Source organism: Cryobacterium sp. Sr3 (genome assembly GCF_004402835.1).
GTDB lineage: Bacteria > Actinomycetota > Actinomycetes > Actinomycetales > Microbacteriaceae > Cryobacterium > Cryobacterium sandaracinum.
Genome location: NZ_SOFA01000038.1, coordinates 1 through 57,671 on the forward strand (window position 1 = coordinate 1; position 57,671 = coordinate 57,671).

The 57,671-nt window shown below is 67.9% G+C and carries 48 protein-coding genes and 1 tRNA gene (1 of these 49 running past the window's edge); 38 read left to right on the forward strand and 11 right to left on the reverse strand.

Annotation, left to right across the window (positions count from 1 at the left end; all coding sequences use genetic code 11):
• The first annotated feature begins 297 nt into the window (after nucleotides 1-297).
• Both E3N94_RS11555 and E3N94_RS11560 read left to right on the forward strand, forming a co-directional pair.
• Nucleotides 298-2,817 carry a DEAD/DEAH box helicase gene (locus E3N94_RS11555; protein ID WP_233191384.1) on the forward strand — a complete coding sequence of 840 codons (2,520 nt, stop codon included), beginning with the start codon at nucleotides 298-300 and terminating at the stop codon, nucleotides 2,815-2,817.
• 39 nt (nucleotides 2,818-2,856) lie between these two features.
• Nucleotides 2,857-3,906 carry a Gfo/Idh/MocA family oxidoreductase gene (locus E3N94_RS11560; protein WP_104100795.1) on the forward strand — a complete coding sequence of 350 codons (1,050 nt, stop codon included), beginning with the start codon at nucleotides 2,857-2,859 and terminating at the stop codon, nucleotides 3,904-3,906.
• Nucleotides 3,907-4,320: 414 nt separating this feature from the next.
• Here the strand turns inward: E3N94_RS11560 and E3N94_RS11565 are convergent, their stop codons facing one another.
• From E3N94_RS11565 to E3N94_RS11580, 4 genes are all read right to left on the reverse strand, one after another.
• Complete coding sequence (locus E3N94_RS11565; protein WP_134343507.1) at nucleotides 4,321-4,806, reverse strand: LysM domain-containing protein; 486 nt, start codon at nucleotides 4,804-4,806, stop codon at nucleotides 4,321-4,323.
• Nucleotides 4,807-4,881: 75 nt separating this feature from the next.
• Nucleotides 4,882-6,255, reverse strand: coding sequence for an L-serine ammonia-lyase (locus tag E3N94_RS11570; protein WP_134401731.1), 1,374 nt, complete (start codon nucleotides 6,253-6,255; stop codon nucleotides 4,882-4,884).
• 42 nt (nucleotides 6,256-6,297) lie between these two features.
• Nucleotides 6,298-6,789 carry a CoA-binding protein gene (locus tag E3N94_RS11575; RefSeq protein ID WP_241976895.1) on the reverse strand — a complete coding sequence of 164 codons (492 nt, stop codon included), beginning with the start codon at nucleotides 6,787-6,789 and terminating at the stop codon, nucleotides 6,298-6,300.
• A 134-nt stretch (nucleotides 6,790-6,923) separates the two neighbouring features.
• Nucleotides 6,924-8,216, reverse strand: coding sequence for an O-acetylhomoserine aminocarboxypropyltransferase/cysteine synthase family protein (locus E3N94_RS11580; protein WP_104100798.1), 1,293 nt, complete (start codon nucleotides 8,214-8,216; stop codon nucleotides 6,924-6,926).
• Nucleotides 8,217-8,337: 121 nt separating this feature from the next.
• On the opposite strand from E3N94_RS11580, the gene E3N94_RS11585 reads away from it, so the two are divergent.
• Nucleotides 8,338-9,513 (forward strand): FAD-dependent oxidoreductase, encoded by a 1,176-nt coding sequence (locus E3N94_RS11585; protein ID WP_134401729.1) that lies wholly within the window; start codon nucleotides 8,338-8,340, stop codon nucleotides 9,511-9,513.
• A gap of 133 nt (nucleotides 9,514-9,646) precedes the next feature.
• On the opposite strand, the gene E3N94_RS11590 is transcribed toward E3N94_RS11585, so the two are convergent.
• From E3N94_RS11590 to E3N94_RS11600, 3 genes are all read right to left on the reverse strand, one after another.
• On the reverse strand, nucleotides 9,647-10,639 hold the full coding sequence (locus E3N94_RS11590) for a putative sulfate exporter family transporter (RefSeq protein WP_134401728.1): 993 nt from the start codon (nucleotides 10,637-10,639) through the stop codon (nucleotides 9,647-9,649).
• 127 nt (nucleotides 10,640-10,766) lie between these two features.
• Nucleotides 10,767-11,867: an acyl-CoA desaturase gene (locus tag E3N94_RS11595; protein WP_134343501.1), complete on the reverse strand. Its 1,101-nt coding sequence runs from the start codon at nucleotides 11,865-11,867 to the stop codon at nucleotides 10,767-10,769.
• A 182-nt stretch (nucleotides 11,868-12,049) separates the two neighbouring features.
• A complete protein-coding gene (locus tag E3N94_RS11600) occupies nucleotides 12,050-13,537 on the reverse strand; it encodes a phospholipid carrier-dependent glycosyltransferase (RefSeq protein ID WP_134570283.1) in 1,488 nt (495 codons plus the stop codon).
• A gap of 39 nt (nucleotides 13,538-13,576) precedes the next feature.
• On the opposite strand from E3N94_RS11600, the gene rsmI reads away from it, so the two are divergent.
• From rsmI to E3N94_RS11705, 21 genes are all read left to right on the forward strand, one after another.
• A complete protein-coding gene (gene rsmI / locus E3N94_RS11605; RefSeq protein ID WP_134420449.1) occupies nucleotides 13,577-14,443 on the forward strand; it encodes a 16S rRNA (cytidine(1402)-2'-O)-methyltransferase in 867 nt (288 codons plus the stop codon).
• 243 nt (nucleotides 14,444-14,686) lie between these two features.
• Entirely contained in the window at nucleotides 14,687-16,249 is a 1,563-nt protein-coding gene (gene metG, locus E3N94_RS11610) for a methionine--tRNA ligase (protein ID WP_134570284.1), read from the forward strand.
• Nucleotides 16,242-17,195: a TatD family hydrolase gene (locus E3N94_RS11615; protein WP_233191385.1), complete on the forward strand. Its 954-nt coding sequence runs from the start codon at nucleotides 16,242-16,244 to the stop codon at nucleotides 17,193-17,195. The genes metG and E3N94_RS11615 overlap by 8 nt, the downstream gene beginning before the upstream one ends.
• A gap of 236 nt (nucleotides 17,196-17,431) precedes the next feature.
• Nucleotides 17,432-18,232: a 16S rRNA (adenine(1518)-N(6)/adenine(1519)-N(6))-dimethyltransferase RsmA gene (rsmA, locus tag E3N94_RS11620; protein WP_233191393.1), complete on the forward strand. Its 801-nt coding sequence runs from the start codon at nucleotides 17,432-17,434 to the stop codon at nucleotides 18,230-18,232.
• 52 nt (nucleotides 18,233-18,284) lie between these two features.
• Complete coding sequence (locus tag E3N94_RS11625; RefSeq protein ID WP_104100807.1) at nucleotides 18,285-19,220, forward strand: 4-(cytidine 5'-diphospho)-2-C-methyl-D-erythritol kinase; 936 nt, start codon at nucleotides 18,285-18,287, stop codon at nucleotides 19,218-19,220.
• A 146-nt stretch (nucleotides 19,221-19,366) separates the two neighbouring features.
• Nucleotides 19,367-21,172, forward strand: coding sequence for an ABC-F family ATP-binding cassette domain-containing protein (locus tag E3N94_RS11630; RefSeq protein ID WP_134374558.1), 1,806 nt, complete (start codon nucleotides 19,367-19,369; stop codon nucleotides 21,170-21,172).
• A 195-nt stretch (nucleotides 21,173-21,367) separates the two neighbouring features.
• Nucleotides 21,368-22,237, forward strand: a complete 870-nt coding sequence (locus E3N94_RS11635) for a MetQ/NlpA family ABC transporter substrate-binding protein (RefSeq protein WP_134343499.1) — start codon at nucleotides 21,368-21,370, stop codon at nucleotides 22,235-22,237.
• Nucleotides 22,238-22,303: 66 nt separating this feature from the next.
• Entirely contained in the window at nucleotides 22,304-23,365 is a 1,062-nt protein-coding gene (locus E3N94_RS11640; protein WP_104100810.1) for a methionine ABC transporter ATP-binding protein, read from the forward strand.
• Nucleotide 23,366: 1 nt separating this feature from the next.
• Entirely contained in the window at nucleotides 23,367-24,026 is a 660-nt protein-coding gene (locus tag E3N94_RS11645) for an ABC transporter permease subunit (RefSeq protein WP_104100811.1), read from the forward strand.
• Between the two features lie 261 nt (nucleotides 24,027-24,287).
• Nucleotides 24,288-24,758, forward strand: a complete 471-nt coding sequence (locus tag E3N94_RS11650) for a hypothetical protein (RefSeq protein WP_134343497.1) — start codon at nucleotides 24,288-24,290, stop codon at nucleotides 24,756-24,758.
• Nucleotides 24,755-25,573 carry a lytic murein transglycosylase gene (locus E3N94_RS11655; RefSeq protein WP_241987119.1) on the forward strand — a complete coding sequence of 273 codons (819 nt, stop codon included), beginning with the start codon at nucleotides 24,755-24,757 and terminating at the stop codon, nucleotides 25,571-25,573. The genes E3N94_RS11650 and E3N94_RS11655 overlap by 4 nt, the downstream gene beginning before the upstream one ends.
• A 302-nt stretch (nucleotides 25,574-25,875) precedes the next feature.
• Nucleotides 25,876-26,916: a phosphate ABC transporter permease subunit PstC gene (pstC, locus tag E3N94_RS11660; RefSeq protein WP_134415466.1), complete on the forward strand. Its 1,041-nt coding sequence runs from the start codon at nucleotides 25,876-25,878 to the stop codon at nucleotides 26,914-26,916.
• Nucleotides 26,916-28,217, forward strand: a complete 1,302-nt coding sequence (gene pstA / locus E3N94_RS11665; protein WP_134570285.1) for a phosphate ABC transporter permease PstA — start codon at nucleotides 26,916-26,918, stop codon at nucleotides 28,215-28,217. Before pstC ends, pstA begins: the two co-directional genes overlap by 1 nt.
• Nucleotides 28,214-29,893 carry a phosphate ABC transporter substrate-binding protein PstS gene (gene pstS, locus E3N94_RS11670; protein WP_166790107.1) on the forward strand — a complete coding sequence of 560 codons (1,680 nt, stop codon included), beginning with the start codon at nucleotides 28,214-28,216 and terminating at the stop codon, nucleotides 29,891-29,893. Before pstA ends, pstS begins: the two co-directional genes overlap by 4 nt.
• A complete protein-coding gene (locus E3N94_RS11675) occupies nucleotides 29,890-32,556 on the forward strand; it encodes a hypothetical protein (protein WP_134401719.1) in 2,667 nt (888 codons plus the stop codon). Before pstS ends, E3N94_RS11675 begins: the two co-directional genes overlap by 4 nt.
• A 110-nt stretch (nucleotides 32,557-32,666) precedes the next feature.
• A complete protein-coding gene (locus tag E3N94_RS11680) occupies nucleotides 32,667-33,758 on the forward strand; it encodes a hypothetical protein (RefSeq protein WP_134570286.1) in 1,092 nt (363 codons plus the stop codon).
• A 29-nt stretch (nucleotides 33,759-33,787) separates the two neighbouring features.
• Entirely contained in the window at nucleotides 33,788-34,666 is an 879-nt protein-coding gene (locus tag E3N94_RS11685; protein ID WP_134570287.1) for an LPXTG cell wall anchor domain-containing protein, read from the forward strand.
• A 210-nt stretch (nucleotides 34,667-34,876) separates the two neighbouring features.
• Nucleotides 34,877-35,470, forward strand: coding sequence for a hypothetical protein (locus tag E3N94_RS11690; RefSeq protein WP_134570288.1), 594 nt, complete (start codon nucleotides 34,877-34,879; stop codon nucleotides 35,468-35,470).
• Nucleotides 35,471-35,526: 56 nt separating this feature from the next.
• Complete coding sequence (locus E3N94_RS11695; RefSeq protein ID WP_241973039.1) at nucleotides 35,527-36,399, forward strand: sortase; 873 nt, start codon at nucleotides 35,527-35,529, stop codon at nucleotides 36,397-36,399.
• 233 nt (nucleotides 36,400-36,632) lie between these two features.
• Nucleotides 36,633-37,406, forward strand: a complete 774-nt coding sequence (locus E3N94_RS11700; protein WP_198416289.1) for a phosphate ABC transporter ATP-binding protein — start codon at nucleotides 36,633-36,635, stop codon at nucleotides 37,404-37,406.
• 87 nt (nucleotides 37,407-37,493) lie between these two features.
• Entirely contained in the window at nucleotides 37,494-39,014 is a 1,521-nt protein-coding gene (locus E3N94_RS11705) for a CYTH and CHAD domain-containing protein (RefSeq protein WP_134570289.1), read from the forward strand.
• Between the two features lies 1 nt (nucleotide 39,015).
• Here E3N94_RS11705 and E3N94_RS11710 read toward each other — a convergent pair whose 3' ends face one another.
• Nucleotides 39,016-39,507: a MarR family transcriptional regulator gene (locus E3N94_RS11710; RefSeq protein ID WP_104100822.1), complete on the reverse strand. Its 492-nt coding sequence runs from the start codon at nucleotides 39,505-39,507 to the stop codon at nucleotides 39,016-39,018.
• A 123-nt stretch (nucleotides 39,508-39,630) separates the two neighbouring features.
• Between E3N94_RS11710 and E3N94_RS11715 the strand changes: the two genes are divergently transcribed.
• The 3 genes from E3N94_RS11715 to E3N94_RS11725 all read left to right on the forward strand — a co-directional run bounded on the left by E3N94_RS11715 (nucleotide 39,631) and on the right by E3N94_RS11725 (nucleotide 42,167).
• Nucleotides 39,631-39,702: transfer RNA gene (locus E3N94_RS11715), tRNA-Gln, on the forward strand.
• A gap of 62 nt (nucleotides 39,703-39,764) precedes the next feature.
• Entirely contained in the window at nucleotides 39,765-41,189 is a 1,425-nt protein-coding gene (glmU, locus tag E3N94_RS11720) for a bifunctional UDP-N-acetylglucosamine diphosphorylase/glucosamine-1-phosphate N-acetyltransferase GlmU (RefSeq protein WP_104100823.1), read from the forward strand.
• On the forward strand, nucleotides 41,190-42,167 hold the full coding sequence (locus tag E3N94_RS11725; RefSeq protein ID WP_104100824.1) for a ribose-phosphate diphosphokinase: 978 nt from the start codon (nucleotides 41,190-41,192) through the stop codon (nucleotides 42,165-42,167).
• Nucleotides 42,168-42,264: 97 nt separating this feature from the next.
• Here the strand turns inward: E3N94_RS11725 and E3N94_RS11730 are convergent, their stop codons facing one another.
• Nucleotides 42,265-42,633, reverse strand: a complete 369-nt coding sequence (locus tag E3N94_RS11730) for a hypothetical protein (protein ID WP_104100825.1) — start codon at nucleotides 42,631-42,633, stop codon at nucleotides 42,265-42,267.
• 225 nt (nucleotides 42,634-42,858) lie between these two features.
• On the opposite strand from E3N94_RS11730, the gene E3N94_RS11735 reads away from it, so the two are divergent.
• Entirely contained in the window at nucleotides 42,859-43,818 is a 960-nt protein-coding gene (locus E3N94_RS11735; RefSeq protein ID WP_134570290.1) for a hypothetical protein, read from the forward strand.
• A 122-nt stretch (nucleotides 43,819-43,940) separates the two neighbouring features.
• On the opposite strand, the gene gndA is transcribed toward E3N94_RS11735, so the two are convergent.
• Complete coding sequence (gene gndA, locus E3N94_RS11740; RefSeq protein ID WP_104100827.1) at nucleotides 43,941-45,398, reverse strand: NADP-dependent phosphogluconate dehydrogenase; 1,458 nt, start codon at nucleotides 45,396-45,398, stop codon at nucleotides 43,941-43,943.
• A gap of 339 nt (nucleotides 45,399-45,737) precedes the next feature.
• Between gndA and E3N94_RS11745 the strand changes: the two genes are divergently transcribed.
• Genes E3N94_RS11745 through mfd form a run of 3 tightly spaced genes read left to right on the forward strand, consistent with a single transcriptional unit; the run spans nucleotide 45,738 to nucleotide 50,648 of the window.
• Nucleotides 45,738-46,349 carry a 50S ribosomal protein L25/general stress protein Ctc gene (locus E3N94_RS11745; RefSeq protein WP_104100828.1) on the forward strand — a complete coding sequence of 204 codons (612 nt, stop codon included), beginning with the start codon at nucleotides 45,738-45,740 and terminating at the stop codon, nucleotides 46,347-46,349.
• A gap of 38 nt (nucleotides 46,350-46,387) precedes the next feature.
• Nucleotides 46,388-46,969, forward strand: a complete 582-nt coding sequence (pth, locus tag E3N94_RS11750; RefSeq protein WP_134570291.1) for an aminoacyl-tRNA hydrolase — start codon at nucleotides 46,388-46,390, stop codon at nucleotides 46,967-46,969.
• Between the two features lie 52 nt (nucleotides 46,970-47,021).
• Nucleotides 47,022-50,648, forward strand: a complete 3,627-nt coding sequence (gene mfd, locus E3N94_RS11755; protein WP_134343485.1) for a transcription-repair coupling factor — start codon at nucleotides 47,022-47,024, stop codon at nucleotides 50,646-50,648.
• A gap of 183 nt (nucleotides 50,649-50,831) precedes the next feature.
• Here the strand turns inward: mfd and E3N94_RS16620 are convergent, their stop codons facing one another.
• Nucleotides 50,832-51,002, reverse strand: coding sequence for a hypothetical protein (locus tag E3N94_RS16620; RefSeq protein ID WP_166785378.1), 171 nt, complete (start codon nucleotides 51,000-51,002; stop codon nucleotides 50,832-50,834).
• Nucleotides 51,003-51,090: 88 nt separating this feature from the next.
• Here E3N94_RS16620 and E3N94_RS11760 point away from each other — a divergent pair, with 88 nt between their 5' ends.
• The 7 genes from E3N94_RS11760 to E3N94_RS11790 all read left to right on the forward strand — a co-directional run.
• Nucleotides 51,091-51,822: a MazG family protein gene (locus E3N94_RS11760; RefSeq protein WP_134570292.1), complete on the forward strand. Its 732-nt coding sequence runs from the start codon at nucleotides 51,091-51,093 to the stop codon at nucleotides 51,820-51,822.
• A 403-nt stretch (nucleotides 51,823-52,225) separates the two neighbouring features.
• Nucleotides 52,226-53,482 carry a histidine--tRNA ligase gene (gene hisS / locus E3N94_RS11765; RefSeq protein ID WP_134401710.1) on the forward strand — a complete coding sequence of 419 codons (1,257 nt, stop codon included), beginning with the start codon at nucleotides 52,226-52,228 and terminating at the stop codon, nucleotides 53,480-53,482.
• 106 nt (nucleotides 53,483-53,588) lie between these two features.
• Entirely contained in the window at nucleotides 53,589-54,869 is a 1,281-nt protein-coding gene (gene eno / locus E3N94_RS11770) for a phosphopyruvate hydratase (RefSeq protein WP_104170826.1), read from the forward strand.
• A gap of 124 nt (nucleotides 54,870-54,993) precedes the next feature.
• The gene (locus tag E3N94_RS11775; RefSeq protein ID WP_134343481.1) at nucleotides 54,994-55,470 is read left to right on the forward strand and encodes a septum formation initiator family protein; all 477 of its coding nucleotides are present in this window, start codon (nucleotides 54,994-54,996) and stop codon (nucleotides 55,468-55,470) included.
• Nucleotides 55,467-55,988: a DUF501 domain-containing protein gene (locus E3N94_RS11780; protein WP_104100835.1), complete on the forward strand. Its 522-nt coding sequence runs from the start codon at nucleotides 55,467-55,469 to the stop codon at nucleotides 55,986-55,988. Before E3N94_RS11775 ends, E3N94_RS11780 begins: the two co-directional genes overlap by 4 nt.
• 50 nt (nucleotides 55,989-56,038) lie before the next feature.
• Nucleotides 56,039-57,265 (forward strand): S8 family serine peptidase, encoded by a 1,227-nt coding sequence (locus E3N94_RS11785; protein WP_104100890.1) that lies wholly within the window; start codon nucleotides 56,039-56,041, stop codon nucleotides 57,263-57,265.
• A 38-nt stretch (nucleotides 57,266-57,303) separates the two neighbouring features.
• Nucleotides 57,304-57,671 carry the 5' end (the start) of an NAD(P)/FAD-dependent oxidoreductase gene (locus E3N94_RS11790; protein ID WP_104100836.1) on the forward strand. 1,165 nt of this gene lie beyond the right edge of the window, so only the first 368 of its 1,533 coding nucleotides appear in the window; its start codon is at nucleotides 57,304-57,306; its stop codon lies off the right edge, out of view.

The window sequence follows — 57,671 nt, forward strand, 5'->3', positions numbered from 1 at the left end:
CGGCCACGCCGGCCGTCGCGGGCCGCCCGAGCCGTGCCGGGGCCGATCGGGCCGGCGGCCCGGGCGCGGGAGGCGTCGGCGGCGTCGGAAATGAGGACGAGGAAACGTCGCGGCTGGCCATGTCGCCAGCTTAGATTTGCGGCCTGTGAGTCCTCCGCAACGGCCCGTGACGGCCGCGGTGATCGGGCATATCGTCCCCGTGTTCACGCTCAGCCGGAGGAGAGACCATGCTCGGTTCCGACCCGGCCGCCGGGCGCGGAGCGGATGCCCAGTGGAATAGGGCAGGATCGAAGGATCATGGCAACTCTCACCGCCCTCCCGCATGTCACCGATCCGGATGTGCTGTTCGAGGCCTTCGAAACGTGGGCGGGGGAGCAGGGTCTGTCCCTGTATCCCGCGCAGGAAGAGGCCCTGATCGAGATCGTCTCCGGGGCGAACCTGATCCTCAGCACCCCGACCGGCACCGGTAAGTCCCTGGTCGCCGTCGGTGCGCACTTCGCCGCGCTCTCGGCCGGCAAGCGCACCTTCTACACGGCGCCGATCAAGGCCCTCGTCAGCGAAAAGTTCTTCGCGCTGGTGGAGATCTTCGGCGCCGAGAACGTGGGCATGATGACGGGGGATTCCTCGGTCAACTCCGACGCCCCGATCATCTGCTGCACGGCGGAGATCCTGGCCAACCTCGCCCTGAGAAACGGTGAGGACACTCCTGTGGACCAGGTCGTGATGGACGAGTTCCACTTCTACGGCGACCCCGACCGCGGCTGGGCCTGGCAGGTGCCGCTGCTGCTCCTGCCCGGGGTGCAGTTCATCCTCATGTCGGCGACCCTCGGCGACGTCACGTTCATCGCCGACGACCTCTCGCGCCGCACCCGTCGGACCACCGCGGTCGTCACGGGCGTGGAGCGCCCGGTGCCGCTGCACTACTACTACGAGACCACGCCCGTGCATGAAACGGTGGAGGAGCTACTGAAGACCGGGCAGGCTCCGATCTACATCGTGCACTTCGCCCAGGCGGCCGCGCTCGAACGGGCTCAGGCCCTCAGCAGCGTCAAGGTCGCCACCAAGGAACAGAAGGAGGCGATCGCGGAGCTGATCGGCGAGTTCCGCTTCACCACGAGCTTCGGCAAGACCCTGTCCCGGCTGATCCGGATGGGCATTGGCGTGCACCACGCCGGCATGCTGCCCAAGTACCGCCGCCTGGTGGAGCAGCTTGCTCAGCGCGGCCTGCTCCGCGTCATCTGCGGCACCGATACCCTCGGCGTGGGCATCAACGTGCCGATCCGCACCGTGCTCTTCACCGCACTCACCAAGTACGACGGCGTCAAGATGCGCCAGCTCAACGCCCGCGAATTCCACCAGATCGCTGGCCGCGCGGGCCGGGCCGGCTACGACACGGCCGGCACCGTCGTCATCCAGGCGCCCGACCACGAAACCGATAACCTCAAGGCCATCGAGAAGGCCGGCGACGACCCCAAGAAGAAGCGCAAGATCATCCGCAAGAAGGCGCCCGAGGGTTTCGTGTCCTGGGGTGAGCCCTCGTTCCAGCGGCTCGTGGCGGCCGAGCCGGAAACGATGCACTCGAGCATGCAGATGACCGCGGCGATGCTGATCAATGTCATCGGGCGCGGCGGTGACGCGTTCACCCACGTCCACGACCTGATCTTCGACAACCACGAACCCTGGAATCGCCAGCTCGCGCACGCCCGGCGTGCCCTCGGGATCTACAAGACCCTGCGCGCGGCAGGGATCGTGGAGCAAAGCGCGGCCGGGGACATCCGTCTCACCGTCGACCTGCAGCCCAACTTCGCCCTCAACCAGCCACTGTCGCCGTTCGCGCTCGCCGCGTTCGACCTGCTCGACGCCGACCCCGATGTGGCCGGCCCCGGCAGCGGCCACTACGCCCTCGACATGATCTCCATCGTCGAGGCCACCCTCGACAACCCGCGCCCGGTACTGATGGGCCAGCAGTTCGCGGCCCGCGGCGAGGCCGTGAACGCCATGAAACGCGAGGGCATCGAATACGACGAGCGGATGGCGCTGCTCGAGGAGATCACCTGGCCGAAGCCGCTCGAGGAGTTGCTGCACGTCACCTTCACCACCTACAAGGAATCCCAGCCGTGGATCGCCGACTTCGAGCTCAGCCCGAAGACGGTCGTGCGGGACATGTACGAGCGGGCCATGTCCTTCGGTGAGTTCGTGGCCTTCTACAAGCTCGCCCGCAGCGAGGGCGTCGTTCTCCGCTATCTCTCGGATGCGTACCGGGCCGCCCGGCAAACCATCCCCGACGACGCCAAGACGGAAGACCTGCTCGACCTGATCGAGTGGCTGGGCGAGCTGGTGCGCCAGGTCGACTCGAGCCTGCTCGACGAGTGGGAGGAACTCATCCACCCGGACCTTGCCGTGCACTCGGATGCTGCGCAGTCGGTGCTGCCGCCCGCGCCCCGCCGCCTGACCACCAATGCGCGCGCGTTCCGCATCCTGGTGCGCAACGAGCTCTTCCGCCGGGTGCAGCTGGCCGCGCTCGAGAACTATGACGCCCTGGGCGAGCTTGACCGGGAACACGGTTTCCACACGGATGCCTGGGTCGATGCCATGGACGGCTATTTCGCCCTGCACGACGAGCTGCTGACCGGGGCGAATGCGCGCAGCGCAGACCTGATCATCTTCGACGAGGGCGCATCCGTCTGGACCGTGCGGCAGATATTCGACGACCCGGCGGGGGACCACGACTGGGGCATCAGTGCCACGGTCGACCTGGCCGACTCCGACGAGCTGGGCGCCGCCGTCGTGCGCGTCACCGGCGTCGACCGGCTGTAGCGGGCCGGGCGGAAGCCGCACCGGGAGTACCGTGGGAGCATGACGCAGTCGCCAGCATCCGTCGCCCCAATCCGCACCGGACTGATCGGGTTCGGCACGTCCGGACGCGTGTTCCACAGCCCGCTCCTCGGCGCGAACCCCGAGTTCTCGCTCGACCTGATCGTCACCCGCGACCCCGTGCGGCGCGAGCAGGCCGGTGAGCGTCACCCGGGGGTGCGCCTGATGTCGACCGCCGAGGACCTGTTCGCCGCCGCGGACGACCTGGACCTGGTCGTGATCGGCTCACCGTCGGGCACGCACGTCGAACTCGCCCACGCCGCCCTCGACGCCGGGCTCGCCGTGGTCGTCGACAAGCCCTTCGCGGTGACGGCCCGGGAAGGCCGCGGCCTGATCGAGAAGGCCGTGAGCCTCGGCCTGCCGCTCACCGTGTTCCAGAACCGGCGCTGGGACGGCGACTTCCTCACCCTGCGTGGCGTAATCGAAGCGGGGGCGCTCGGCGATGTGCGCCGGTTCGAGTCCCGGTTCGAATGGTGGAAGCCGGAGCAGACCAAATCGTGGAAGGTCGGCGCGACCATCCAACAGGGCGGTGGGGTGCTCTTCGACCTCGGCGCCCACCTGATCGACCAGGCCCTGCAACTGTTCGGCCCGGTCGACGACGTCTACGCGGAGACCCTCATTCGACGCCCGGGTGGGGTCGCCGACGATGACACCTTCGTGGCGCTGCACCACGGGTCGGGGGTGCGCTCGCACCTGTGGATGAACGGGATCGCCGCCCAGGTCGGCCCGCGCTTCCACGTCCTCGGCTCCGAGGCGGGCTACACCAAGTGGGGCCTCGACGGCCAGGAGACCGCCCTCGCGGCGGGTGCCCGACCGACCGACCCGGGTTTCGGCGTCGACCCGGAGTCCGCCTGGGGCGTACTCGGACGGGACGGCGCGCTGACCCGGGTGCCGACCGAGCGCGGCAACTATGCGGCGTTCTACACCGGTCTGGCCGACGCGATCCTGCGTGGGGCTCCGATCCCGGTCGACCCGCGGGAGTCGCTGCGCACGATCACCCTGATCGAGCGCATCAACCTGCTGACGCACTAGGGCACGTGCGTCCCGGCCCCGCCGTTGCGGCGCACCCGGACGGACGGACGGGGCCGACTCCACCGCGTGGACGCTGTCCATCGCTTAGGGAGGGCCGTGCCCCGTGTCGAACCAATTCGACGGAGATCCTGCTGTAAAAGTGCGTTCTCGGCGTGACTGGGTGCGATTCGGCCACAATCTCCGTCGAATTCGTTCGCAACGGAGTTGTTGAAGGGACGGCCCGACCGTCCCGCGAGAATGCTCTCCCGCGTGGATGGCGGTGCCATCCGGAGCGTCCGTTTCCGCGTCGGTCTCGGCCCGGAGAATTGTGGGAACCCCACTGCCGTGCCGCCCCGACGTTCGAGGCGTGTCACCACCTTGACGAGCGGACTACCGGAGCCCTAGAGAGAAGCTGGGAATGTACCCCTGAGCGCGCTACCCAGTGGTGGTCCAGTCGAGGTTGATCACGTCCCGGATGTAGATATTCTCACCCAGACCCGACACCGACGGATTCATGCGCAACAGCTGCTGCACCGGTAGGTCGAAGCGCTGCGCGATGGCGAAGAAGTCGTCGCCCTCCAGCACGGAGTAGCTGGTCGGGGCGCCCGCACCATCGGTGACCGGGGCGCCGGTGGCCCCCGTACTGGCGCCCAGGTCGACGGCCGGGCCCTCGGGCAGCGGCTCCACGGGCACGGCCTCGGCGTTGGGCGTGATAGTCGGATTCGGCACAACCGGGGCCTCGGGCTCAGGGGTCGGCGTGGGGGTGGGAGTCGCAGTGGGCGTCGGCGTGAGGGTAACCGTCGCGGTGACCACCGGAGCGGGGGCGCCGGCGCACCCGGTGAGGCCGAGCGGGAGCAGCAGCATGGCGGCCAGAGCGACCCGCGCCCAGACAGGAGTGGTTGTCGGTCGCGCAGAATTCATCGGATGTCCCCCTCGCAGAAAGTTCCGTTCGTGCCCCCGAGCGGATGCGTCCAGCTTAGGGCGCGAGTGGCGATGTCAGCACTCGATCACGTTGACGGCGAGGCCACCCTCACTGGTCTCCTTGTACTTGGTCGACATGTCCAGGCCGGTCTGGCGCATGGTTTCGATCACGGCGTCGAGGGAGACGAGGTGCGTGCCGTCGCCGTGCAGGGCCAGCCGGGCCGCCGACACGGCGGTCGACGCGGCGATGGCGTTGCGCTCGATGCACGGCACCTGCACGAGCCCGCCGACGGGGTCGCAGGTGAGGCCCAGGTGGTGCTCCATCGCGATCTCGGCCGCGTTCTCCACCTGCCGCGGCGTGCCGCCGAGAACGGCGCAGAGTGCGCCGGACGCCATGGCGCAAGCGGAGCCGACCTCAGCCTGGCAGCCGCCCTCCGCCCCGGAGATGGAGGCGTTGGCCTTTACGAGCGAACCGATGGCGACGGCGGTGAGCAGATAGCGACGGATTCCCGCGGCATCCGCCCCGGGCACGAAGCGCAGGTAGTAGTGGCCGACCGCGGGGATGATGCCGGCCGCGCCGTTGGTGGGGGCGGTGACCACGCGGCCGCCGGAGGCGTTCTCCTCGTTGACGGCGAGGGCGAATGCATGCAGCCATTCGGTCGAGGTGTCGCGTTCACGCGACGGCAGCCGGTCATATTCCTCTAGCTGCATGCGCACGGCCGCCGCGCGGCGCTTGACCTGAAGGCCGCCGGGGAGGGTGCCAGTGGCCTCGAGTCCTGACTCCACGCAGTCGCTCATGGCGTTCCAAATCGCGTCGAGGCCGACGTCGAGCGCCTCGGCCCCGTGGATCGTCTCCTCGTTGGCGCGTGCGATGTCGCAGATTGCGACGGCGTAAAGGTCGCAGAGGGCGAGGAGTTCGGCGCTGGAGGAGTACTGCCGCGGCTGTGGCACGGCCCTGCATGGGCCGATCGGGTCGCCGTCGCGCCGAATGAAGCCGCCGCCGATCGAGTACCAGGTCTCCTCGAGCAGGGGGACGGCGTCGTGCCCCCAGGCCGTGAGGGTCAGCGCGTTGGGGTGGCCGGGCAGCCGGGTGCGCGCCTCGAAGGACACGTCGTCCTTTCGCACGGGGATGGCATGGCTGCCGCCGAGCATCAGCACGGCGTCGTCGGCCAGGCCGGACCAGGCGGAGCGCACGTCATCCGGGTCGCAGGTCTCGGGGCGGAGCCCGGAGAGGCCGGCCAGGACTGCGTCGGGCGTGCCGTGGCCGAGTCCGGTCGAGCCGAGCGAGCCGTAGAGCGAGCAGCCGATTCGGGCCACGTCGGCGAGCAGACCGGCCTCGCGCAGGTGGTCGGCGAAGGTGAGCGCCGCCCGCATCGGGCCCACCGTGTGGGAGCTGGAGGGGCCGATGCCGATGGAGAAGAGGTCGAGTGCCGACACATACGCAGTCATCCGACCATCGTAACCGTGCCGGGGTTGTGCCCCGGGGACGGATCAGCGGATGGTTTTGCGCGCCGTGATCTGGCCGGTGTCGAACCCGAGGAGGTGCAGCCCGCCGTGGAACCGGGCGTGCTCGATCTTGATGCAGCGGTCCATCACCACGGTGAGCCCCTTCGATTCGCCGTATTCGGCGGCCTCTTGGTTCCAGATGCCCAGCTGCACCCAGACGGTGGGCGCCCCGATTGCGAGCACCTCGTCGATCACGGCCGGGATGTCGCCGGCGCGACGGAACACGTCGACGATGTCGGGCACCTCGGGCAGCGACGCGAGGTCCGGGTAGGCCGTCTCGCCGAGGATCGTCTTCGCGTTCGGGTTGACGAAGTAGACCCGGTAGTCGCTCGACTGCTGCAGGTAGGTACCCACGAAATAACTGGAGCGGGCCGGATTCGGCGACGCGCCGACGATGGCGATGGACTTCGCCGCCCGCAGGATCTTCAGCCGGGCCTTGGCGTCGGGACCCACCCAGGTGCGCTGGGATTTCAGCAGCTTCGCGAGGGGGGAACCGGTGGGCACTGAGCAGCTGAGCCCATTGGCGAGGTGCACGGTGTCGTGCGCGGCGGCATCCGTGACCGTTGCGGCGGCGCAGTCGGGGGTGGCGTCGATGTTCACGTGGTGCTCGCTCATTTGGTCCCCGCAATCCGGCCAAGGGCCTGGTCGAGGTCGTAGATGATGTCCTCGACGTCTTCGATGCCCACGCTGATGCGGACCAGGCCGGGCAACACGCCGGCGTCGACGAGCTGGGTCTCGTTCAGCTGCGCATGGGTGGTGGAGGCCGGGTGGATGACCAGGGTCTTGGCGTCGCCGATGTTGGCGAGGTGGCTGGCCAGGTCGACCGATTCGATGAAGGTGCGCCCGGCGTCGCGGCCGCCCTTCACTCCGAAGCTGAAGACCGATCCGGGGCCCTGCGGCAGGTATTTGAGGCCGCGGTCGTAGTGCGGGTGGGCCGGCAGCCCGGCCCAGTTGACGTACTCGATCCGGGGATCGGCGTCGAGCCACTCGGCCACCGCGCGCGCGTTGTCCACGTGCGCCTGCATGCGGAACGGCAGCGTCTCGACGCCCTGGGCGAGGAGAAACGCGGAGTGCGGGGAGAGGGCCGGGCCGATGTCGCGCAGCTGCTCGGCGCGCAGGCGGGTGAGGAACGCGTACTCGCCGAAGTTGCCGGCCCACTCGAGACCGCCGTAGCTGGGCACCGGCTCGCCGAAGAGCGGGAACTTGTCGCTGTGCCAGTCGAAGCGTCCGCTCTCGACGACGACGCCGCCGAGGGTGGTGCCGTGCCCGCCGAGGAACTTGGTGGCGGAGTGGATCACGATGTCGGCGCCCCACTCGATCGGCCGGGTCAGGTAGGGCGTGGCGATAGTCGAGTCGATCACCAGGGGGATCCCGGCCGCGTGGGCGACGGCGGCGAGTCCCTCGATGTCGGCGACCTCGCCGGACGGGTTGGCCACCGTCTCGGCGAAGATCAGCTTGGTTTTCTCGGTGATCGCGGCGGCGTAGTCGGCCGCGTCGGCGCTGCGCACGAACGTCGTCTCGACCCCGAACCGGCGCAGCGTCACGTCGAGCTGGGTGATCGAGCCGCCGTAGAGGTTGGCACTGGAGACGATGTGGTCTCCCGAGCCGGCGAGGCTGGCGAAGGTGATGTACTGCGCGGACAGGCCGCTGGCGGTGGCGACGGCACCCAGCCCGCCCTCGAGGCTGGCCACGCGCTCCTCGAAGGCCGCCACGGTCGGGTTCGAGAGGCGGGAGTAGACGTTGCCGTACTTCTGCAGGGCGAAGCGGGCGGCGGCATCCAACGCGTCATCGAAGACGAACGCGCTGGTCTGGTAGATCGGCAGGGCCCGCGCGCCGGTCACGGCGTCGGGGATGTTGCCTGCGTGGATTGCCCGGGTCTTGAAACCGTACTCGCGATCTGCCATGGCCTTACGTTAGCGATGATCGGCGGGGGGTTCGGGACAAGGGCGTAACAGTGCGAAACGGATGCCGACTTGCGGCCGCCCCGGTGCCCGCGCCTGCCGCCCGGTCGGGCAGGATAAGGGCATGGAAGAGCGCGTGGAGACGGTCGTCATCGGCGGCGGGGCAATGGGGTCGGCGACGGCCTGGCAGCTGGCGCGGCGGGGCCGGCCGGTCACCGTGCTGGAGCGGTTCACGCCCGGGCACCTCAACGGCGCCTCGCACGGCGCCTCCCGCAATTTCAACACCGCCTACGCCGAACCGACCTACGTGGCGATGCTTGCCGAGGCGCTGTCGCTCTGGCGCGAGCTGGAAGCAGAGACGCAGAGCACACTCCTGCGTCAGGTCGGCGTCGTCAATCACGGGGCGAATCCGTCGTTCGACCGAGTGGCGGCAATGCTGGCCCGGGTGGGCCTGTGCGCCGAGTTCCTCGCCCCGGAGGCCGCAGCCGAACGCTGGCCGGGCATCCGCTTCGACGGCCGGGTGCTGTTCGCCCCCGACGCCGGCCGGGTGAACGCGGACGCCGCGGTCACCGCCCTGCAGACCGCCGCGGCCACCGCCGGGGCCGACGTGCGGCACAGCATCCGCGTGCAGCGCCTGGAAGTGCAGGGCGATGACCGGGTGCGGGTGACCCACGAGGCCGGCACGATCATCGCCCGCCGCGCCGTCGTCACGGTCGGCGCGTGGACCAGCGCACTGCTGGCCGGGGTGATCCCGATGCCGCGCCTCACGGTGACGCAGGAGCAGCCGGCGCACTTCGCCTTGCGCGACGCCTCCCCGGCCGCCGCCGCACACGCCGAGACCGAGTGGCCCGGCTTCAACCATGCGCCCGCCTGGTCCGACCCGCGCTACGGATACTGGTACTCGCCGGTCTACGGCATGTACACGCCCGGCCAGGGGATCAAAGCCGGCTGGCACGGCGTGGGTCCCGGCACCGACCCGGATGCGCGCAGCTTCCAACCCGAGCCCGTTCAGCTGGCTGCCCTGGCGCGCTATGTGCGCGAATGGCTGCCCGGCGCCGACCCCGACACGCTCGAACCGGTCAGTTGCACCTACACGACCACGGCCGACGAGGACTTCGTGCTCGACCGGGTGGGCCCCGTGATCGTGGGGGCTGGCTTTAGCGGCCACGGCTTCAAGTTCACGCCGACGGTCGGGCGAATCCTCGCCGACCTGACCACGGGCACCGCAGCCGCTCCGCCGCGGTTCGCCCTGAACCGGGCGCCGAACGCCGCGGCCGGGGGCTGGCTCTCCCGCCGTTGAGCGCCACCTCGCTGTTCGGCGTCGAACCAATTCGACGGAGATTCTGCTCTGAAAGTGCGTTTTCGGCCTGATTGCGTGCGATTCGGGCCAAATCTCCGTCGAATTCGTTCGGGACGGAGCTGCTGACACCGGCTCAGGGCAGCTGCGCGGCGGCGAGGGCGAGGGTGGCGATCAACGTCCAGGAGGTCAGACCCACGAGGAGGGCCCTGCCTCCGGTGCGCAGGATGGAACCGAGGTTCACGGCGGCGCCGAGCCCGAAGAGCGCGGCCGCGAGCAGGTAGGTCTGCACGGTGTCCGCGCCGGCCAACACGGCGTCCGGCAGCGGGGCGAACGTGCGCACGAGAACGGCGGCCAGGAAACCGGCCACGAACAGGGGCACGAGCGGCGGGCGGGACACGGGGGTATCCGTCACCGTGGCGACGCGCGTCTCGCGGCTGCGCTCGCCGACGGCGATGACGGCGACGATCGGCGCGAGTAGCAGCACCCGGGTGAGCTTCACGACGACGGCCACGGCCAGCGCGGCTGGCCCGGCGATCTGCGCGGTCGCGACGACCTGGCCGACGTCGTGCACGCCGGCGCCGACCCAGTGCCCGAACTGCAGATCGGTCAGACCGAGCGGATGCCACAGCACCGGCAGCACCGCGATGGCCAGCGTGCCGCAGAGGGTGACCAGGGCGATCGGGGTGGCGGTGTCGACATCCTTCGCCTTGACCACCCCGCTCATCGCGCCGATCGCGGACGCCCCGCAGATGGAGAAGCCGGTGGCGATCAGGATCGGCTGGCGGCCGGGCAGGCGAACCGCGCGCCCGAGCCAGTAGGTGCCGACGAAGGTGAGCAGCACGATCAGGACGGTGGTCATGATGGTCACCCAGCCCAAGCCCAGGATGTCCACCAGGCTCAGCTTCAGGCCGAGCAGCACGATGCCGATGCGCATGAACCGGGTGGCCGCGAGCTTCAGGCCCTTGGAAAGGACTCCCGTCAACGCACGGTGGGCGACCGGGAGATTACCGGCGACGATTCCGAAGGCGACAGCGAGCGTGAGCAGCGGCAGGGCAGGGATGACCGCGTGGACGATTCCGGCGAGCAGCGCGGCCGCGGCCGCGACCAGCACACCGGGCAGCCACATTGCACCGAGTTTACGGCCATCTTTGCCCGCGGCGGGCCTGGTACCCGTCGCCGATCCGTGAGAAAAGCCCCTCTCCCGCACGGGGACAGGGGCTTTGCTCACGGCTCGTCGGAGTGCTGCAGCCGATCTACCGGTGGTGGAACCGGGCGACCATCGGGCAGTCGAACGGGTCGCGGGCGCCGAGCCCGACCTTGTTCAGGTAAGCGATGACGATGCCGTAGGACTCGAAGAGCGACGTCTCCGTGTAAAGGATGTTGTGCGTCTTGCAGTATTCCTTGGTGATCTCCTGGGCCTTGCGCAGGTGCGGCCGGGCCATGTTCGGGAACAGGTGGTGCTCGACCTGATAGTTGAGCCCGCCCATGAACGTGTCCATGAACGTGCCGCCGCGGATGTTGCGGGAGGTGAGCACCTGACGGCGGAGAAAGTCCACTTTGCTCTCGTGGGGGAGCTGCGGCATGCCCTTGTGGTTCGGCGCGAAGGACGCCCCCATGTAGACACCGAAGACGGCCAGCTGCACGCCGATGAACGCGAACGCCATGCCGACGGGGAGGAAGTAGAAAATCGCGGCGACATAGAGCACGATGCGGGTGGTCAGCATACTGATCTCGAGCCAGCGCTTGTCGACCTTCTTCTTGCCGAAGACGGTTTTAAAACCCTGCACGTGCAGGTTGAACCCCTCGGCCATCAGGAGCGGGAAGAAGAGATAGCCCTGCTTGCGCGTGACGAACGAGCCGAGCCAGCTGACCTTCGCTGCGTCCTCTTCCCGAAAGACGATGAAGTCGGGGGCGATGTCCGGGTCCTTGCCGATGACGTTCGGATTGGCGTGGTGACGACTGTGCTTGTTCATCCACCAGGCGTAGCTGATGCCGACGAACAGGTTGGCGAGGATGCGCCCGGCACGGTCATTCGCGCGACCGCCCTCGAACACTTGGCGGTGCGACGCCTCGTGGGCGAGGAACGCGTACTGGGTGAGGATGATGCCGAGCACGCCCGCGACGATGAGCTGGTACCAGCTGTCGCCGAGCAGCACGAACGCGGTCCCGGTTCCCAGGGTGGCGAGCACGAGCATGGAGAAGACGAACCAGTAGAAACCGGTGGCGCGCTTCAGAAGTCCAAGGTTGCGCACGGTGTGCAGCAGCGATGAATACTCGGTGGTGGGGTTTTTCGAATCGCCACCCGGGCGGGTCTTGACAATGCGCACCGTGGGTGCGGCAACAGCTTCCGACATGAGGCCTTTGGTTTGTATCCGGACTTCTCAGTCGGTGATGGAGCAGACACTCGTAAAACAGATATCTATACTCTATGGGCCGGACCCCTTGGAAACGGGTGCTTTCACACCGCTTTCCCAGTCGGTATATGCCCACAGAGGCATATAAGTGGCTTCCGGTTTCCCGGAAAAGCACGTGAAAGTCAGCGCCAGCTGGGAAGCCAGATGTGCAGTTGCCAGAACGTAAACGGGGTCTGGATGCCCGTCCATAGCGGGTAGAAATACGCGCTGAGGAGCGCGGCCGCCACCAGGAAGCCCAGCACGACCCAGCGTGCCCGGGGGAGCAGGACGCCGATCACGAAAGTGAGGCCGAGGAGCAGGTAGGGCTCGAACGCGATCGTGTAGAACTGGAAGACCGTGCGGTTCAGGTACATCAGCCAGGGCAGGTAGCCGGCGACCAGCCCCATCAGGATCAGGCCGACCTGCCACTCGCGGTAGCGCGCCAGGCGATACACCAGGTAGAAGGCCGCCGCCGTGGCCGCCCACCAGATCATCGGATTCGCAATGCCGGTGATCGCCTCGGAGCAGGTGGCGACGTCGCATCCGTTCTCGCCCAGAGCGGAGCCGCGGTAGTACATGCTTGTCGGGCGGCTCATGAACAACCAGGTCAACGGGTTCGCCTGATACGGATGCGGCGTGGAGAGTCCGACGTGATAGGTGTAAGCCGCCACCTGGTAGTGCCAGAAGCTTTGCACCGAGTCGGGAATCCAGGCGAGGGCGCCGGTCCACGCGGCATCCGGCGTAGTGGCCCAGTCGCGGTAGTAGCCTCCCCGGGTGACGAACCAGCCGGTCCAGGAGGCCAGGTAGGTGGCGACGGCCACCGGCACGATCAGCAGGAAGGTCGCCGGTGCCTGCTTGAGCACGGCGGCGCTGAACCAGAACGGGAGCCCGGCGCGGCGCCGGGCGAGGGCGTCGACGAGAACAAGGTAGACGCCGAAGGCGGCGAGGAAGTAGATGCCCGACCACTTGACGCTGCAGGCGAGCCCGAAGGCAAGGCCGGCCGCGAGCAGCCAGGGCCGCCGCCACAGGGTCGGCCCCCAGCCCGGCTCCCGCCCGGCCTCACGCGCCTGGACCAGGCGGGCAGACAGCCTGGTGGCGTGCCGGTCCCGGTCGAGCAGCACAGCGCCAAACCCGAGAAGGGCGAAGAACATCACGGAGTTGTCCAGCAGGGCCACGCGCGACATCACGATGGCGTTGCCGTCGATGGCGAAAAGGAACCCGGCGATCACGGCCAGCACGGTCGACCCGAACAGCTTCTTCGCGATCAACATCAGCAGCACGACCGCCAGCACACCGATCAGGGCGGTGGCGATCCGCCAGCCCCAGCTGTGTTCGGGGCCGACGACAGCCATACCCAGTGCGATCAGCCACTTGCCGAGCGGCGGATGCACCACGAACGACGGGTCGGACAGGAAGACATCGGTCTGCCCGGCGGCGAAGAGGGCGTCCGCCCCCTCCGGCCAGGTCGACTCGTAGCCGAGGTTGTTGAGAGTCCAGGCGTCTTTCACATAGAAGGTTTCGTCGAACACCAGCCCGTGCGGCACGCCGAGATTCCAGAGTCGCAGCACCGCCGCGAGCAGGGTCACCGCCAGCGGCCCGGCCCAGAAGAAAACGCGGCTTGTCACGAACACGTGACCATCGTAGTGATCCGTGGCTGCGAGACTGGGACCATGATCCTCCTGGCTGCCACCCCGATCGGAAACCTGGGCGACGCGTCAAAGCGTCTAATCGAGGCGCTCGGCACGATGACGATTATCGCCGCCGAGGACACCCGGGTCACCGTGCACCTGCTCAAGGCCCTGGGCATCGAGAACCGCCCGCGGCTGATCAGCCTGCACGACCACAACGAGCGCGGCAAGGCGGCCGAACTCGTCGAACTCGCCCGCGACACCGACATCCTGGTGCTCAGCGACGCAGGGATGCCGACGGTATCCGACCCGGGTTTCCACCTGGTGGATGCCGCGGTGGCGGCCGGCGTCGTCGTGTCGGTCTTGCCCGGGCCGTCGGCCGTGCTCGCCGCGCTCGCCGTGTCCGGGCTGCCGACGGACCGGTTCACCTTCGAGGGGTTCCTGCCCCGCAAGCACGGCGACCGGGTTTCGGCCCTCCGCGAGGTAGCCGCGGAGCGGCGCACAATGGTTTTTTTCGAATCGCCCAACCGGCTGGCGGCCTCCCTCACCGATCTGGCTGCGGTGCTCGGGGCCGGGCGCCGCGTCGTGGTCTGCCGTGAGCTGACCAAATTTTACGAGGAAGTGAAGCGCGGTACCGCGACCGAGCTGGCTGAGTGGGCCGCCGGCGGGGTCAAGGGCGAGATCGCCATTGTGGTCGCCGGGGCGGAGGCACGCGTGCTGGATCTGGAGACCGGGGTGGTCGAGGTGCTCGCGCTGGTGGAGTCGGGCATCCGTCTCAAGGATGCGGCCGCCGACGTGTCCGCCGCCACCGGGCTCGGCAAGCGCTCCCTCTACGAGGCGGCGCTGGAGCGCAAGACGGGCAAGCCCGCCGCGGCCCGCGCGGACTTCCAGGCTCTGCCTCTGCCCTGACAGGAGTTCGCGGCCGGGGGGCACGACGGCGCGATCGTGCTCAGCAGATCCCGTGGACTACCCGCACCAAAAGGCGCACGGCCTGGACGTGCGGGAGTCCCTCGCCCTCCGGGACGCCCCGAACCGGACCCGGGCCCGGCCGCGCGGCAGGTGCTGCCGCCCGACTTCGGCCCACGCACCACGACGAACGCGGCACAAGGTAACACGGCCAGCGTCATCCGCTGCTCCTAATAGGATGAGAGCATGTCCGACGGCTCATCTTTTTACATCACCACGCCCATTTTCTACGTGAATGATGTCCCCCACATCGGGCACGCCTATACCGAGGTGGCTGCCGACGTGCTCGCACGCTGGCACCGGCAGTCCGGCGAGGATGCCTGGCTGCTCACCGGAACGGACGAGCACGGGCAGAAGATCCTGCGCACCGCGACCGCCAACGGCGTCACGCCGAAGGAGTGGGCCGACCGTCTGGTCGAAACCGCCTGGAAGCCGCTGCTGAAGACGGTCGACATCCGAAACGACGACTTCATCCGCACCACCGATGTGCGCCACGAAGTGAACGCGCAGAAGTTCCTGCAGCACCTCTACGACTCCGGCCACATCTACACCGGCGAGTACGAGGGCTTCTACTGCGTCGGCTGCGAGGAGTACAAGCAGCCGAGCGACCTCATCGATGGGGTCGGCGAGTACGCCGGGCAGCAGGTCTGCGCCATCCACTCCATCCCCTGCGAGCTGTTGCACGAGAAGAACTACTTCTTTCGGATGAGCACGTTCGCCGACCATCTCCTCGCCCTGTACGAGGAGAACCCGAACTTCGTACAGCCCGCGTCGGCGCGCAACGAGGTAATATCCTTTGTCAAGCAGGGCCTCAGCGACCTGTCGATCTCCCGCTCCAGTTTCGACTGGGGCATCAAGGTGCCCTGGGACGACAGCCACGTCGTCTACGTCTGGTTCGACGCCCTGCTCAACTACATCACCGCCGCCGGCTACGGCCACGACGACGAGAAGTTCAGCCGCCTCTGGCCGGCGACGCACGTCGTGGGCAAAGATATTTTGCGTTTCCACGCCGTCATCTGGCCTGCAATGCTCCTCGCCGCGGGCATCGAGGTGCCTCGGCAGGTCTTCGGGCACGGCTGGTTGCTCGTGGGCGGCGAGAAGATGAGCAAGTCCAAGCTCACCGGCATCGCCCCAAACCAGATCACGGATACGTTCGGCTCCGACGCCTTCCGCTATTACTTCATGCGCGCGATCAGCTTCGGCCAGGACGGCTCCTTCTCCTGGGAAGACCTGTCCGCCCGGTACCAGTCCGAGCTGGCCAACGGCTTCGGCAACCTCGCCTCCCGCGTGATCGCCATGGTCGTGCGCTATTGCGACGGCGAGATCCCCGTCGCCGGCGACTTCAGCGAGGCCGACGAGCTCATTCGCGGCACCGAGAAGCGGGTGACGGATGCCGCCACACTGGCCATCGGACACCTCGCCATCCACGACGCCATCGCCGCGATGTGGGAACTGGTCGACGAGCTCAACGGCTACATCACCGCCCAGGAGCCGTGGTCGCTCGCGAAGGACCCGGCCGACCGGGACCGACTCGAAGCCGTGCTGGTCACCGCCGTGCGCGGACTGGGCACGCTCGCCGTGCTGCTCTCGCCGGTCGTACCGCAGGCCACGGCGAAGCTCTGGACCGCCCTCGGCGGCATCGGCCTGGTCACCGACCAGCGCATCGACCGGGCCTGGGAGTGGACTGGCGGCCCGCGGGTCTCCCCGCTCGAGGCGCTTTTCCCGCGCATCGAGGCCACGGTTGGCTGACGAGCCCGGGCCCGAAGCCGGCCCCGTGCGCCAGCGCGAAAAAGGTGCCGGCCGGGACCTGAGCTACCCGCCGCTGCCCGACCCGCTCGTCGTGCCGGTCTACGACAACCACACCCACTTGGAGATCGCCGACGGTGAGCAGTCGCTCAGCGTGGCCGAGCAGCTCGACCGCGCGTCCAGCGTCGGCGTGCGCGGCGTCATCCAGGTCGGCGGCGACCTGGAGACCTCGCGCTGGTCGGCCGCGATGGCCGCCCGGGAGCCGCGCATGCTCGCGGCCGTCGCCATCCACCCCAACGAGGCCCCGGTCTACGAGGCCGCCGGCACCCTCGACGACGCCCTGGCTGAGATCGCCGAGCTGGCGACGCGCCCGCGCGTGGTCGCCATCGGGGAGACCGGACTGGACTTTTTCCGCACCGGCCCCGAAGGACACGCCAGCCAGCTCCGCTCCTTCGAGGCGCACATCGACATCGCCAAGCAGAACGGCCTCGCGCTGCAGATCCACGACCGCGACGCCCACGCCGCGGTGATCGAGACCCTGCTGCGGGTCGGCGCGCCCGATCGCACCGTCTTCCACTGCTTCTCCGGCGACGTCGAGATGGCCCGCATCCTCGCCGACAACGGCTGGTACCTCTCGTTCGCGGGAACCGTGACCTTCAAGAACGCCCAGAATCTGCGGGAGGCCCTGGCCGCGGTGCCGCGCCGGCTGCTGCTGGTCGAGACGGATGCCCCGTTCCTCACCCCCGCACCCTTCCGCGGCCGCCCGAACGCGCCGTACCTGCTGCCGCACACCCTGCGCGTCATGGCCGACCACCTAGAAACGGAGGCCACCATTCTCGCCACCCAGATTTCGTCCAACACCGAACTCGTCTACGGGCGGTGGGACGCCGAACCGGTGACGGTCACCGAGCCAGAGCCCGACACGAGCTGGGTCGGAGGCCTCGCATGACCCCGCCCCGCCACGGCTACGCTCCCGGAGACGAACCCGAGGCCGGCACCCGACCCGTCAGCGACGAAGTCACCGGCGGCCGGCATGCCGCGCCGGCCGCCGTGCCGGAGCCGGCATCCGCTCTCGAAACGGATGCCGAGCCCGCGGATCCCGCTGCAGCACCCGCTGCTGCTCCAGCCGCCGCTCCCGGCGCACGGTCCCTCCTCGGCCCCGCCGAGATCCGCGACCTGGCCGAGATGCTGGGCGTCAACCCCACCAAGAAGCTCGGCCAGAACTTCGTCATCGACGGCAACACCGTGCGCCGCATCGTCAGGGTCGCAACCGTCTCACCCGGCGACACTGTGCTGGAGGTGGGCCCCGGGCTGGGATCCCTCACGCTGGGGCTGCTCGAGACCGGCGCGACCGTCGTGGCCGTGGAGATCGATGACCGGCTCGCCGAGCAGCTGCCGCTGACGGTCGAGCTGATGCATCCCGGAGCGCCGCTCACCGTCATCCGCAACGACGCGCTCAAGATCATGGAACTGCCCGGCGACCCGAGCCGCCTCGTGGCGAACCTGCCGTATAACGTGTCGGTGCCGGTGCTGCTCTACCTGCTGGAGCACTTTGCCTCCATCCGGGCCGGAGTGGTCATGGTGCAGGCCGAAGTGGGAGAGCGCCTCGCGGCGCCATCCGGTAGCAAGGTCTACGGCAGCCCGAGCGTCAAGGCCGCCTGGTACGGGGCATTCCGCACCGCCGGCAAGGTCAGCCGCCAGGTGTTCTGGCCGGTTCCCGGCGTCGATTCGATCCTGATCGCCTTCGAACGACGCGCCCGGCCGCTCGAATCCGAGGAATTGCGCCGCGCCACCTTCGCCCTCGTCGATGCCGCGTTCCAGCAGCGCCGCAAAATGCTGCGCCAGTCGTTGTCCTCCGTTCTCGGTGACCCATCGAGTGCCACCGAGATCATGACGCACGCCGGAATCGACCCTACCGAGCGCGGCGAGCAGCTCACGGTCGAGGACTTCCTGGCGATCGCCCGCGCCCAGCTCGCCGCACACTGACGCGTGCCGCCGCGGGGCAGTCGCGAGTGTGCGGCTGGGCTAGGTTAGTCACATGACCAACCCGGCCCCTTCCCCCGTGGTGCATGCGCGGGCGCCCGGCAAGATCAACGTTTGCCTCAAGGTCGGTGCGGTCCTCGAAGACGGGTACCACGAGGTGGCCACCGCCTACCAGGCCGTGTCACTGTTCGAAGACGTGCGCGCTTGGCCGGCCGACGACTTCTCGGTCGTGTTCACCGGCACCATAGATGCCTCGGGTCTCGCCGTCGACGGCAGCAACCTCGCCATCAAGGCCGCGCGCGCCCTGGCCCGCAAGGCCGGCTATCGCGGGGGAGTGCGCCTCTCGATCGAGAAGAACGTGCCCATCGCCGGCGGCATGGGTGGTGGGTCGGCGGATGCCGCGGCCACCCTCCTCGCTTGCGACACCCTGTGGGGAACCGACGCCACCCGCGACGACCTCATCGAGATCGCCGCGACCCTCGGCGCTGACGTCCCGTTCGCCTTCACCGGCGGCACCGCCATCGGCACCGGGCGCGGCGACCAGCTCAGCCCAGCCCTGGCCAAGGGGCAGTTCCACTGGGTGCTCGCCCTCGCCGACTTCGGCCTCTCGACCCCCGGCGTCTACAACGAGCTCGACCGCCACCGCGAACGCCACGCCCAGGACATCTTCCCAGCCCAGATCCAGCCCTCCGTCGACACCAACGTGCTGCAGGCGCTTCGGGCCGGCGACCCGCGGATGCTGGCCGAGGCGCTGCACAACGACCTGCAGGCCCCCGCGCTGCACCTAGCCCCCGGCCTGGGCAAGGTGCTCGAGTTGGGCGAGGCGAACGGCGCCCTGGCCGGCCTGCTCTCCGGCTCCGGCCCGACCGTGGCCTTCCTGGTCGCTGATGCCGACAGCGCCCTCGAACTGCAGGTCGCGCTGAGCGCGTCCCGGCTGCGCGTGGTGCGCGCCACCGGGCCGGTGCACGGGGCCCGGATCATCCACGACTAGCCCCCCGTTTTGCCGCAACTGTGGCCCGGTCGGACATCTGTTGCCGGTGTGCCGGCAACAGATGTCCGATTCGGCAACAGTCAGGCCACCGGGTGCGAAACCGGGGCGCGCGGGCCTCTCAGCCGCGCCAGCTAAACTCGAAAGCTATGGCACATTTGCTCGGGGCCGAGTCCCTGCACCTTGAATTTCCCACCCGCGTTATTTTTGACAGCGTCACCGCCGGTCTCAACGAAGGCGACCGGATCGGCGTCGTCGGCCGCAACGGCGACGGCAAGTCCACCCTGATGCGCCTGCTCGCCGGCCGGATGGAACCCGACGCGGGCCGCGTCACGCGCCGGCGCGGCGTCACCATCGGCATGCTCGACCAGTCCGACGACCTCGCTTCGGGCCAGACCGTGGGCCACACCATCGTCGGCGGCATCGACGAGCACGTCTGGGCGGGCGACGCCAAGGTGCGCGACGTGATTGCGGGACTCGTGCGGGACATCCCCTGGGACGCCCTTGTCGACGACCTCTCCGGTGGCCAGCGTCGCCGGGTGGCTCTGGCCTCTGTGCTGATCGGTGACCACGACGTCATCTTCCTCGACGAGCCCACCAACCACCTCGACGTGGAGGGCATCTCCTGGCTCGCCGGTCACCTGAAGACCCGCTGGGCCACGAACTCCGGCGGCCTGGTGGTCGTCACCCACGACCGGTGGTTCCTCGACGAGGTCTGCAACATGACCTGGGAGGTGCACGACCGCCTGATCGAACCGTTCGAGGGTGGCTACGCCGCCTACATCCTGCAGCGCGTCGAACGCGACCGGATGAGCGCGGCCTCCGAATCCAAGCGCCAGAACCTGATGAAGAAGGAACTGGCCTGGCTTCGGCGCGGAGCCCCCGCCCGCACCGCGAAGCCCAAGTTCCGCATCGACGCCGCGAACGAGCTGATCGAGAACGAGCCGCCGCCCCGCGACACCGTGTCGATGCAGTCGATGGCCATGCAGCGCCTGGGCAAGGATGTCGTCGACCTGATCGACATCGGCGTGAAGTTCGGCGAGAAGACCGTGCTGAACGACATCACCTGGCGCATCGCACCGGGCGAGCGCACCGGCATCATGGGCGTCAACGGCGCCGGCAAAAGCACGCTCCTGAACCTGGTGGCCGGCACACTTCTGCCCACCACGGGCACCGTCAAGCGCGGCAAGACCATCAAGGTCGCCGTGCTCACCCAGCAGCTGTTCGAACTCGACGACATCCAGAACGACCGCGTCAGCGAGGTCATCGGCCGTCAGAAGACGTCGTACATGGCCGGCGGCAAGGAAATCACGCCCGGCCAGATGCTCGAGCGCATGGGTTTCATGAGCGCCCAGCTGACCACCCAGGTCAAGGATCTCTCCGGTGGCCAGAAGCGCCGCCTGCAGCTGCTGCTGATCGTGCTCGACGAGCCCAATGTGCTGATCCTCGACGAGCCCACCAACGACCTGGACACCGACATGCTCGCGGCCATGGAAGACCTGCTCGACTCCTTTCCCGGCACCCTCCTCGTGGTCTCGCACGACCGGTACCTGATCGAGCGCGTCACCGACAACCAGTACGCGGTCACCGAGGGCGGCTTCCGCCACCTTCCCGGCGGTGTGGACCAGTACCTCGAGATGCGCAAGAAGCAGACGAGCGGCATTGACAAGCCCGCCGAGGCGAACGCGGCGAACACCTCCGGCGGGAAGGCGTCGCGCAAGCTCGCCATCGGTGGCGCCGACCTCCGCAACGCGCAGAAGGAACTCGCCTCCATCGATCGCAAGGTCGCCAAGCAGAACGCGCGGATCGCGGCCCTGCACGAGAGCCTCGCCGTGCACGACCAGTCCGACTTCGACGGCCTCGGCGTGCTCAGCACCGAATTGCAGACGCTCGAGTCCGCCATCGCCGGCTTCGAAACCCGCTGGATCGAACTCTCTGAGTTGATCGAGGGCTGAAGTCGCAGATGCTGTGACCGCGTGTGACGTTGGCGCGCACGCGGCGCAGCATCTCCCGTTAGCCTTGGAACGTGCCTCGCGACGCAGCGGCACAGACTCCCACCCCTCTTTGTCCCGTGGTCCCTCTGTGCCCGAAATCGCGCCGGCACCCACCGCCGTCCAGACGGCACCGAAGCCAACAAGGGGAACCCCATCGTGAACAAGAAACTGCTCGCCGCTCTCGCGGTCGTACCGCTCGTCGCCCTGCTCGCCGGTTGCTCCGGTGCGGCCGCCGACGAGACCGTGAAGATCGGCGTCGTCGGCGCCAGCGACCCATACTGGGCCGTCTACGAGGAAGCCGCGGCGGATGCCGGCATCACCGTCGACATCGTCGACTTCACCGAGTTCGGGCAGCCGAACCCGGCCCTGTCTGCCGGCGAGCTCGACCTGAACCAGTTCCAGCACATCGTCTACCTCGCCGAGTACAACGTGGCGAGCAAAGAAGACCTCGCGCCGGTCGGCGCCACCGCGATCTACCCGCTCGCCCTGTACTCGACCCAGTATGACGACGTCAGCAAAATCAAGAAGGGCGACACCGTCGCTGTGCCGAACGATGCCAGCAACCTGGCTCGCGCGTTGCTCGTACTGCAGTCGGCGAAGCTGATTACGCTCTCCGACGGTGGCAGCATCTACTCGACCCTCGACGATATCGATAAGAAAAAGTCCAAGGTCACCGTGACTGCGCTCGAGGCCTCGCTCACCGCCACGTCGCTTCCCGACGTCGCCGCCGCGATCATCAACAACGACTTCGTCGAGAAGGCCGGTTTGAAGGTTGAGGATGCCCTCGCCCAGGATGACCCCGCCGACCCCAACGCGCTCCCGTACGTGAACGTTTTCGCGGCCCGCGCAAAGGACAAGGACAACGCCACCTACCAGAAGCTGGTCGAAATCTACCAGACCACGAAGGCCGTTCAGGATGGCGTGATCGACGTGTCCGCCGGTTCCGCGGTGATGGTCAAGACCCCGGTCGCCGACCTCGAGGCCTCCCTCGCCACGGTCGAGAAGGACACCATAGCCCAGAGGTAGCGCCGCCCGACCTCAGCCCAGCACAGCCGCACAGTCCGGCGCCACGCCAGTCAGTAAGGACGTCCCATGCCTGCCCCCACCCCCGTTGTCGAACTGCGTGACGTGAGCAAGGTGTACCTGCCCACGACACGGGGCGGGGCCGAGGTCGTCGCCATCGACAAGGTCAGCCTCACGATCGACGCCGGGGACGTCTACGGCATCATCGGTTATTCGGGGGCAGGCAAGAGCACCCTGGTGCGGCTTGTGAACGCTCTCGAACGGTCGACGTCGGGCGAGATCCTGATCAACGGCACCGACATCGCCCGCCTGCCCGAGCGGGAGCTGCGCCCGGTGCGGCTGGGCATCGGGATGATCTTCCAGCAGTTCAACCTTCTGGGGTCACGCTCCGTCGCGGCGAACGTCGCCTACCCGCTCGAGGTGGCCGGACAATCGAAGGAGACGCGCCGGGCCCGGGTCGCCGAGATGCTCGACTTCGTCGGGCTCGGCGACAAGGCGGGCGCCTATCCCGACCAGCTCTCCGGCGGTCAGAAGCAGCGCGTGGGCATCGCACGGGCCTTAGCCAGCCAGCCGGGCATCCTGCTCGCCGACGAGGCCACCAGCGCCCTCGACCCGGAGACCACCTCCGAGGTTCTGGACCTGCTCGGGCGGGTGAATAAGGAATTCGGGGTCACCATTATCGTGATCACGCACGAGATGGATGTCATCCAGACCCTGGCGACGAAGGTCGCCGTGATGGACCAGGGCCGGGTGATCGAGCGCGGCGACGTGTTCGACGTGTTCTCGAACCCGCAGCAGGCGGCCTCCGCCCGGTTCGTCTCGACTGTCGTCAAGGGTCTCCCTTCTTCGTCGGAACTCGCCGTGCTGCGGCGGCGTCACCCGGGCCGCCTCGTCACGCTGGCGTTCCGCGACAGCAGCGTCGATCAGGCCCGCGTGTTCGGCGAGTTCGTCTCCGCCGGCGTCACCTTCGAGGTCGTCTACGGCGGCATCAACGAGATCCAGGGCCGGTCGTTCGGACACCTGACGCTGGCACTGGCCACGCCGGGGGCGACGGATGCCGCGGCCGATGCCGCCATCGACGCCGCGCTCGACCGGGTGCGAACCCTCACGACCGTGACCGAGGTGCGCTGAGATGGACAGCCTGATCGACCTGTTGCCCGAACTCTGGATCGCCGCGGGGGAGACCCTCTACATCGTCGGCCTCACGCTCTTCTTCGGCGGGATCGGCGGCCTGCTCGTGGGCCTCGGCCTGTATCTGACCCGCGCCGGCAGCATCCTCGAGAACCGTGGGGTCTTCGTGGTGTTGAACCTGTTGGTGAACATCGTGCGGCCGATCCCGTTCATCATCTTCCTGGCCGCCGCCCAGCCGCTGGCCCGGACCGTGGTGGGAACCGGCATCGGCAACGCGGCGATTATCTTCACGATCTCGCTCGCGGCATCCTTCGCCATGGGGCGCATCGTGGAGCAGAACCTCCTCACGGTGACGCCCGGTGTGATCGAGGCGGCCCGCAGCGTGGGGGCCGGGCCGATCCGGATCATCTTCACGGTGCTGCTGCCCGAGGCGCTCGGCCCGCTCATCCTCGGCTACACCTTCATCTTCGTGGCGCTCGTGGACATGTCGGCGGTAGCCGGCTACGTCGGCGGCGGCGGCCTCGGAAACTTCGCGCTGCTCTACGGTTACCGCCAGTTCAATCCCGTGGTGACCTGGGCGGCCGTGCTGCTGATCATTGTGCTTGTGCAGCTGGTGCAGTTCCTCGGAAACTGGCTGGCCCGGAAGGCATTCCGCCGGTAAGACGACCCCCGAGTGCGGGACATCTTTCGCGCGTTCTTTCAGCGCCGGACATCCCTCGTTCACCTCCGGTTCAGGTGATGCTCCCGGACCGGACATTCGTGGGCTGGACAGTACACGCGGGGTCGGCCTATTCGAGCCGCTTACACGTCACAGTGGCCCCTTCGCTGCATCATCCTTGCCCAGGGAGTCATCTTGTCGCCGAGCCCGAGCATCGTCTTCTCGGCGTTTGAATCCGCCGCCGACCCCCGATTGCATGGATGGGTGGCTTTCCGTGAGAGCGTGCAGAATGTCGGCACTCCCGTTAGGGCGGTCGCCGTGCGTGACGGGCACCGCGCCGGTCCCTTGCTCACGGGAGCGCCGCGGCACTCCGGTATCTGGCGACTGCTCGCCTCGAACCGGCGCGAGCTCGGCCGTAGCTCCTCCGTCTACGCAACGTTCTCCAGCGCGCGAGCCCACGTCCTCGAACTCAAGGGCCAGTGCGATTCGATGGTCGCCACGGTTGTCACGGGTCCCAAGGCCGGCACACACGGGTGGGTGATCAGCGTCGGTGATGTAGTCGTGATGACTGCAGGGCGCTGGTATGGCGCGGCGTCGACCAGCCGCGAGGCCTCGGCTGGAACCATTGAGGCTTTCCACAGCGCGCTCGTCGGTGCGGACGCCCGTCATGCCACGGAGGCCGGGCAGCGCGGCAACCGGGTACTCTCCGACGAGGAACGGGCCCTGTCCTGGTGACCGTGCGCAAGCACCGCGGAACCCCCATGATCGCCACGGTTGCCGGCCTCTCCGTGGTCGGCTGGCTGGTCTTCGGCTGGCTGGTACCCGGTTTCCAGGCACCCGAGGGCGTGCGGGCGAGTCTCGCACCGGCCGCGTCGGCGGTCATCACCACCGTGCCGCCAGAGGTTGCCCGATCGCTGCCCGCGGCCGAACCAGCGCCCGCCACGCTTGCCCTGCCGACGGTTACGCCTCCGATTGATGGCAATGCGGCGCTCGCCGACCCTGCCTGGGCCACCCGCGTCGCCCAAGCGGCCGGCATCCCAGTGCGCGCCCTGCTCGGCTGTGCAGGGGCGTCCCTGGCCCTGGCGGCCGAACAACCGGGCTGCCACCTCGGTTGGAGTACCCTGGCCGCCCTCGGCAACGTCGAATCCGGTCACGGCAGCCACGACGGTTCGGCACTCGGAGCGGATGGCGCCGCCCGCCCGGGCATCTTCGGCCCCGCACTCGATGGCAGCGCTTTCGCCGCGATGAGCGACACCGATCGCGGAGTCTGGGACGGCAGCACCGAATGGGACCGCGCGGTCGGGCCCCTGCAATTCATTCCGGCAACCTGGCAGCGATGGGGCGCCGACGGCAACGGGGACGGCGTCGACGACCCGCAACAAATCGACGATGCCGCCCTCGCCGCCGGCCGCTACCTCTGCCACTACGGCGAGCTGTCCCGGCCCGATCGCTGGCGCGCCGCCGTGTTCGCGTACAACCACGTCGAATCCTATGTGAACACCGTTGCCGCGACCGCGAATACCTACGCCGCGGTGGCGGGCGCGCGGTGACGCCGTATATAAACGTAGCGAGCTAAACCGCTCGGTGGCGCACGCCACTTCGCGCTCACCGCGCGGCCGCCGTTCTCCCGTGACTCGGCTGCCGCCGTGATGCGCGCCCACGTGCGGGCGCCCTCTTCGGGGCCCCCGGTCCTGCACCGGGTGCAATCCCGCGCGCTCAACTCTCCACTACGCGTCCACCTCTAGCTGGACAAATCGACGCTCAGTGTTAACCAAGCGCCCCAAACATGTGTCTCGGACGTGCTACCTCCGCGTTCGTTCCGCTCCCCACACCCGAATGTGCAAGGACACCCATGTCGTTTTCGACCCTCTTCGACGCGCCTGCGATCGAGCCGCCAACGGTCGACCCGGCGAACCCGGACTCGTCCCCGCGCCGCTTACTGACAGCGCGTCCCTCGGTCTCGGACTCGGTGTTCCGTTCGGTGGCCTTCTTCGCCGGCTGCATCACCGTGGCGATCATGCTCGCCGTGGGCGTGTTCCTGGCGTTGCGTGCCTCGGAGGCCCTCGGCGTCGCCGGGTTCAGCTTTCTGGTCGAGCAGGACTGGTCGCCGGAGTCGCAGAAATTCGGCATCGCATCCGTCTTGTTCGGCACCATCACGATCGCGGTGATCGCGATGTGCGTCGCCGTGCCGCTCGCCCTCGGCACGGCCCTGCTCATCTCCGAGGTCGCCCAGGGCCGGATGCGCTCCACGCTCGTCACGCTCGTCGACCTGATGGCCGCCGTGCCGAGCGTGGTCTTCGGCCTCTGGGGCGTCTTCTTCCTGCAGACCAACGTGATCCCGGTCGCCACCTGGATCTCCAGCTACTTCGGCTGGATCCCGCTGTTCCGGGTGGCGGACGCCAGTGGGCAAGCGCTCACCGAGGCCAGCGCGTTCACCTCCTCGGCGTTCATCGCCGGCATTGTCGTCGGCCTCATGGTGGTCCCGACCCAGACGTCGGTCATGCGCGAGGCCTTCTCCCAGGCGCCGATCGGCGAGCGCGAGGCCGCCTTCGCGCTCGGGTCGACGCGCTGGGGCATGATCCGTGCGGTCGTGCTGCCCTTCGGTCGTGGCGGCATCATCGGCGGCACCATGCTCGGCCTCGGCCGTGCTCTCGGTGAGACCATCGCCGTCTACATGATCATTTCGCCGATCTTCACGATCAACTGGGAGGTGCTGAAGACCGGCACCAACTCCGTCTCCGCGCTCATCGCCCTCCGCTACGGCGAATCCAGCTCATTCGGCCTCTCCGCGCTGATGGCAGCCGGACTCGTACTGTTCCTGATCACCCTCGTGATCAACTTCACGGCCTCGTCGATCGTGGCACGGTCTCGATCCGGGGCGGAGAGCGACTGATGACGATCACGCACGCACCCAACATCAGGCACGCCGCGACCAGCACCTGCACGACGAACGACACCCACACCACGACGATCCCGGCCTACGACGGCACCCCGATCGGACCGCGACGCCGGGTGCGCGGCGCCCGGCTCGACGACCGGTTCAACGTTCTCGGTGCCGCCGCAGCCGGAATCGCCGTCGCGGTGCTCCTCTTCGGCTGGATCACTCCGCTTTCCGGCGGCGTGGGCTGGGCGCTCGTGGCGTATCTGGCGTTCCTTGGCTTCTACGCCCTGCTCGTAAGCTTCACGAGCGACGCGCAGGAGGTCAAGGACCGCGTGATGGCGGTGCTGCTATCAAGCGCCGGTGTGGTGCTCTTCGGCGCCCTGGTCTTCGTCGTGGCGTTCACTCTGATACGCGGGCGGGAAGCCCTGCCTCATCTGAACTTCTTCACCCAGAGCATGGAATTGGCCGGACCCCTCGACGGCCTCGACCTGGGCGGTATCGTGCACGCGATCCTGGGCACGCTCATGCAGATTTCGATGGCGCTGGCGGTCACGATTCCGCTCGGCATCACGACCGCCCTGTTCCTGAACGAGGTCGGTGGCCGATTCGCGAGGTTCGTGCGCACCATTTCGGATGCGATGACCGCGCTGCCGTCCATCGTGGCCGGCCTGTTCGTCTACTCGGCGATCATCGTGCTGATCACGCACCAGCGGTCGGGCTTCGCCGCGGCCATGGCGATCACCGTCATGATGCTCCCGATCGTCATCCGGGCCTCGGATATCGTGCTTCGCCTGGTCGCCGGAAACCTGCGGGAGGCCGCCTATGCCCTCGGTTCCACCCGCTGGGCCACCATCTGGTATGTCGTGCTGCCGACCGCCCGGCCCGGACTGGCAACGGCCGTGATCCTGGGCACAGCCCGCGGCATCGGCGAGACCAGCCCAGTGTTGCTCACCTCGGGTGTCACCGCGGTGACCAACCTGAACCCCTTCGCCGGCCCGATGATCTCCCTCCCGCTGCAGGTCTTCGACTTCGTCAAGTCTCCTGAGCCCACCATGATCGCCCGAGGTTTCGGCACGGCCGCCGTCCTGATCCTCCTGGTGCTCACCCTCTTCGCCATTGCTCGACTCATTGGCGGCACCGGTCCCGGCCAGTTGTCCCGTCGGCGGCAACTGCGCGTCGACGCCGCATCGGAGCGGGACCTGCAACGGATGAGCGTACGGGGTGACCTCGGTCCGGGGATCACCGGAACCAATTCAATGCTCCGGCCGACCAGTTCACCTACCGACCTCACCACGAAGGAGACGTCCTCGTGACGCCGCAAACCCGACAGATTCGCACAGTCCGAGCCTTATTCGCGCTCGTCGTTGTGCTGCTGAGCGTTTTCACGGCGCCAGCTGCCCAGGCAGTGAGTTACGACCAAATCACCGGTACCGGCTCGACCTGGTCGCAGAACGCCCTGGACCAGTGGCGCAAGAATGTTGCCAATAACTACGCGATGACGGTGAACTACTCCGGAGTCGGCTCATCGGCCGGGCGCCGTGACTTCGTCGCGGGCAACGTGGACTTCGCCGTCAGCGAGATCCCGTTCCAGACCGCCCCGGAGGACGGTTCGGCCCCCGAGGTGCCTGCCCGCGGTTACGCCTACATGCCCATCGTGGCTGGTGGCACGTCCTTCATGTACAACCTGAAAATCGGCGGCAAGCGAGTCACAAACCTTCGGCTCAGCGGAGAGGTCATCACCAAGATCTTCACCGGCGCCATCACGAAGTGGAACGACCCTGCCATCGCGACCGACAACCCCGGGCTGGCCATGCCCGACAAGGGTATCGTGCCCGTCGTTCGCTCGGACGGCTCCGGCTCCACGGCGCAATTCACACTCTGGATGTCCAAGCAGCACCCGGCCCTCTGGAATTCCTTCTGCACGAAGGTCGGCCGGTCGGCCCCCTGCGGCCTCACCTCGCAGTTCCCCACCTACGGCAACGCCAAGGCGCAAAGCGGATCCTCAGGCGTCGCCGGCTACGTGAGCCAGGACTACGGCGAGGGTGCGATCACCTACGTGGAGTACTCCTACGCCAAGAACTCCGGTTTCCCCGTCGCCAAGGTGCTCAACGCCGCGGGTTACTACACGGAACCCACGGCCAATTCCGTGGCCGTCGCACTGCTGAAGGCATCCATCAACACCACACCCGGGCCTACCTACCTCACCCAGATCCTGGACGGCGTGTACAACAACGCGGACCCCCGCACCTACCCACTCGCGAGCTACTCCTACATGATCGTGCCGACCGAAGTCGGCGGCGTCTTCACCGCCAAAAAGGGCCTGACCCTCGGTACCTTCGCACATTACATGCTCTGCGAGGGGCAGCAGCAGGCCGAAGCCCTGGGCTACTCGCCTCTGCCGATGAACCTTGTGCTGGCCGGCTTCGACCAGATCAAGCGAGTGCCAGGCGCCGATGCCAGCGGCGTCGACATCAACAAATGCAACAACCCGACATTCAAACCAGGTGACTCCCCGTCAAGCAACCTGCTGGCCACCACGGCTCTCCAGCCGGCCGCCTGCGACAAGATGGGGGCAAACCAGTGCACCACCGGCACGGCCGGGGCGCTGGCAGACACGGCCGTGTCCGGTAGCGGATCGGGTGGTGGCGCGGCCGGCTCAGCCGCCGCGACAACTGCCGGGGGAACGGCTTCGCCGGCAGGGTCCGGGGGAACAGGTGCGGTGGCGCAAGGCGGAACGGATGCGGCATCAGGCGCGGTGGCCTCGCCCGTGTACGACGAGAACGGCGCCCTTGTGTCCACGGTCGGCGCCACGGCAACCGGCGTGGTCGGCACGGCCATCGCCGCACCGTTCACGTTGGCGGAAGGCGGGTGGGGCGCCCAGCAATCGATCATGCTCGTCGCCGGGCTTCTCCTGCTGGCCGCCGCCGTGCTGCCGCCGGTGCTCGCCAACCGGTTCAAACCGCGTGTCGCGAAGGCAGGAACCAAGTGAAGCGCGTCACGTTCGCCCCGAAGAACGCGCTCTTGGCCCGCGCCGGCGCCAGCGGAATCGTCGTCGGTTTGGTGGTCGGCGTGGGTGTCGCCGCGCTCGGCTCCCTGGTTCCCTCTGCAGCATCCGCTGACACGTCGACCGCGGTCACGGTCGCGTCGAGGGGCTACGACCCGGACGTCGCCACCGCCCCCTTCCCCGACCTCAAGGTCACCGTGTCCCAGACCGAGGACCTTGTTTCCCAGGGGATCGTCGTCAACTGGAGCGGAGGCACGAAGTCCGAGCGGCCCGATGGCAGCTCGGGAGGTCAGGACTTCCTCCAGATCGCGCAGTGCTGGGGAGACGACCCGACGGATTCCAGCCGCCCGGATCGCACGACCTGCCAGTACGGCGGCTTCCCCGGCAAGGCCGCGTCCACCCGCGACACCGCGGTCAGCCAGGACCAGGTGGCCCCGCAGGACGCGCAGTACACATCTCCCGCCAACGGGTTCACCATTCCGGCGTTCACCGCGATTCCCTACCGCGCATCCACGGGCGGTTCGATCTCGTCGGTGTTCGCCGACTCGGCCAACGTTCTCACGCATTATGTCGTGGATCCCCTGACGGGCCTCGTGCAGAAGGCCACCGGTTCGCCGTCCGACACTGGGGTCACATTGCCCGACGGCATCTCCGGCGTTGACCTGGCCACCAACGAGTATTACACCCAGTACACGACGAATGAGGTGCCCTGGGCCGGATCGAGCGACAGTGGCGACGGCTCCGTCAAATTCGAGGTGCAGACCGCGATGCAGTCCCCGGGACTGGGCTGTGGCACACCCGTGACCGCCGCGGACGGCTCTGTCTCCGGAAAATCCTGCTGGCTCGTGGTCATCCCGCGCGGAAAAAGCGACGCGGGGGAGTCCTACATCACCAAGTCCGGCTTGCTGTGGGGCTCCTGGAAGCACAGCGTGGCCGTCAAGCTGGATTTCAAGCCCATTGGCCAGCGCTGCGCTATCGGCTCGACCGAGAAGCAGCTTTCCGGAAGCGAACTGGTCGCCGCGGCGATCGGGTCATGGCAACCCAAAGTGTGCACCGGTGCGACGGGTTCCTCTTTCGCGCTCAGCATCGGCAACGAGGAGGACGCGCTTGCCGCGGCGAGCCTTACGACACCCAGCCCGCTGGCTCTCACCTCACGTCCCCTGCAAACCGACAGGGTCGATCCCGTCGCATACGCACCGATCGCCCTCAGCGGCGTCGCGGTTTCGTTCTCCATCGACCGCCGGGTGAAACCGGCGGGCGCAGTTCCCCAGGAATACAAGGCCAGGAATACCGAGGCGTTCACGTCACTGAACCTCACGCCTCGCCTGGTCGCCAAGCTCCTCACTAATTCGTATCTCGACTCACTGCCTTCCGGGGCGCCGGCCACGTCGGACTCCCTCAAGTTCTTCGGCTACACCGACTCCGCGAACCCTGGCGCGAACGCGCGCAACCTCACGGTCGACCCCGATTTTCTGGCGGTCAACGACGATGAATGGAAGTACCAGGACCTGACCGGGCCGTCCCTGGGAGACATGCTCCTTCCCTCCGGGAGATCCGACGAGGCCCAGCAACTGTGGCGTTACGTCCTTTCCGACCCCGCCGCCGTCGAATTCCTGAACGGAACGCCCGACACGTGGGGAATGAAAGTCAACCCCTGGTCGTCCACCAATGCCGCTGTCAACCCGTCCGGGACGGCCATGACGATTCCCCGCACGAATTTTCCGAAGGCTGATCCACTGGAGCGGCCCGCGGCCGCTGCCGGCACCGGAACAACGGCGGTGAACCTGGTCACCTGGCGCCCCTACACCAGCGACTTCGAGAGCGGCGCGTATCTCACCCTGCGCGGCGACGGGCAGGAGCTCGGCGACTGGAACCCCACCAGCGTCCCGCCGAAGTTCGGCAAGAGCGTGCGCAGCCTGGTGGGCAACCAGCGCGTGCTTGGCGTCACCACCGCGGCCGCGGCCGCTCGCTACCAAACGGTGACGGCGTCATTGCAGAACTCAGCGGGCTCGTTCGTGGCGCCATCGCCGGAGTCCATGCTCGCGGCCTCCGCCGCCATGGTGCCGACCGGCACAAACCCCAAGGTGCTCGAATACGACCCGGCGAACCCAAGCGCCAAGGCTGCCGCCACAGCGTACCCAATGACGATGCCGGTCTATGCCGCGTTGAATCCGCTGCAAACGGATGCCGCCCAGAGGGCCATCTACGCCAACCTGATCCGGTACGCGGTGGTGGCAGGCCAGGTACCTGGGACGGAGATCGGGCAGCTGCCGCGCGGCTACACCCCGCTCCCGAAGAGCTGGGTGGACCAGGCGCTCGCCGCCGCGACCGCAATCGAACAGGGCGGCAGCCCGGTCGTCGCAATGGCCATGCCCGAGACTGCCCCTGCGGTCGACAGGCCGGCCTATGTGCCGACCCCGTCAACCTACGGTCCGGCAGAGTTCCAGGCTCAAGCCGCGCCGGTGGTGGCCGACGCCGCGGTCGACCCGGCCGCGACGGGCACCGTCGTCGACCCCTTGGTGGCGAGACCGACGCCCGCGGACCCGGTCATGGGACCGGTACGCGCGGCGGTGCCGGCCGGGCTGCTCTCCGGCCTGCTCGCCGCCTGCGGCGTCCCCTTTATTTCGCGCGTTCGGAGACGATCCTGATGCGCGCCCAACGTGACGCTTCGCGCGGGTTCCCCGCTTCGGACCGTAGCGCTGAGACAAGAGGGACCCATCCGGATCCGTCTCCTGCATCACCCACGAAAGGCACCCCAGTGAACACCAAGAAGGCTCTTGCGCTCTGCGCAACTGTCGGCGTGGCCATCTCCGGCCTTGTCATCGTCAGCCCGGCTAACGCCGAGCCCGTCTCGAACAGCTACTCCATCGTCGGCTCCGACACCCTCGAGGACGTCGTCAGCGCCCTGGCCAACGGTTCGGGCCTTTCGGGCGCGTCGGTTCGTTCGACAGCCAACGGAAACAGCATCGGCTCGTTCGACGCGACCGGCACCCCGTTCATCACGACGAAGTCCTCCGGTGTGCGTTTCGGTCGCCCGAATGGCTCAAGCGACGGGCGCACGGCCCTTCTCCGTTCCATTGACGGCGCCCCGTACACGTCCGGAACCGTCGGCGCGCCCGCGGGCGTCGTCATCACGGGGCAGATCGACATCGCCCGTTCGTCCGGATCAGGCACGGTCGACCCGGCAGGTAGCCTGATTCAGGTGCCTTTCGGTCGCGACGCGATCGCTTACGCGTATGACAGCGCTTCGACGGCAGCCGGCATCGGTACCATCGACACCGCGACCATGACGAGTCTTTACACCTGCAGCGTCACCACCCTCGGCGGAGTGAAGGTCACACCGGTCATCCCGCAGGCCGGTTCCGGAACGCGCAAGGACTTCATGTCCAAAATCGGCGTCACGGATTCGACCCTGGGTTCGTGTGTCACCGTGGGTCAGGAGCACGACGCCTCTGACCTGGGTATCAACACTGTCGCGCCTATGTCGGTGTCCCGCTGGGTCGCCATGAACACTGGTGCGAGCTTCCCCAAGAAGAAGAACACCACGGTCCTGGGCTCCCTGGTCGCAGGCACCACCCCCGTGACAGGCACCGGCACCTCGATGGCCCCGGTGGCCGCCTACTACGCCGACTCTCGTTGGGGACGCGACACGTACCTCGTTGTTCAGTACGCACGAGTTGACCCGACGAATGCCGCATATGACTCGACTCTGGCCGACCTGCTCGATCCGACAAAAAGCGCCAGCCTGACGAACTCCCAGACGACTTTTGCCGCCAAAGCCGGTTCGTTGAAGAAAAAATTCGGCATTCTCGCACCCTCGACCACCACCGCCGTTCGAATCTCCAAGTGACCTCCGCCCAAGAACAGGACTGTAAATAAATGAAGATCAACAAGAAGTCGCGTCTCGTCGCCGCCGGCGTCGTTTCGCTCGCTCTGGTCGCCGGAGCCACGGCCGCGGCGACTGCCGCGACAGCCGCAACGCAGACGAATGGTTCTGCCGCTCCCGTCTACATGTACGACACGGATGCCGTCCAGAAGTCGGATGGCTACGTCTGGGGCTGGAAGGAGGACCTCTTCGGCTCCTCCACTCAGGGCGACATCAACGGCGAGTTCACCTGCCCGGCGAACTCAACGAATATCTTCGCCTTCCTGGCCACCCCCGGGACCGAAAACACCGTCCTCACCTGGAAGGCGTACGCGCCCCTCGCGTTCAACGGAGCGACACGCAACGTGCTCAACCCGACCCTCGCGCCGATCTCGCTCATCAATAACTCCCAGACTGCGGCCAGGAACGCCGGCGGCAACTACAGCCTGGGCCTCGCGTGCACGATGAACTCTGGTGTCACAGTGACCGCCGCCTTCTACCGTACGATCAGCGTCGTTCCGGTCACCGGCGCCTTCACGTTCCTGCCGCAGGCCGATGTGCCGGTGACGCCGACGCCGACGCCGACTCCGACTCCGACGCCGACCGCGACTTCGACGCCGACGCCGACCGCGACGCCGACGCCGACTGTGACGCCGACGCCGACCGCGACGCCGGCTGCGGTTCCTGCTGTGACGCCGGGCCTCAACTCCGGCTCGTCGGGCAACCCGGCGTCTGGCTCGTCAGAGCGCGTTGCCGCAGCGACGAAGGCCGACAAGGAGCTCGCGTCGACCGGAACCGCCAACACCCTTCCGCTGCTGGCTTCGGGCATGCTCGCCCTCGCGGCCGGGGCCGGCGTGATTATCGCGCGTCGCTTCCGCCGCGCTGACAAGTAGGCAGCACACCGTACGTCCGAAGGCCACGGGACGAGTTGTCCCGTGGCCTTCGGGCGTTCGTCGGCGTCTATGCGTCTGTTGAGTCGATGCATTGGTGCTCGCGGGCGAGATCGCGTTTCCCCGTCGTTTGCTCTGCGTCCAGCATGCCGAAACCTGGAATGGACTAACTTGATTGTGCTCACATCCACTGCCCCGCCCCGCCTGACGGCCGTGACCCTCATCGCAATGTCCTTGATTTGCGGGCTTGCCGGGCTCACCGCGACCCCCGCGAGCGCCGAGGCTGCCACGAATGGGCCTAGCGGTATGAGCGGGGAGCCGACGAACATCCACGATTTCTTCTATGTCAGCGGGCTCACCGTGCTACCCGCTCCGCAGATCGGGCCGGAGGGCGGGGACCTGACCCTGGAGTTCACGATGAAGAACGTCAGCACCGCCCCGATCACCTCGAGCCTCCGGTTCTGGCTCGACAATGCGATCAACCTGCCCGTCCAGACGCTCGACACGGTCGAGGTTGCCAACCTCGCACCGGGGGAGACATGCACCATGAGGGCAACCTTTGAAGATGTCGGCCAGTGGACCTTCTTCCGAGGCCACGTGACGATGACTCCGCCCGTGGACATCGCCGGCACGGCTCTCTGGTCGCTGACCCGCGACTCGTTCACGCTCATCCTGCCGTGGTTCCTCACGGCGATGCTCGTGCTCCTGGCAGCGCTCGTCCTGGCGGTGCGCCAGTTGCTTCGGCTCCGCCGGTCGCGACGCCCACTGCCCGACCTCGCACTCGGCTACGGGCCGGTCACATCGTGACGGTTGCCACAACGCTCCGGCGACCGAAGCTGCCAACGCCGCCGCGGCGCATGCCCGTGCCCCCGCGCGCATTCGTGGTGCTGAGCGCACGCGAGCAGGCCATCCGCACCACGCTCACGATCGTTGCCGTGCTCATCTTCGGCTTTCTCGCCAACCTCACGATTTTCGGCCAAGTGCAGCACTTCGTCTCGCAGCAGCAGCTGACGAACTCGCTGCGAGCAGAGCTCGCTCAGGGCACGGCCCCGGTCAGCGAGGGCACCGTGGACCAGGTTCTGCTCGAGGCCGGAGCCCCAGTGGCGCTGATCGACATTCCCTCGATCGGGGTGCACGAGGTGGTCGTCGAAGGAACCGACTCCGGTACCCTGCGTGCCGGACCGGGCCACCGCCGCGATACCGTGTTGCCGGGCCAGGCCGGCTACAGCGTCATCATGGGCCGCGCCGCTGCCTACGGCGGCCCTTTCGCCCGACTGCAGGAGTTACGACCGGGGCAGCAGTTCACCGTCATCACCGGGCAGGGCCGTCAGGAATTCTCCGTTCTCGGCGTTCGGTACGCGGGTGACCCCATGCCGGCTCCCCTCGGCGCGGGGAAGAGCCGCCTGATCCTCGTGACGGCTCGCGGCCCCGCGTTTGTGCCGAGCGGGATCGCCCGGGTGGATGCTGAGCTCGTTTCGGAAACGAAACCGGCGGGCGTCCGAGCGACCACATTCGTGACCCTGCCTGCCGTCGACCGGGAGCTCGCCACTGACACCAGAACGGTGTGGGCGCTTGTGTTCGCCTTGCAGTTCCTGCTGCTGGTCGAGCTTGCCGCCGTGTGGGCCTATCGACGCGTCGGCCTCCGCAAAACCTGGACGGTTTTCCTCCCCGTCGTCACCGTGGGCGGCCTGTTCGTGGCCGACCAGGTGGTGCGCCTGCTTCCGAACCTGCTGTAGAAACGATGGAGTCCATGAACGACGAAATGATCAACGCTGACGCGACGCAGGTGCTGCCGCTACAGAAGGCGCCACGGCAGCGAGAGAGCAGGCTGCGCCCGCCGGCTCGATCCGCCGTGCCGACCCTGACGAGTCGCCTGTCCGTGCCGTGGCGCAAACGCCCGGCCGGCCAGGACCTGTCCCCGGAAGCCCCGGAAGCCCCGGGCCACGCGGCTGTGGGGGACCTCGCCCCACTGGCCACCCTCGAAGGCCGCAACGTTTCCGCCTGGTTCGGCGAGCGTCAGGTTCTCGACCGGGTCAACCTCGTGATGCCCGCGGGCGTCATCACCTCGCTGATCGGGCCGTCGGGCTGCGGCAAGTCGACGTTCCTGCGCATCCTGAACCGGATGCATGAGTTCGTTCCCTCCGCAAGCCTGGCCGGAGAGGTGCTCCTCGACGGCGTAGACATCTATGACCCGGAACGCAAGCTCGTCGACGCCCGCAAACACATCGGGATGGTCTTCCAGAAGCCCAACCCCTTCCCGGCGATGTCGATCTACGACAACGTCATCGCAGGCCTCACCCTCACCGGCCAGCGTGCCTCGAACGACGAGAAGGACTACCTCGTGGAGAGCTGCCTGACCAAGGCCGGCCTGTGGAAGGAAGTGCGGGACCGTCTTCGGGAGCCGGGCGGCGGGCTGTCCGGCGGCCAGCAGCAACGCCTGTGCATCGCCCGATCCCTGGCGGTGACTCCGCGCATCCTGCTCATGGACGAACCGTGCTCGGCCCTCGACCCCACGTCGACGCGGGTGATCGAGGAGACCATGCTCGAACTCGCCCGGGAGGTGACCATCGTGATCGTGACCCACAACATGCAGCAGGCGCAGCGCGTCTCGCAGAACTGCGCCTTCTTCCTCGCCGCTCAGGGCACGCCCGGCGGGATCGTGGAACACGGACCCACCGACGCCATGTTCGGCAACCCGATCGACCCGCGCACCGCGGACTACGTCAACGGCCGGTTCGGGTAACGATCGGCGGCCTGGGATCTGAGAACCGGCCGGAAACTGGGGGTCAGCTTTTCCCCTCCGGGCCGCCTGGCCGAATTACACTGAAGCATGACTTCCGCTGGCTATGCCGAGATCGAACGCACTTTCGACGTCAACCCGGCGACGACGCTGCCGCCCCTGCACGACCTGCCGGGCGTCACCCACGTGGAGCCGCCCGTCGAGCACCACCTCGATGCCCTCTACTACGACAGCATCGACTTTGTCCTCGCCAGCCGGCGGCTGACCCTGCGCCGCCGCACCGGGGGAGTCGACGCCGGCTGGCACCTCAAGCTCCCGGTCGCCGTTGACGAGCGTCGCGAGATTCGGGAGCCGCTGGGCGAGCACCCGGAGCACATCCCGGAGGCCATCCTCAACCTCGTGCGCGCGGTGCTCCGCGGCCGCACACTGGTGCCCGTGGTGCGGCTGCGCACCCGACGCACGGTGCACGAACTCGTCGGCGAGGACGACCAGGTGCTCGCCGAGGTGTGCGACGACGAGGTGCAGGCCGACCGGCTCGCGCCGGAGCCGCTCAGCCAGACCTGGCGGGAATGGGAGGTCGAGCTCGTGCACGGCTCCCGCGACCTGCTCGACGCCGCCCAGGTGCGGCTCGCGTCGGTCGGCGTGGAGCCATCCGGAACCCCGTCCAAACTTGCCCGCGCCCTCGGCGACGCTCTGCCGCCCTTCGTCACGGTCCCAGTACCTCGGCCGACCCGCAAGAGCTCCGCCGGTGCCGTGCTGCTGAAGTACGTGCACGAACAGGTGCGGGCGATCGGCACCCAGGATGCCCGGGTCCGAGAGAACGACGTGGACGGCGTGCACCGGATGCGCGTGGCCACCCGCCGCCTGCGCTCGGTCCTGTCCACTTACCGGGACTGTCTGGACACCGCGGTCACCGGGCCTCTCCGCAACGAGCTGCGCTGGCTGGCCGGCTCGCTCGGCGCCGCCCGGGACGCGGAGGTGATCCGGCAGCGCCTCGCCCACCGGCTCGGGCAGGAACCGGCCGAACTCGTCGTGGGTCCGCTGACGGAGCGCATCGACGAACATTTCGCGGCGGTCATCCGGGGTGCCTGCAGCCAGACCCTCGCCGCCCTCGACTCCGAGCGGTACTTCCGGCTGCTCGACACACTCGACGCCGTGCTGGCCGCCCCGCCGCTGCTCCCTCCGGCGGACAAGCCCGCGAGCATCGTCATCCCCGAACTGATCCGCGCGGACTGGAAGCGGCTGCGCGCATCCGTTTTCCTGGCGCAAGGCACCCCGTCGGGCGCTGTGCGCGACGAGGCGCTGCACGAGGCGCGCAAACGGGCCAAGCAGCTGCGCTACGCGGCCGAGACGGCCACGCCGCTGCGGCGCAGCCGAGCGGTGCGGCTCGTGGCCGCGGCCCGGCAGGTGCAGGACACCCTCGGCGACCATCAGGACAGCGTCGTCGCCCGGGGAAAGCTGCTCCGGCTCGGCATGGCCGCGTACCTGCAGGGTGAGAACGCCTTCAGCTACGGTCGGCTGCACGCCGTGGAACAGAACGGGGCCGCCGCCGTGGAGGCGCGTTTCTTCCGCACCTGGCGGGACTTTCCCAAGGCCTCGATCGCGAAATAACTCAGTCGAAGCCGAGGCTGAGCTTGCGCAGCAGGGTCGCGAGACCGGCCTGCTCGCTCGGCGACAGCATGGCGAGCAATTCGGCCTCGGCGTCGACCAGCCGGGTGATGGCGGCATCCACCCGGGTGAGCCCGGCCGGGTTCATCCCCACGAAAATGCCGCGTCCGTCATTGGGGTCCGTGCGCCGGGTGACCAGCCCGCGCTCGACGAGCCGGTCGATCCGGTTGGTCATCGTGCCGCTGGAGACCAGCGTCTGCTGCAGCAGGGCCTTCGGGCTCAGCTCGTAGGGTGCCCCCGCGCGGCGCAGCGCCGAGAGCACGTCGAACTCCCAGGAGTCCAACTCTGAGCGGGAGAACGCGGTGCGGCGGGCGCGGTCCAGGTGCTTGGACAGACGGGCCACGCGCGACAGCACCTGAAGCGGTGCGAAGTCGAGGTCGGGCCGTTCGCGCAGCCAGGCGTCAACGATCCGGTCGACTTCGTCATGTGCGGGCATCCGTCTATTATCCCGCTCGGGCACGCCAACCGGCGCAGGAGCGCGTCCCAGGAGCGCCGGGGCGCGCTATCGGCGCGATATCTGGCAGACTTGTCACCGTTGGTCGGCCCGCGGTCGACGAATTCCGCCGTGGTGTAATGGCAGCACGACAGCCTTTGGAGCTGTTAGGTCTAGGTTCGAGTCCTGGCGGCGGAGCACTGCATGGCGTCACCATCCGGTCTTCCCCGGGCGGCTCCACCGAAGCTAGAGGAAACCCCGTGACTGATTCCCGACTCGCAATCGTCGTGCTGGCCGCCGGCCAGGGCACCCGCATGAAATCAAGCACTCCGAAACTGCTGCACGAGTTGGCCGGTCTGCCCATTCTCAGCCATGTGCTGGCGACATCCCGCGCCCTCGAAGCGGCACATGTCGTCACCGTGGTGCGCCACGAGCGCGACCAGCTGGCCGCCCTCGTCGGCAAGGACCTGCCCGAGAGCCTGATCGTCGACCAGGACGAGCTGCCCGGCACCGGACGGGCCGTGGAGCAGGCCATCACCGCTCTCCCCGATGACTTCGAGGGCGACGTGCTCGTGGTCAGCGGCGACGTGCCGCTGCTCAACGCGGCCACGCTGGCCAGTTTCGTCGCCGCGCACCGCGACCGGGACGTCTCGGCCACCGTGCTCTCTTCCTTTCCGGAAGATGCCACCGGCTATGGCCGCATCGTGCGCTCCGAAGAGGGCGCCTTCGACCGCATTGTCGAGCAGAAGGATGCGACGGCCGAGGAACGTGCCATCTCCGAGACGAACGCCGGGGTCTACGTCTTCCGCGTAGCCGAGTTGCGCGAGCAGCTGGCCAACGTCACCACCGAGAACGCGCAGGGAGAGAAGTACCTCACCGACGTGGTCGGGCTGCTGCGCCAGGCCGGGGCCGAAGTGCGGGCCGTGCCGGTCGCCGACGCCTGGCTGGTGGCCGGCATCAACGACCGGTCCCAGCTCAGCGAGACCGCGCGCCAGCTGAACGGCCTCATCGTCTACGGCTGGCAGCTGGCCGGCGTGACCGTGCAGGATCCTGCCACCACCTGGATCGACCTCAAGGCGAAGCTGGCTCCGGATGTCATCATCCGGCCGGGCACGCAGATCCTCGGTTCGACCGTGATCGAGACCGGTGCCGTGATCGGCCCGGACACCACCCTCCTCGATTGTGAAATCGGCGAGAACGCGGTGGTGAAGCGCACGGATGCGACGCTCGCGGTCATCGGCGCCGGCGCATCCGTCGGTCCGTTCGCCTATCTGCGCCCGGGCACGAATCTGGGCGCTGACGGCAAGATCGGTACCTTTGTCGAGACCAAGAACGCGACCATCGGCGTGGGTAGCAAAGTGCCGCACCTCAGCTACGTCGGCGACGCGACCGTGGGAGTGGGATCGAACATCGGGGCCGGCACGATCTTCGCTAACTACGACGGTGTGACCAAGAACCACAGTGAGATCGGGTCCCACGTGCGCACCGGGTCGCACAACGTGTTCGTCGCGCCGATTAGGATTGGGGACGGGGCGTACACGGGTGCCGGAACAATCGTCCGTAAGGACGTGCCGGCCGGGGCCTTGGGCCTCACCGTGGCCCCACAACGCAATATGGACGGCTGGGTACAGACCAACCGCCCAGGAACCGATGCGGCGGCGGCTGCGGCAAAGAGTGGAGACTAGGTGTCTGGAATCAAGACCAGCGGCGAAAAGCGACTTGTATTGGTTTCGGGGCGAGCACACCCGCAACTGGCACTGGACATCGCCACGGAACTTGGTACCGAACTCGTTCACACCGACGCACGCACCTTCGCGAACGGCGAGATCTACGCGCGATTCGATGAGAGCGTGCGCGGCTCGGACACCTTCGTGATCCAGTCGCACACCGACCCGATCAACGAGTGGCTGATGGAACAGCTGATCATGGTCGACGCGCTCAAGCGGGCCTCCGCCAAGCGCATCACGGTCGTGGCGCCGTTCTACCCTTACGCCCGCCAGGACAAGAAGGGCCGCGGCCGCGAGCCGATCTCGGCCCGGCTGATCGCCGACTTGTTCAAGGTCGCCGGAGCCGACCGGATCATGGCCGTCGACCTGCACGCCGCCCAGATTCAGGGCTTCTTCGACGGCCCCGTCGACCACCTCTTCGCCATGCCCGTGCTGCTCGAGCACTTCAAGGAGAAGCTCGACCCGGCCACCCTGACTGTCGTCTCGCCTGACATGGGCCGCGTGCGCGTCGCCGACATCTGGAGCGACAAGCTCGGCGCCCCGCTGGCCATCATCCATAAGCGTCGCGACCCGAAGGTCGCCAACCGGGTCTCCGTGCACGAGATCGTCGGCCAGGTCGAGGGTCGCGTCTGCCTGATCGTCGACGACATGATCGACACCGGCCGCACAATCGTTCTCGCCGCCGAGGCCCTGCGCGCCGCCGGCGCGATCGGCGTCGTCGTCGCCGCCACCCACGCCGTGTTCAGCCACCCGGCGCTGGAGCTGCTGCAGAATCCCGCGATCTCCGAGGTCGTCGTCACCGACACCCTGCCGATCCCCGAGGAGAAGCGCTTCCCCACGCTCACCGTACTGCCGATCGCGCCGCTTCTGGCACGGGCCATCCACGAGGTCTTCGACGAGGGTTCCGTCACCTCGATGTTCGAGGGCGCCGCATAGCCGCGGGCCCTTCGCACAGCGAACCCCGGCCGGTCGTCGACGGATGTCGGTGACCGGCCACCAGTCTGTCGGGGCTCAGTCCTGATCGGGACCGGGTCTACGCCGGCATCTCGGTGCTGGGCGCCCGGGGCGCCGAGGGAATGATGCCGAGCGGCACGACATATGTCTCGCGCTCGTTCAGATCGATCGCGTAGCACTGCCAGCCGAAGCCGCCCGGACCGTTCAGCTCGAAGCGGGCGTCGAAGTCGACGGCGCCCGGATAGTACCGAGCCGTGGCCACGCTGCACGCATTGGCGGCCGTGGTCGTCGCCACCTGCACGCTCGTCAGGATGCCGGGCACGATCAGCGCCACGAGCCCGAGCACGACGACGATGCGCATGATCAGGAGGGTGCGCGGACTGCGCAGGGGCCGGCCGGCGTCCAGCGGCTCGTAACCGGAGAGTTCGGGGTGGTCGTCGCTCGTCATCAGGCTCCCAGTATCGCAAACAAGGCTGCTTCGTGCTGAACCTCCCCAACAGTTGCCCCAGCGGACGACTGTTGCCGGTGTGCGGGCAACAGTCGTCCGCTGCGGCAACGTTTGTTCCGCCGGGAGCGACGCGGCCACCCCTCCCCAGGCTCCCCGGGCCGCGCGGGCCCCACGGAACACGGGGGGAGCGGCACCCTACCCGCTTCACACCGCGAACCTCGGCAGATGGCTGACGCGCGAATCGACGAGCACACCGGGCTGTACCTCTCGGGCGGGGCCGCCGCCACAGAGTCAGACGACCGGCACTTTCGGCGCGAGGCGCAGTTCGGGAGGAGTGCACTACGGCTACGCCGCGGTGTCTTCACCACGACGGAACACTGGGGGCCGCTCCCACCGCGACAGAGGCACCTCGCCGAGATCCGCGCGGTCGTCGCCACGCGAATGCGCGACCCTCTGATCAGCCATCAATCGGCGGCGGCCGTGTGGGGGATTCCCCTGGCCGAGGCCTGGCCGAGCACGGTGCACGTGCTCGCACCACCGCAGTCCCGGGCGCGGAGCAAGAATGGCGTGACGGTCCACCGCCTCGACGTTCCCGACGGTGACATCGTCGACATCGACGGGATGCTCGTGACCGGTCCCGCGCGCACCCTGCTCGACCTGGCGCGCACCAGGAGTTTCGCCACAGCCGTCGTCGCGATCGATCATGCCCTCAATCCGCGAAGTGCATCCCCGGAGGTCTTCCTGACGGACGAGGTGCTGCGCGAGAAACTCCAGGAGTCGGTGTCGCCCCGGGGGTGGGTGAAGGCGGAACGGGCCATCCGCTTCGGACGGCCCAATGCGGACAACCCGGGTGAATCGCTCAGTCGTGTGGCGATCTTCGAGCTGGGCTTCCCCGATCCCCTGCTGCAGACGTGCCATCGCAACCCTCGCGGCGGCTTCTACTTCACCGACTTCGAGTGGCCGGCCTATCGTCTGATCGGGGAGTTCGACGGGCAGGGCAAATACCTGAAGGCGGAGTATCTCCGGGGACTCACGCCCGGGGAGGCGGTCACCCGGGAGAAGGTGCGCGAGGATGACCTCCGCTCGGAAGGCAATCGCATGGCCCGCTGGGGTCCTTCCGATGTGCGCCAGCGCGGTTCGCTCTTGCGCATCCTCACAACCGCAGGCCTCCCGGTCCTTCGATAATCTGCCGGCTGACACACAGGTGTTGCCAGCGCATAAAACTGTTGCCGGAGCGGACAACTGTTGCCGGTGTGCGGGCAACACTCGTCCGCTCCGGCAACAGTTGCGCCACCGGAGGAGCGGCTCTAGAGCGAGGAGCCCTCGGTCTCGATCTCGCTGCGGTCCCCCGACCACAGGGTATGGAAGGTTCCGGGCATGTCGACGCGCTTATAGGTGTGCGCGCCGAAGAAGTCGCGCTGGCCCTGCACGAGTGCGGCGGGGAGCCGTTCACTCGCGAGCGAGTCGAAGTAGCTGAGCGCCGACGCGAAGCCGGGAACCGGGATGCCCGACAGTGCCGCCGTCGAGACCACGCGGCGCCACGCCGACTCGCCGTCGGCGACGGCCTGGGCGAAGTACGGGTCGGCGAGCAGGGAGGCGATCGACGGGTCGTTGGCGTAGGCGTCGACGATGCGGTTCAGGAACTGGGCCCGGATGATGCAGCCGCCGCGCCAGATCGTGGCGATGGCGCCCTTGTCCACGGTCCAGCCGTACTTCTTCGCACCGGCGATGATCGCGTCAAAGCCCTGGGCATAGGCAACGACTTTCGACGCGTAGAGCGCCTGGCGCACGTCGTCTTGGAAGGTGTGGCCGACGACGGCGATTTCCGGGCGCGCGGTGATGGCGGCGCGCACGGGGACGCGCTGCTCCGGATGGCTGGACACGGCGCGGGCGAAGACGGCCTCGGCGATGCCGCCGACGGGCACGCCCAGGTCGAGCGCGTTCTGCACGGTCCACACGCCGGTGCCCTTCGAGCCGGCCTCGTCGAGCACGACATCGATGAATGGCAGGCCGGTCTTGGCGTCGACCTGGCGCAGCACCTCGGCGGTGATCTCGATCAGGTAGCTCTCGAGGTCACCCTCGTTCCACTCGGTGAACACATCGGCGATGGCGGCGGGGGAGTGCCCGGTCACCTTGCGGAGCAGGTCGTAGGCCTCCGCGATGAGCTGCATGTCGGCGTATTCGATGCCGTTGTGGATCATCTTGACGAAGTGACCGGCGCCATCCGTGCCGATGTGAGTGACGCAGGGGACGCCGTCGACGACGGCTGCGATCGATTCGAGGATCGGGCCGAGGGTCTTGTAGGCCTCCACCGAGCCGCCGGGCATAATGCTGGGGCCCTTGAGGGCACCCTCTTCGCCGCCGGAGATGCCGGCCCCGACGAAGTTCACGCCCGTGGCGCGCACCTCTTTCTCGCGGCGGATGGTGTCCTGGAAGTCGGCGTTGCCACCGTCCACGATGATGTCGCCGGGCTCGAACAGGGTGGTCAGTCGGCTGATCACGGCATCCGTGCCCGCACCGGCCTGCACCATGATGATCGCGGTACGCGGCTTCTGCAGCGACGCCACGAACTCCTCGATGGTCTCTGAGGCGACGAAGCCGGCCTCGGGGTGCTCGGTCGTGAGCAGGCGGGTGCGCTCGGGGGAGCGGTTGAACACCGCCACGGTGTTGCCCGCACGGCTGGCCAGGTTGCGGGCGAGGTTCGAGCCCATCACCGCCAGTCCCACTACGCCAATGTTTGCCTGTGCTGCGCCGGTTTCGGCCACGTTTGCTCCTTCAGCTATCTGTTCTCAGAACTCCTTCAAGGCTAGTCGCTCGGCCCATGGCCGTGACGTGGAGTGACGCGGGCGGCGCCGGTGACGGATGCCGCTGCGCGCGTTCGCCGCGCGCCGTCGCCTCCGCTAGACTTACGAGTTGAACTTCGGCGAGGGCTGCCGCCCGCCGGGAAACCGAGGGTGCGGCATCCGTTATCGACGCGGCGGAATGCTTCACGGCCTTTCCTCACGCTGACACGCGTTCGAGTTGAAAAATGAACCAGTACCCACCTTTGCGGGCATCGTCCGCAAACCAGATCTGGGCCGTAGCGGTCCGCAAGGAGAAACACCATGGCTGACGCCACCAACAAGATTGTCGCCGACCTGCGCGTGAAGTTCGGCAAGGGTGCTGCCCGCAAGCTGCGCGTGCTGGGCAAGATCCCCGCCGTCATGTACGGCCACGGCACCACCCCGGTTCACGTCGCGCTCCCCGCGCACCAGATCGGCCTGCTGCTGCGCCGCGCGAACGCAGTCCTCGAGCTGGACATCGACGGCAAGAGCCACCTGACCCTGGTCAAGGACGTCCAGAAGGACCCGTTCCTCCAGATCATCGAGCACCTCGACCTGATCGTCATCCGAAAGGGTGAGAAGGTTCAGGTCGAGGTTTCCGTGCACCTGAACGGCGAGTCGGCCCCCGGCACCATCGCCGACCTGGACACCAAGACCCTCCTGCTCGAGGTCGAGGCCACCAGCATCCCGCAGAACCTTCCGGTCTCCATCGAGGGCCTCGAAGACGGCGACCAGATCCGCGCGAAGGACGTCGTGCTCCCCACGGGCGCCACGCTCATCTCCGACGAAGACGCCGTCGTCGCGTTCGTGCACCTGCCGGCCGAGGAAGAAGAGGAAGAGGAAGAAGAGGCCGAGGTCGCCGAGGGCGACGCCGAGGCCGCTCCCGCCGAGTAGTCATCCCCTTCTGGTTTCGTCGTAAGCGGAGGATTCCCCTGGACGACAATCTTTGGCTCGTAGTCGGGCTCGGCAACCCCGGGCCCGACTACGCCGGTAACCGACACAATGTCGGCCACATGGTGGCTGCCGTGCTCGCCGACCGCCTGTCGGCGGCTTTCAGGAACCACAAAACGAATTCGTCGGTCGCCGAGGGGCGCAGTTTCCCCGGGGGGCCGAAACTGGTGCTGGCCAAGCCGAACACGTTCATGAACGTGTCCGGCGGGCCGGTGGCCGCGCTGCTTCGCTTCTACTCGCTGGAGCCCGCGCACCTGATCGTCATCCACGACGACCTTGACCTCCCGTTCGACACGATGAAGATCAAGGTCGGCGGCGGCCACGGCGGCCACAACGGCCTGCGCGACATCATCGCCGCAGCGGGTACGAACGAGTTCATCCGCATCCGCGTCGGCATCGGGCGCCCGCCTGGCCGGCAGCCGGCCGCGGACTTCGTGCTGCACGACTTCACGTCCCCGGAACGTTCGGCTCTGCCCAACCTGTTGACGGATGCCGCCGACGCGATCGAACTCATCGCAGCCGAGGGCGTCACTGCCGCGCAGCAGAAGTTCCACGCCCCCTGATTCCCCTTGATCGCCCGGGTTGGCTGTCAGCTGGGTTGCGTAGAATGCTCCGGTGACTCTCCAGGGCTTAATTGCCACACTTTCGCGCGCCTCCACATTCGACAATGCCCTCGCCTTCGCGAACCGGAACGTCGATTTCTCTCTCACCGAGGGGCTTCGCGCCCCGCTGCTCGCCGCCCTGCTCGAGCAGCGCACCCGGCTGGGCAAGGCCCCGGCCCTGCTGCTGATCACCGCCACCGGGCGGGAGTCGGAATCGCTGCACGAGAACCTTGCCTGCTTCGCCGCCGACGCCGAGATCATCGACTTCCCGGCCTGGGAGACGCTGCCGCATGAGCGGCTCAGCCCCAGCGCCGAAATCGTCGGCAAGCGCCTCTTCGCCCTGCGACGGATGCGCGAGTGGGAGGAGAGCGCCCCGGCCGCCCGACGCCCCCTGATCGTCATCGCCTCCGTGCGCGCCGCGCTGCAGCCTGTGGCCGACAACCTCACCGACTACGAGCCGATCGACCTGGTCGCCGGCCAACGTGGTCACGACCTCTCCGCCATCGCACGTGAGCTCGTCAACGTTGCCTATGCCCGGGTGGACATGGTCACGCGGCGCGGTGAGTTCGCGGTGCGCGGCGGCATCCTCGACGTCTTCCCGTCGATCGCCCCGCACCCTTTCCGGGTGGAGTTCTTCGGGGACGAGGTCGAGCAGATCCGCGCGTTCTCGGTCGCGGACCAGCGCTCCTTTCCTGCCCCGGTCGACTCGGTGAGCCTGCCGCCGAGCCGCGAGCTGCTGCTCAGTCCCGCCGTTCGGCAGCGGGCCCGTGAGATGCAGCACGAGTTCCCGAGCCTGTCCGGCCTGCTCGCGAAGATCGCCGAGGGCATCCCGGTCGAGGGCATGGAGAGCCTCGCACCTGCTCTCGTCGACCGGCTCGTGCCGATCACCCACTATTTGCCCGCGGAGGCGGCCGTCGCCGTCATCTCGCCCGAGCGCGTCGCATCCCGGGCGATCAGCCTGGCCGAGACCAACCGGGAGTTCCTGGGCGCGGCGTGGAGCGCCGCGACCGCGGGCGCCGAGGCGCCGATCGACCTGGAGTCGGGCGACTTCCTCACCCTCGGGCGGCTGCGGGAGGCCGTGCAGTTCAGTGCACCCGGCGCCCCGGCGTCCGCGCACGTGTGGTGGACCCTGAGCTCCTTCCAGGCGGCGCCGACGGATGCCCCGGTGCTGCCCGAGCACCGGGAACTCGACGACCTGCTCACGGTGCGGGTCGAGGGCGACGCCGTGCCGAGCTTCCAGGGCAGCGTCGAGGGCGCCGTCGGTCACCTGGCCGAGCGGCTGAAGGCCGGCTGGACCGTCGGCATCGTCGCCCAGGGTGCCGGGCTGGTCGAACGCGCCGCCGACGTTCTGGCCGAGCGGGAGCTGCCCGCCCGGATCGTCACGGAATGGCCGAGCCGACCCGAGGCCGGTATCGCCTACCTGCTGAAAGCATCCGTCGACCACGGTTTCGAACTGCCGGAGACGAAATTCTCCCTGGTCAGCGAGTCCGAATTTTACGGCCGCACCGTGGGCTACGACGCGCGCCAGGTGAAGAAGCTGGCCAGCCGGCGCAAGAACGTCGTCGACCCGCTGCAGCTGAAGGCCGGCGACCACGTCGTGCACCAGACCCACGGCATCGGCCGGTTCATCGAGCTCACCCAGCGTGAGGTCTCCAGCGGCGGGCGCAACCCGGTCAAGACCAAGCGTGAATATCTCGTGCTCGAATACGCGCCGTCGAAGCGCGGGCACCCGGGTGACAAGCTCTACGTGCCCACCGACCAGCTCGACCTGGTCAGCCGCTACGTCGGCGGGGAGGCGCCGACGCTCAGCAAAATGGGCGGCAGCGACTGGTCGGCCGCGAAGACCAAGGCGCGTCGTGCCGTGCGGGACATCGCCGTCGAACTCGTCAAGCTCTACTCCGCACGGATGGCCAGCAAGGGCCACGCGTTCGGGCCGGACACCCCCTGGCAGCGCGAGTTGGAGGAGGCGTTCCCGTTCGCCGAGACGCCCGACCAGCTCACCACCATCGACGAGGTCAAGGCCGACATGGAACGGCCCATCCCGATGGACCGGCTGCTCTCCGGCGACGTCGGGTTCGGCAAGACCGAGGTGGCCGTGCGCGCCGCCTTCAAGGCGATCCAGGACGGCAAGCAGGTCGTCATGCTGGTGCCGACGACCCTGCTCGTGCGCCAGCACATGGAGACGTTCCAGGAGCGCTTCGCCGGATTCCCGGTGCACCTGCGCGCGCTCAGTCGATTCCAGACCGAGAAGGAATCCCGCGAAACCATGGCGGGCATGCTCGACGGCACCGTCGACCTCGTGATCGGCACCCACCGGCTGCTGTCGGACTCCATCGTGTTCAAGGACCTGGGCCTCGTGATCATCGACGAAGAGCAGCGCTTCGGCGTGGAGCACAAGGATGCGCTGAAAAAGCTCAAGACCAACGTGGATATCCTCGCGATGAGCGCCACGCCCATCCCGCGCACGCTGGAGATGGCGGTCACCGGCATCCGGGAGATGTCCACCCTGGCCACCCCGCCGGAGGACCGGCACCCGATCCTCACCTTCGTCGGACCGTACTCCGACCGCCAGGTCGCCGCGGCCATCCGGCGGGAGCTGCTGCGGGAGGGCCAGATCTTCGTCGTGCACAACCGGGTGTCCAGCATCAACCGGGTGGCCGCGAAGCTGGCCGAGCTCGTGCCGGAGGCACGGATCGCCGTGGCGCACGGCCAGTTGCCGGAGGCACAGCTGGAACAGGTCGTCGTGGACTTCTGGGAGCGCAAATTCGATGTGCTGGTCTCGACGACGATCATCGAGACCGGCCTGGACATCGCCAACGCGAACACGATCATTATCGACCGCGCCGACAAGTTCGGGCTCAGCCAGTTGCATCAGCTGCGGGGGAGGGTCGGCCGCGGCCGGGAGCGCGCCTACGCCTATTTCCTCTACGACGAGAACAAACCGTTGACTGAGATCGCCCACGACCGGCTGTCGACCATCGCCGCGAACAACGAACTGGGCGCCGGCATGCAGGTGGCGTTGAAGGACCTCGAAATCCGCGGCGCGGGCAACCTGCTCGGCGGCGAGCAGGCCGGGCACATCGCCGGGGTCGGCTTCGACCTTTACCTGCGCATGATCGGCGAGGCCGTGAGCGCCTTCCGCGGCGACGTCGCGGAGGGCCAGACGGAGCTGCGGCTCGAACTGCCCGTCGACGCCCACATCCCCGAAGACTACGTCGACAGCGAGCGGTTGCGCCTCGAGGCCTACCAGAAGCTGTCCGCCGCAAGCTCGCCGACGGCCGCGAAGGACCAGATCGACCTGGTCCTCGACGAACTCACCGATCGCTACGGCGAGCCGCCCCAGCCGGTGCAGAACCTCATCCTGGTCTCCCGGCTGCGCTGGCTGGCCCAGCAGGCCAGTCTCGGCGAGGTCGTCGCGATGGGTTCGAACCTGCGCGTGTCGCCGGCGAACCTCGCCGACTCGATGCAGGTGCGCCTGCAGCGCATGTACCCCGGGTCGCGCTACTTCACCCAGAACGGTGCGCTGACCGTGCCCATGCCGCGCATCAACGGGGAACCGCTTGGGGATGCGGCGCTGATCGCCTGGGCCGGCAACCTACTCGACGCTCTCTTCCCGCGTCCCGTCGTCGCGGTCGCGTAGCCCGCCGCGGCCGGGTGGCCCGTCGCGATCGCTTGACGAGTGGCCGTGGGTCCGACCCGTCTTTCAGCGGTTCCGTCCCGAACGAATTCGACGGAGATTCTGTCCAAATCGAACGTAAACACACCTAGAGAGCGCTCTTTCGAGAAAATCTCCGTCGAATTGGTACGACGCCGGATACTCCACTCAGGTCTCCGGTGCGCCGCTGCCAGGCATCGGGCGCAGGATCGCGGCGGTGGCCCGCAAACGGCTCCGGGTACCCACGATGAACACTGAGTCGCCTACCCGGCGCTCGCCGGCCACCGTGAGCTCCGGCCGCATCCCGATGCCTGGCAGCGGCAACTCCGTGAAAATCATGGCGCCGGCATAGACCGGGGCTGGGGCTCCTCACGGGACGGATCAGGCCCCGCAGACTCCGTCAATTCCGGGCGATTAGAGTTGTCGCGTGTCCTTTACAGAGAATCCCACCGTCCCGGCATCCGTCCCGGCATCCGCCTCCAATCTCGACGAACTCGTGCGCGTGGTGGCTCTCCTGCGTGCACCGGGCGGATGCCCGTGGGACGCAGAGCAGACCCACGAGTCTCTGGTGCAGTACCTGACCGAAGAGACGCACGAGCTGATCGAGGCGATCGAGTCGGGCAGCCGCGACGAGATGCTCGAGGAGCTCGGCGACGTGCTCTACCAGGTGGTCTTCCACGCCGACCTCGCTGCGCACACCGCGGGCGAAGACTTCGACATCCACGATGTCGCCGCGCATATGACCGCGAAAATGGTGGGGCGGCATCCGCATGTCTTTGGCGACCTGAACCTGGAAACGGCCGACGACGTGGCCCTCGCTTGGGATGATTTCAAGGCCGCGGAGAAGCCCTCCCGCACGAGCGTGCTCGACGGGATCCCGCAGGGTATGCCGGCGCTCGCGCTCGCCGACAAGGTGCTCGGCCGAGCCCAGAAGATCGGGCTGCTCGGCACCGAGGCCGCGTTCCCGCTTCCGATCGAGACCGAGGGCCAGCTCGGCCCGCTGCTGCTGGCCATCGTGTCTGCGGCCAAGAGTCAGGGGCTCGACTCCGAACGTGCCCTGCGCGCGGCCCTCCGCGGTCTGCAGGACGAGATCCGCGAGGCCGAGACGACGGATGCCGGCGACGTTGCCGACGCCGGCATCATCGGCCTGCCCGGCTGAGGCCTGCCCGGCTGAGGCCTGCCCGGCTGAGGCTTGCGCGGCTGAGGCTTGCGCGAAGGCCTGCGCTGAGGCCACGCGGCGGTGCCGACAGGGCGGTGGCGGAACAGTCCAACCATGAGCCAGACATCTGTCAATGGTCTTCTGTCCGCTCAGATCGGTGACGAATTCGATGCCTCGCAGCAGTTCATCGCCATCGCCGTCTGCTTCGCATCGCCCTGGCGCTGGCCCAGGAGAAGCAGGTCACAGCGCAGGCCGAGGAAGTGGCCTGGATGTCCACCCTCCTGACCATCGTCAGGGCGCCGGTGACAACCACTTCGACATCTTGCACTACATCGCATGAGAGACCGTGTCGGGCGTCCCGGCGGAAATCGACGGGCCGACCCGAACTGACACAATTGGGGCTATGGCAACACCAGTGACCCCTCCCCGCGGCATGCGCGACTTCCTCCCCGCCGACAAGGCGTCCCGGGAACACGCACTGGCCGTGATCCGGCGAAGCTTCGCGGCGCACGGCTTCGACGAGATCGAGACCCCGGTGATGGAAGACGCGGCCCGACTGCACTCCGGGCTCGGCGGCGACAACGAGAAACTCGCCTTCGCCGTGCTGAAGCGTGGGTTGAAGCCGACGGATGCCGCGGCCGCCGCCGCATCCGGCGACCTGCTCGGGCTGGCCGACCTGGGCCTGCGGTTCGACCTCACCGTTCCGCTCGCCCGGTTCTACGCGACTCACCGGGCGGAACTTCCGACGGTGTTCCGGTCCATCCAGATCGCGCCGGTCTGGCGGGCGGAGCGTCCGCAGAAGGGCCGCTACCGGCAGTTCGTGCAGTGCGACATCGACATCATCGGCGAGTCCGGCCTGCTTGCCGAGATTGAGCTGATCACCGCGACCGCCGCCGCGCTCGACGCCCTCGGCCTGACCGGGTGCTCCATCCGCGTCAACGACCGCCGCATCCTGACCGCCCTGCTCGCCCATTGGAGCGTGGCTCCCGAGCTGAACGAACGCGCGCTGATCGTGATCGACAAACTCGACAAGATCGGCGTCGACGGGGTTGTCACGGAGCTCGCCGGCCTGGGCATCGCCACCGACGGCGTGGCCGATACCCTGACCCAGATCGCCGATGCCGGCTGGACGGCCGCCGAGCCGACGCCGCCGGCCTGGCTCAACACGGACGCCTTCGCCGACCTGCTCGCGCTGCGCGCCGCGATGCCCGAGGTTCGGCTCGTGTTCGACCCGACCCTCGTGCGCGGGATGGGCTACTACACCGGCACCATCTTCGAGATCTCACACCCCGATCTCGGCTACTCCCTCGGCGGCGGCGGCCGGTACGACGGCATGATCGGCCGCTTCCTCGGCACCGAGGTGCCGGCCTGCGGGTTCTCGATCGGGTTCGAGCGCATCGTCGACCTGTTGGGCGTGGATGCGGCATCCGCTGAGAACGCCGTCGTACTGGTGTACAACAAGGGAACAGACCCGGCCCGGCTCGTGGCGCTCAAGCGAACACTGGTCGAACAGGGCCTCCGGGTGCGCCTCGAACAGCGCACCAAGAACGTCAAGGCGCTGCTGGAACGCGCGGCCGGAGCCGGTTACGGGCGCTACTCGTTCGTCGGGGCGGATGCCTCCGGCGCGGGCGAACTCGATTTCCGTCCCCTCGGCGGCTGAGGCCAGTCGCTAGACTGTTATGGGATTGGAACACGGCGCTGTCTTCCTCGATTCCTTCAGACCAACACCCCAACAATTAAAAAAATATAGGAAACAGGAGATAGCTGTGGCTCTCATTGAGGCAGTAGTAGCGCGCGAGATTCTTGACTCCAGAGGCAACCCGACCGTTGAGGTCGAGGTATTGCTTGATGACGGTTCGGTCAGCCGTGCCGCCGTTCCGTCCGGCGCATCCACCGGTGCGTTCGAGGCTTACGAGCTGCATGACGGCGACAAGTCACGTTATCTGGGCAAGGGCGTCCGCAAGGCCGTTGACGCTGTCATCGACGAGCTCGGCCCGGCAGTCGAGGACCTCGACGCCGCTGACCAGCGCATCATCGACGCCGTCCTGAACGAGACCGACGGAACCGACAACAAGCACCGCGTCGGCGCCAACGCTATCCTCGGCGTCAGCCTGGCCGTCGCCAAGGCCGCCGCGACCTCGGCCGGCCTGCCGCTGTTCCGCTACCTCGGTGGCCCGAACGCACACACCCTTCCGGTCCCGATGATGAACATCATCAACGGAGGCTCCCACGCCGACAACGACGTGGACATTCAGGAATTCATGGTCGTCCCACTCGGAGCCGAGTCCTTCGCCGAGGGCCTCCGCTGGGGCACCGAGACCTACCACGCCCTCAAGGCGCTGCTCAAGTCCAAGGGCCTCTCTACCGGCCTCGGCGACGAGGGTGGATTCGCCCCCAACCTGCCGAGCAACCGTGCCGCTCTCGACCTCATCGTCGAAGCCATCCAGAACGCCGGCTACACGCCCGGCAAGGACATCGGTCTGGCGCTCGACTGCGCCGCCTCCGAGTTCTACAAGGACGGCGTCTACCACTTCGAGGGCAAGGAACTCACCGCCCTGGAGCTGTCCGCGTACTACGTCGAGCTCGTTGCGGCCTACCCGCTCGTCTCGATCGAAGACCCGCTCGAGGAAGACGACTGGGACGGCTACGTTCACCTCACCGCCGAGCTCGGAGACAAGGTCCAGATCGTCGGCGACGACCTCTTCGTGACCAACCCGGTGCGCCTTGCCAAGGGCCTGGCCCTCGGCACCGCGAACTCCATCCTGGTCAAGGTCAACCAGATCGGCACCCTGACCGAGACGCTTGACGCGGTGTCCCTCGCGCAGCGCGCCGGATACACCGCCGTCATCTCGCACCGCTCCGGTGAGACCGAGGACACCTTCATCGCCGACCTCGCGGTTGCGACGGATGCCGGCCAGATCAAGACCGGAGCACCCGCCCGCAGCGAGCGCGTCGCGAAGTACAACCAGCTGCTCCGCATCGAGGAAGAGCTGGGCGAGGCCGCCGTGTACGCGGGCCGCTCTGCCTTCCCGCGCTTCAAGGCGTAGTTCGACTGGAGCTCTCGGAGCGCGGGTTCACCCCGCGGCTTCGGGAGCTCCATTTTTTTGTCCGATTGCGGTTAGGGTTCCAGTGCGGGACAATCGCGACCAGCGATTCACGAAGGGGGTTGCCGTGGCCAGGAAACGCGCCGAAGAACAGCCCGTCGCGCTGCCCCCGACCGAGACCGCGGCCGCTCGCTGGCTGCGCGGCCTGCGCCTGTCCGGGTTTTCCCTGGTGATGATGGGCCTCCTGATCATGGCCGTGATCGTCCTGGCGCCCGGCATCCGCACCTACGCCGACCAGCGCCAGCAGATCGAATCGCTCACGGCGGCGGTCGAGGCCCAGCAGGGCGCCGTGGAAGAGTTGAAGAGTGAGCGGGAACGCTGGAACGACCGCACCTACGTCACCACGCAGGCCAGGGACCGACTGTCCTATGTGCTTCCCGGCGACGTGAGCTTCCTCGTGATCAACGATCTGGCCCTGCCCGTCGCGGGCGACGCGGCCGCACCGGTCGCCACCCCCACCATCCAAACCACCAACGTCGATTGGCTCTCCTCCATGTTCGCCTCCGTAATGACGGCCGGTCTGGCTCCCGAGGCCGCGAAATGACCAGGCCTCCCTTCGATTCGGTCACCGAGGACGACATCACCATCGTCTCGGCTCAGCTGGGACGCCCGGCCCGCAACGTCGTGGGCATCGCCGCGCGCTGCGTTTGCGGCGCCCCGACCGTGGTGGCGACGGCGCCGCGCCTTGCCGACGGCACCCCCTTCCCCACGCTGTACTACCTGACGCACCCCGCGGCGACCGCCGCGCTGTCGTTCCTCGAGGCCACCCAGGTGATGAACGAGTACAACCAGTTGCTGGCCGATGACGAGCAGGTGCGTGCCCGCTACCGGCGTGCGCATGAGGGCTTCCTTGCCGACCGCGAGATCCTGGGCACGGTTCCGGAAATCGTCGGCATCTCCTCCGGTGGTATGCCTGAACGCGTGAAATGCCTGCACGCGCTGGCCGCCCACTCTCTGGCCGCAGGCCCCGGAGTGAACCCGATCGGAGATCTGGCCCTCGGCCGGGCGGCCTGGACGCCCGCCGTCTGCGAGTGCCTCGACTACACCACGGCCGACGAGTGACCCGCTCCGCCTGGCGTCGGATCGGCGCGGGCGTCGCCCTGGGCCTGACCATGGCGCTGGGCGGGGCTTTCGTTGCACCGACCGCGCCGGCCTTCGCGGAGAACACGCAGGTGCGTGACCTTGAGTACTGGCTCAATGACTACGGATTCACCCAGGCCTGGAATACGACCCGTGGCGCGGGCGTGACGGTGGCCGTCATCGATACGGGTGTCGCCGACGTCGCCGACCTCACCGGTGCGGTCGTCGGCGGAACGGATGTCTCCGGGCTCGGCTCCGCCAATGGGCAGACGCCCGTCGGAGAAGGCAGTGAGCACGGGACTCTGGTGGCATCCCTGCTGGCCGGACGCGGCACGGGTGAGGGGTCCGGCGTGCTGGGAGTGGCTCCCGAGGCGTCGCTCCTGGCCGTCTCGGTGGCCTTCGGCACCAGCGACGCCACCCTCAGCAACGACGACCAGATCGCCGAGGGCATCCGCTGGGCCGTCGACAACGGCGCCGACGTCATCAACATGTCCCTCACCCGCAACACCTTGGACTGGCCGCCGAGTTGGGACGACGCCTTCCTCTACGCGTTCGAGAACGACGTCGTGGTCGTCGCCGCCGCCGGGAACCGAGGCAGCGGCACCACCGAGGTCGGAGCCCCGGCCACCATCCCTGGGGTGCTCACGGTCGCCGGTGTCGACCGCAACAAGGGCGCCAGCTTCGACGCGTCCTCGCAGGGCATCACGATCTCGGTGGCCGCGCCCAGCGAGCAACTTGTGGGCGTCGTTCCGGGCGGCGGCTACGTGCAGTGGAACGGCACCAGCGCGGCCGCGCCCATCGTGTCGGGCCTGGTCGCCCTGGTGCGCGCCGCCTATCCCCGCCTCGATGCTGCGGAGGTGATGAACCGGGTCATCGAAACTGCCGACCCGAACGGGCGGGTCGTGCCCAGCCCGATCTACGGCAACGGTCTGATCGATGCCGCGGCGGCGGTCACTGCGGCCGTGCCGGCATCCACGAGCCCGGAACCGGCCGCCCTGCTGGAGGAGTGGATCCGGGTACACCGGCGGGCGGACACCGAGGTCGAGCCCACGCCGCAGACCGCCACGCAGGTGCCGGTCGCGCCGCAGGAAGACCCGGCGTTGCCTGCCCCCAGCGTCGTCGCGGCATGGTTGCCCAGCCCGCTCACGCTGACGTATGTCACAGTGCCGCTCCTCGTCCTGGTCGGGTTTGGTACTCTGGTAACGCTGCTCGGCACCGGGGCCACTCGGCACATCAAGCGAATCCGGTCAAAACGGTAAGTTTTCGTGCAGCCAAATCATGTAGGAGGACTTTCATAGTGCCCAAAATTCTTATTGTCGGTGGCGGCTACGCCGGGTTCTACACCGCGTGGAAGCTGGAGAAATGGCTTCGCGCCGGCGAGGCCGAGGTCACCATGGTCGACCCTCTGCCGTATATGACCTACCAGCCGTTCCTGCCGGAGGTCGCAGCCGGCTCCATCGAGGGTCGCCACGCCGCAGTCGCGCACCGTCGTCACCTCAAGAAGACCAACGTCGTGACGGCCAAGGTCACCCACATCGACCACGCCACGAAAACCGCGACCATCACCCCGCCCATTGGCGAGCCCTACGAATTCGTCTATGACGTCGTCGCGGTGACGGCCGGCGCCGTGTCGCGCACGTTCCCGATCCCGGGCGTCGCGGACCA

What these genes read in the sequence shown, in the direction of transcription:
- E3N94_RS11555 (WP_233191384.1), top strand. Translation starts at nt 298, where the DNA reads ATGGCAACTCTCACCGCCCTCCCGCATGTCACCGATCCGGATGTGCTG.
- E3N94_RS11560 (WP_104100795.1), top strand. Translation starts at nt 2,857, where the DNA reads ATGACGCAGTCGCCAGCATCCGTCGCCCCAATCCGCACCGGACTGATC.
- E3N94_RS11565 (WP_134343507.1), bottom strand. Translation starts at nt 4,806, where the DNA reads ATGAATTCTGCGCGACCGACAACCACTCCTGTCTGGGCGCGGGTCGCT.
- E3N94_RS11570 (WP_134401731.1), bottom strand. Translation starts at nt 6,255, where the DNA reads ATGACTGCGTATGTGTCGGCACTCGACCTCTTCTCCATCGGCATCGGC.
- E3N94_RS11580 (WP_104100798.1), bottom strand. Translation starts at nt 8,216, where the DNA reads ATGGCAGATCGCGAGTACGGTTTCAAGACCCGGGCAATCCACGCAGGC.
- E3N94_RS11585 (WP_134401729.1), top strand. Translation starts at nt 8,338, where the DNA reads ATGGAAGAGCGCGTGGAGACGGTCGTCATCGGCGGCGGGGCAATGGGG.
- E3N94_RS11590 (WP_134401728.1), bottom strand. Translation starts at nt 10,639, where the DNA reads ATGTGGCTGCCCGGTGTGCTGGTCGCGGCCGCGGCCGCGCTGCTCGCC.
- E3N94_RS11595 (WP_134343501.1), bottom strand. Translation starts at nt 11,867, where the DNA reads ATGTCGGAAGCTGTTGCCGCACCCACGGTGCGCATTGTCAAGACCCGC.
- rsmI (WP_134420449.1), top strand. Translation starts at nt 13,577, where the DNA reads ATGATCCTCCTGGCTGCCACCCCGATCGGAAACCTGGGCGACGCGTCA.
- metG (WP_134570284.1), top strand. Translation starts at nt 14,687, where the DNA reads ATGTCCGACGGCTCATCTTTTTACATCACCACGCCCATTTTCTACGTG.
- rsmA (WP_233191393.1), top strand. Translation starts at nt 17,432, where the DNA reads ATGCTGGGCGTCAACCCCACCAAGAAGCTCGGCCAGAACTTCGTCATC.
- E3N94_RS11625 (WP_104100807.1), top strand. Translation starts at nt 18,285, where the DNA reads ATGACCAACCCGGCCCCTTCCCCCGTGGTGCATGCGCGGGCGCCCGGC.
- E3N94_RS11630 (WP_134374558.1), top strand. Translation starts at nt 19,367, where the DNA reads ATGGCACATTTGCTCGGGGCCGAGTCCCTGCACCTTGAATTTCCCACC.
- E3N94_RS11640 (WP_104100810.1), top strand. Translation starts at nt 22,304, where the DNA reads ATGCCTGCCCCCACCCCCGTTGTCGAACTGCGTGACGTGAGCAAGGTG.
- E3N94_RS11645 (WP_104100811.1), top strand. Translation starts at nt 23,367, where the DNA reads ATGGACAGCCTGATCGACCTGTTGCCCGAACTCTGGATCGCCGCGGGG.
- pstC (WP_134415466.1), top strand. Translation starts at nt 25,876, where the DNA reads ATGTCGTTTTCGACCCTCTTCGACGCGCCTGCGATCGAGCCGCCAACG.
- pstA (WP_134570285.1), top strand. Translation starts at nt 26,916, where the DNA reads ATGACGATCACGCACGCACCCAACATCAGGCACGCCGCGACCAGCACC.
- E3N94_RS11685 (WP_134570287.1), top strand. Translation starts at nt 33,788, where the DNA reads ATGAAGATCAACAAGAAGTCGCGTCTCGTCGCCGCCGGCGTCGTTTCG.
- E3N94_RS11705 (WP_134570289.1), top strand. Translation starts at nt 37,494, where the DNA reads ATGACTTCCGCTGGCTATGCCGAGATCGAACGCACTTTCGACGTCAAC.
- E3N94_RS11710 (WP_104100822.1), bottom strand. Translation starts at nt 39,507, where the DNA reads ATGCCCGCACATGACGAAGTCGACCGGATCGTTGACGCCTGGCTGCGC.
- E3N94_RS11730 (WP_104100825.1), bottom strand. Translation starts at nt 42,633, where the DNA reads ATGACGAGCGACGACCACCCCGAACTCTCCGGTTACGAGCCGCTGGAC.
- E3N94_RS11735 (WP_134570290.1), top strand. Translation starts at nt 42,859, where the DNA reads ATGGCTGACGCGCGAATCGACGAGCACACCGGGCTGTACCTCTCGGGC.
- E3N94_RS11745 (WP_104100828.1), top strand. Translation starts at nt 45,738, where the DNA reads ATGGCTGACGCCACCAACAAGATTGTCGCCGACCTGCGCGTGAAGTTC.
- E3N94_RS16620 (WP_166785378.1), bottom strand. Translation starts at nt 51,002, where the DNA reads ATGATTTTCACGGAGTTGCCGCTGCCAGGCATCGGGATGCGGCCGGAG.
- hisS (WP_134401710.1), top strand. Translation starts at nt 52,226, where the DNA reads ATGGCAACACCAGTGACCCCTCCCCGCGGCATGCGCGACTTCCTCCCC.
- E3N94_RS11780 (WP_104100835.1), top strand. Translation starts at nt 55,467, where the DNA reads ATGACCAGGCCTCCCTTCGATTCGGTCACCGAGGACGACATCACCATC.
- E3N94_RS11785 (WP_104100890.1), top strand. Translation starts at nt 56,039, where the DNA reads ATGGCGCTGGGCGGGGCTTTCGTTGCACCGACCGCGCCGGCCTTCGCG.